Source organism: Pseudarthrobacter sp. R1 (assembly GCF_024494415.1).
In the GTDB taxonomy this organism is placed as follows: Bacteria; Actinomycetota; Actinomycetes; order Actinomycetales; family Micrococcaceae; genus Arthrobacter.
In genome coordinates, this window is sequence record NZ_JAMKFI010000008.1 from 888,326 (window position 1) to 931,690 (window position 43,365).

General features: G+C 65.1%; 34 protein-coding genes, 2 tRNA genes and 1 pseudogene (1 of these 37 running past the window's edge). 23 read left to right on the top strand and 14 right to left on the bottom strand.

The genetic code is table 11. The features are described from left to right. A protein-coding gene (locus tag M8J71_RS14935; RefSeq protein WP_256248618.1) for an amino acid permease crosses the window boundary here: on the bottom strand, positions 1 to 558 show its 5' end (the start). Its footprint begins 822 nt before the window's first position; the window shows 558 of its 1,380 coding nt (coding positions 1–558); it begins with the start codon at positions 556 to 558; the stop codon falls past the left edge of the window. 251 nt (positions 559 to 809) lie between these two features. Between M8J71_RS14935 and M8J71_RS14940 the strand changes: the two genes are divergently transcribed. From M8J71_RS14940 to M8J71_RS14960, 5 genes are read left to right on the top strand one after another with little or no spacing between them, the layout of a single operon-like run. Further along, the gene (locus M8J71_RS14940; protein WP_163162571.1) at positions 810 to 1,520 is read left to right on the top strand and encodes an NUDIX hydrolase; all 711 of its coding nucleotides are present in this window, start codon (positions 810 to 812) and stop codon (positions 1,518 to 1,520) included. After that, a complete protein-coding gene (gene nadA, locus M8J71_RS14945; protein ID WP_256248619.1) occupies positions 1,517 to 2,821 on the top strand; it encodes a quinolinate synthase NadA in 1,305 nt (434 codons plus the stop codon). The genes M8J71_RS14940 and nadA overlap by 4 nt, the downstream gene beginning before the upstream one ends. Positions 2,822 to 2,838: 17 nt before the next feature. Further along, a complete protein-coding gene (gene nadB / locus M8J71_RS14950; protein WP_256248620.1) occupies positions 2,839 to 4,755 on the top strand; it encodes an L-aspartate oxidase in 1,917 nt (638 codons plus the stop codon). Further along, positions 4,748 to 5,665, top strand: a complete 918-nt coding sequence (nadC, locus tag M8J71_RS14955; protein ID WP_256248621.1) for a carboxylating nicotinate-nucleotide diphosphorylase — start codon at positions 4,748 to 4,750, stop codon at positions 5,663 to 5,665. Before nadB ends, nadC begins: the two co-directional genes overlap by 8 nt. A gap of 6 nt (positions 5,666 to 5,671) precedes the next feature. Then, positions 5,672 to 6,826 (top strand): cysteine desulfurase family protein, encoded by a 1,155-nt coding sequence (locus M8J71_RS14960; RefSeq protein ID WP_256248622.1) that lies wholly within the window; start codon positions 5,672 to 5,674, stop codon positions 6,824 to 6,826. A gap of 20 nt (positions 6,827 to 6,846) precedes the next feature. On the opposite strand, the gene M8J71_RS14965 is transcribed toward M8J71_RS14960, so the two are convergent. Continuing rightward, the gene (locus M8J71_RS14965; RefSeq protein ID WP_256248623.1) at positions 6,847 to 7,707 is read right to left on the bottom strand and encodes a fumarylacetoacetate hydrolase family protein; all 861 of its coding nucleotides are present in this window, start codon (positions 7,705 to 7,707) and stop codon (positions 6,847 to 6,849) included. Positions 7,708 to 7,774: 67 nt separating this feature from the next. Next, positions 7,775 to 8,434 (bottom strand): DUF1684 domain-containing protein, encoded by a 660-nt coding sequence (locus M8J71_RS14970; protein WP_256248624.1) that lies wholly within the window; start codon positions 8,432 to 8,434, stop codon positions 7,775 to 7,777. Between the two features lie 133 nt (positions 8,435 to 8,567). On the opposite strand from M8J71_RS14970, the gene M8J71_RS14975 reads away from it, so the two are divergent. Next, positions 8,568 to 9,377 (top strand): hypothetical protein, encoded by an 810-nt coding sequence (locus tag M8J71_RS14975; RefSeq protein ID WP_256248625.1) that lies wholly within the window; start codon positions 8,568 to 8,570, stop codon positions 9,375 to 9,377. 74 nt (positions 9,378 to 9,451) lie between these two features. After that, positions 9,452 to 10,258 (top strand): transglutaminase-like domain-containing protein, encoded by an 807-nt coding sequence (locus M8J71_RS14980; RefSeq protein WP_256248626.1) that lies wholly within the window; start codon positions 9,452 to 9,454, stop codon positions 10,256 to 10,258. Positions 10,259 to 10,274: 16 nt separating this feature from the next. Here M8J71_RS14980 and M8J71_RS14985 read toward each other — a convergent pair whose 3' ends face one another. The 8 genes from M8J71_RS14985 to bcp form a co-directional block, all read right to left on the bottom strand. Continuing rightward, positions 10,275 to 10,745 (bottom strand): MarR family winged helix-turn-helix transcriptional regulator, encoded by a 471-nt coding sequence (locus tag M8J71_RS14985; RefSeq protein ID WP_256249005.1) that lies wholly within the window; start codon positions 10,743 to 10,745, stop codon positions 10,275 to 10,277. Then, positions 10,745 to 11,854, bottom strand: coding sequence for an LLM class flavin-dependent oxidoreductase (locus M8J71_RS14990; RefSeq protein WP_256248627.1), 1,110 nt, complete (start codon positions 11,852 to 11,854; stop codon positions 10,745 to 10,747). Before M8J71_RS14990 ends, M8J71_RS14985 begins: the two co-directional genes overlap by 1 nt. Before the next feature lie 116 nt (positions 11,855 to 11,970). Beyond that, complete coding sequence (locus M8J71_RS14995; protein ID WP_256248629.1) at positions 11,971 to 15,189, bottom strand: efflux RND transporter permease subunit; 3,219 nt, start codon at positions 15,187 to 15,189, stop codon at positions 11,971 to 11,973. Between the two features lie 70 nt (positions 15,190 to 15,259). After that, positions 15,260 to 16,762, bottom strand: coding sequence for a malate:quinone oxidoreductase (locus M8J71_RS15000; protein WP_256248630.1), 1,503 nt, complete (start codon positions 16,760 to 16,762; stop codon positions 15,260 to 15,262). A 79-nt stretch (positions 16,763 to 16,841) separates the two neighbouring features. Further along, positions 16,842 to 18,512, bottom strand: a complete 1,671-nt coding sequence (locus M8J71_RS15005) for an ABC transporter substrate-binding protein (RefSeq protein WP_256248631.1) — start codon at positions 18,510 to 18,512, stop codon at positions 16,842 to 16,844. A gap of 165 nt (positions 18,513 to 18,677) precedes the next feature. Next, the gene (locus M8J71_RS15010; protein WP_256248632.1) at positions 18,678 to 19,364 is read right to left on the bottom strand and encodes a fasciclin domain-containing protein; all 687 of its coding nucleotides are present in this window, start codon (positions 19,362 to 19,364) and stop codon (positions 18,678 to 18,680) included. Positions 19,365 to 19,637: 273 nt separating this feature from the next. Next, positions 19,638 to 19,719, bottom strand: a tRNA-Leu gene (locus M8J71_RS15015). Between the two features lie 114 nt (positions 19,720 to 19,833). Further along, on the bottom strand, positions 19,834 to 20,307 hold the full coding sequence (gene bcp / locus M8J71_RS15020; protein WP_256248633.1) for a thioredoxin-dependent thiol peroxidase: 474 nt from the start codon (positions 20,305 to 20,307) through the stop codon (positions 19,834 to 19,836). 96 nt (positions 20,308 to 20,403) lie between these two features. Here bcp and M8J71_RS15025 point away from each other — a divergent pair, with 96 nt between their 5' ends. Beyond that, on the top strand, positions 20,404 to 20,862 hold the full coding sequence (locus M8J71_RS15025) for a MarR family winged helix-turn-helix transcriptional regulator (RefSeq protein ID WP_256249006.1): 459 nt from the start codon (positions 20,404 to 20,406) through the stop codon (positions 20,860 to 20,862). A 198-nt stretch (positions 20,863 to 21,060) separates the two neighbouring features. Here the strand turns inward: M8J71_RS15025 and M8J71_RS15030 are convergent. Together M8J71_RS15030 and M8J71_RS15035 are read right to left on the bottom strand one after the other, a co-directional pair. Then, positions 21,061 to 21,136 (bottom strand) — tRNA-Lys (locus tag M8J71_RS15030). A 319-nt stretch (positions 21,137 to 21,455) separates the two neighbouring features. After that, positions 21,456 to 22,541: a sunset domain-containing protein gene (locus M8J71_RS15035; protein ID WP_256248634.1), complete on the bottom strand. Its 1,086-nt coding sequence runs from the start codon at positions 22,539 to 22,541 to the stop codon at positions 21,456 to 21,458. Positions 22,542 to 23,117: 576 nt separating this feature from the next. Here M8J71_RS15035 and ilvD point away from each other — a divergent pair. The 10 genes from ilvD (at position 23,118) to M8J71_RS15085 (ending at position 38,237) form a co-directional block, all read left to right on the top strand. Then, the gene (gene ilvD / locus M8J71_RS15040; RefSeq protein WP_256248635.1) at positions 23,118 to 24,839 is read left to right on the top strand and encodes a dihydroxy-acid dehydratase; all 1,722 of its coding nucleotides are present in this window, start codon (positions 23,118 to 23,120) and stop codon (positions 24,837 to 24,839) included. A 343-nt stretch (positions 24,840 to 25,182) separates the two neighbouring features. Beyond that, entirely contained in the window at positions 25,183 to 27,090 is a 1,908-nt protein-coding gene (locus M8J71_RS15045) for an acetolactate synthase large subunit (protein ID WP_163162603.1), read from the top strand. Between the two features lie 2 nt (positions 27,091 to 27,092). Continuing rightward, positions 27,093 to 27,605: an acetolactate synthase small subunit gene (gene ilvN, locus M8J71_RS15050; protein WP_050054685.1), complete on the top strand. Its 513-nt coding sequence runs from the start codon at positions 27,093 to 27,095 to the stop codon at positions 27,603 to 27,605. A 91-nt stretch (positions 27,606 to 27,696) separates the two neighbouring features. Then, on the top strand, positions 27,697 to 28,722 hold the full coding sequence (gene ilvC, locus M8J71_RS15055) for a ketol-acid reductoisomerase (RefSeq protein WP_256248636.1): 1,026 nt from the start codon (positions 27,697 to 27,699) through the stop codon (positions 28,720 to 28,722). A gap of 126 nt (positions 28,723 to 28,848) precedes the next feature. After that, on the top strand, positions 28,849 to 30,438 hold the full coding sequence (gene serA / locus M8J71_RS15060) for a phosphoglycerate dehydrogenase (protein ID WP_256248637.1): 1,590 nt from the start codon (positions 28,849 to 28,851) through the stop codon (positions 30,436 to 30,438). Positions 30,439 to 30,653: 215 nt separating this feature from the next. Further along, positions 30,654 to 33,452 carry an ABC transporter permease gene (locus M8J71_RS15065; RefSeq protein WP_256248638.1) on the top strand — a complete coding sequence of 933 codons (2,799 nt, stop codon included), beginning with the start codon at positions 30,654 to 30,656 and terminating at the stop codon, positions 33,450 to 33,452. Further along, on the top strand, positions 33,449 to 34,204 hold the full coding sequence (locus M8J71_RS15070) for an ABC transporter ATP-binding protein (protein ID WP_163162611.1): 756 nt from the start codon (positions 33,449 to 33,451) through the stop codon (positions 34,202 to 34,204). Before M8J71_RS15065 ends, M8J71_RS15070 begins: the two co-directional genes overlap by 4 nt. 33 nt (positions 34,205 to 34,237) lie before the next feature. After that, positions 34,238 to 35,797, top strand: coding sequence for a methionine--tRNA ligase (gene metG, locus M8J71_RS15075; RefSeq protein WP_256248639.1), 1,560 nt, complete (start codon positions 34,238 to 34,240; stop codon positions 35,795 to 35,797). A gap of 171 nt (positions 35,798 to 35,968) precedes the next feature. Next, positions 35,969 to 37,021, top strand: coding sequence for a 3-isopropylmalate dehydrogenase (locus tag M8J71_RS15080; protein ID WP_256248640.1), 1,053 nt, complete (start codon positions 35,969 to 35,971; stop codon positions 37,019 to 37,021). A 103-nt stretch (positions 37,022 to 37,124) separates the two neighbouring features. Beyond that, the gene (locus M8J71_RS15085) at positions 37,125 to 38,237 is read left to right on the top strand and encodes a branched-chain amino acid aminotransferase (protein ID WP_256248641.1); all 1,113 of its coding nucleotides are present in this window, start codon (positions 37,125 to 37,127) and stop codon (positions 38,235 to 38,237) included. 85 nt (positions 38,238 to 38,322) lie between these two features. Here the strand turns inward: M8J71_RS15085 and M8J71_RS15090 are convergent, their stop codons facing one another. Next, positions 38,323 to 38,919 carry a hypothetical protein gene (locus M8J71_RS15090; protein WP_256248642.1) on the bottom strand — a complete coding sequence of 199 codons (597 nt, stop codon included), beginning with the start codon at positions 38,917 to 38,919 and terminating at the stop codon, positions 38,323 to 38,325. Positions 38,920 to 39,050: 131 nt separating this feature from the next. Here M8J71_RS15090 and M8J71_RS15095 point away from each other — a divergent pair, with 131 nt between their 5' ends. From M8J71_RS15095 to M8J71_RS15115, 5 genes and pseudogenes are all read left to right on the top strand, one after another. Continuing rightward, positions 39,051 to 39,854, top strand: a complete 804-nt coding sequence (locus M8J71_RS15095) for an MBL fold metallo-hydrolase (protein WP_256248643.1) — start codon at positions 39,051 to 39,053, stop codon at positions 39,852 to 39,854. A 41-nt stretch (positions 39,855 to 39,895) separates the two neighbouring features. After that, positions 39,896 to 40,672 carry a fumarylacetoacetate hydrolase family protein gene (locus M8J71_RS15100; RefSeq protein ID WP_256248644.1) on the top strand — a complete coding sequence of 259 codons (777 nt, stop codon included), beginning with the start codon at positions 39,896 to 39,898 and terminating at the stop codon, positions 40,670 to 40,672. 51 nt (positions 40,673 to 40,723) lie between these two features. After that, positions 40,724 to 42,238 carry a glutamate--tRNA ligase gene (gene gltX, locus M8J71_RS15105; RefSeq protein ID WP_256248645.1) on the top strand — a complete coding sequence of 505 codons (1,515 nt, stop codon included), beginning with the start codon at positions 40,724 to 40,726 and terminating at the stop codon, positions 42,236 to 42,238. Continuing rightward, entirely contained in the window at positions 42,238 to 42,975 is a 738-nt protein-coding gene (locus tag M8J71_RS15110) for an HAD family hydrolase (RefSeq protein WP_256248646.1), read from the top strand. The genes gltX and M8J71_RS15110 overlap by 1 nt, the downstream gene beginning before the upstream one ends. A 122-nt stretch (positions 42,976 to 43,097) precedes the next feature. Then, positions 43,098 to 43,365, top strand: a pseudogene (locus M8J71_RS15115) (IS1380 family transposase); the annotation flags it as partial.

Below are 43,365 nucleotides of genomic sequence, written 5' to 3' on the forward strand. Positions count from 1 at the left end.
CGCAACGCCGGGCAACAGGCCCAGCAGCAGGGCGGCGCCCACCACCAGGAACAGGACGATCGCGGCGACCTTGAGGATGGCGAACCAGAATTCGAACTCACCGAAGTTCCGGACCCCCGTGAGGTTGATGGCGGTGAAGACGACCATAAAAATAAGTGCCAGCGCCCAGACCGGAATCACCGGCCAGATCGTAAAGAGAAGCCCGGCCGCTCCCAGCGCCTCGGCGGCGATCACCACCACCAGCTGCAGCCACCACAGCCACCCGATGGTGGCACCCGCTGTCTTTCCGAGCGCACGTTCGGCATACACGGAGAAGGCGCCGCTGTTGGGGTTGGCCGCAGCCATCTCGCCCAGCGCCCACATCACCAGGATGATCAGGGTGCCGGCCACCAGGTAGGAGATGAGCACTGCCGGGCCGGCTGCCTGGACCCCGGCCCCGGATCCCAGGAACAGCCCGGCGCCGATGGCGCTGCCCAGGCCCATCATGGTGAGCTGGCGGGGTTTCATGCTGTGGCCGAGGTGGCCCTGCGGACGCAGTTCGGTGGACTTCATCGTCATTTTGCTACTGGACCTTCTTGGGGTTGTGTGCGGTGGCTCCTCGTGGGACCTCTTGAATTTACCGTCTCCGATCCGGCTGCGGGTATTCGGCTCGTGGCCACTGCCGCCACTGCCGGGATGAGCCCTGGAAGTGTGGGCTGAAATATTTGGCAATTCAGCGGGTGCTGCCCGTAGAATTAGTTTTGGTCAAGGTGACCATAACTAACCGGGGCGCCAGCAACGAGGTCCCGCAGGCCAGAAGGCGGTGGACCATGTACTCGAGCTCGGCAAACGTTTCGGAGCGCCAGGCGGCCCCGCCTTCGCTGGCCATTTCCACTGTGATCTTTGCGCTGCGCCCCAGTGAAAGCTCCGGCCGGCCAACACTGTGGCTGCCCCTGGTACGCCGGATCCGGGAACCGTACAAGGGCCTCTGGGCGCTGCCCGGAGGCCCGCTCAGCCACACCGAATCCCTGCAGGACGCGGCAGCGCGGAACCTGGGGGAGACCACCGGCCTCGCTCCCAGCTACCTGGAGCAGCTGTATGCCTTCGGCGGTCTCCACCGCTCACCCACCCAGCGGGTGGTCTCGATCGTGTACTGGGCGCTGGTTCAGCCCACTGAAGCGGCGCTCGCGGACGAGTCTGAAAACGTCCGGTGGTTCCGTGCGGACCGGCTGGGGGACCTGGCCTTCGACCACAACGCGATCGTGGACTACGCACTCTGGCGGCTGCGCAACAAGCTGGCCTACGGCTCTGTGGCCTACCACCTGCTGGGCGAATACTTCACCCTCGCCCAGGTCCGGGAGGTCTACGAGGCAGTGCTGGACAGGCAGCTGGACCCCGCCAACTTCCGCCGGCAACTCAAGTCCACCCCGGACATCGAGGAGACCGGCGAATACCTCCAGGGCGGCAAGCACCGCCCTCCCCGCCTCTACCGCTTCACCGGCCGGCCCGGCCTTGACCCAGACAACAGGAGCACACCATGAGCAGCGTCAACACAGCAATCCAGCTGATCACGCGCGAACAGGCCGAAAAAGGCGCAACCGCAAAGGGCAGCACCTGCAGCCCCGCGCTGGCCAAGGGTCCGTGGGACTACGATCTTGCAGAGGCGCTCGCCGGCATCCCGGCCTACGGGCCGGGTGCTTCCAGCGCTGACGTTGCACCTCCGGCCACCCCCCGCCAGGGGCAGTTGCCGGAAGAGTACAAGCTGGCCAGTGACGCCGAGCTGGGAGAGAAGATCCTGGCCGCGAAGGCTGCCCTGGGGGACAGGGCCGTCATCCTGGGGCACTTCTACCAGCGCGATGAAGTCATCCAGTACGCCGACTTCGTGGGTGACTCCTTCCAGCTGGCCAACGCCGCGCTGACCCGGCCGGATGCTGAGGCCATCGTGTTCTGCGGCGTCCACTTCATGGCCGAAACCGCTGACATTCTTTCGGCGCCGGACCAGGCCGTTATCCTGCCCAACCTGGCGGCCGGCTGCTCGATGGCAGACATGGCTGATGCCGACTCCGTGGCTGAGTGCTGGGAGCAGCTCGAGGAGATTTACGGCACTGAGCCCGACGCCGACGGGCGGGTTCCGGTCATTCCTGTCACCTACATGAATTCCTCCGCAGCCCTGAAGGCTTTCTGCGGTGAGCACGGCGGCATTGTCTGCACCTCCTCAAACGCCAAAACTGTCCTTGAGTGGGCGTTCCAGCGGGCCCGGCGGGTGCTGTTCTTCCCGGACCAGCACCTTGGCCGCAACACCGCCAAGGCGCTGGGCGTGCCCCTGGAACAGATGCCAATGTGGAACCCGCGGAAGGACCTGGGTGGCAATGACGAACAGGCACTGCTGGATTCCAGGGTCATCCTGTGGCACGGGTTCTGCTCGGTACACAAGCGGTTCAACGTAGCCCAGATCGACAAGGCGCGGGCCGACTTTCCCGGCGTCCAGGTGATCGTGCACCCGGAGTGCCCCATGGAGGTGGTGGACGCCGCTGATTCTGCCGGTTCAACGGACTTCATCAAGAAGGCGATCGCGGCAGCCACGGAGCCCACCACGTTCGCTATCGGTACGGAAATCAACATGGTGAACCGACTCGCGGCAGAGTACCCGCAGCACACCATCTTCTGCCTTGATCCCGTTATCTGCCCCTGCTCCACCATGTACCGCATCCACCCCGGCTACCTTGCCTGGGTCCTCGAAGAACTGGTGGCCGGGCGCGTGGTCAACCGGATCACGGTCGCGGATTCAGTGCAGGACCACGCCCGGACAGCACTCGAGCGTATGCTCGCGGCCAGGCCGTAATGACAGGGCCGGCTTTTATGCCTCCTGTTGAGGGTGGCGGTACGCCCGGACCCGGCGGGGCGTCCCGCGGCCGCAACCTTGCCGGCCGGCCGCGGCTGATCGTCGTCGGCAGCGGGATCGCCGGCCTGTACGCTGCCCTGCTGGCCACGGATGCCGGTGCCGACGTGGTGCTCCTGAGCAAAGGAAAGCTTCGCGACAGCAACACCTGGTACGCCCAGGGCGGGATTTCTGCGGTGCTGGACGGGCCTGCTCCGGGTGACACGGTGGCTGCCCACATCGCGGACACGCTCCAGGCTGGCGCGGGGCATTGCGACGATGCTGCCGTCCGGCTGATGTGCGCGGAGGCGCGCCGCGACATCGCAGGGCTACAGCGGTTTGGTGTGCATTTCGATTGCGGTTCCGACGGCGGCCCTGCGCTCGGGTTGGAAGCGGCCCATTCTGCCCCGCGCATCCTCCATGCCGGCGGCGACGCCACCGGGGCAAAGGTAGCCGGGGCCCTGATCCGGGCAGTGCTCGCGCGGCAGGCGGAGGGGACACTGACGGTCCGAACCTCAGCGCACGCAACATCCTTGCTGCAGCAGGACGGGAAAGTTGTTGGAGTGGAAGTCCTCCACCACGGCACCATTGCCGCCGTGCACGCGGACGCCGTCCTGCTGGCAACCGGAGGAGCGGGCCAGCTGTTTGCCCAGACCACCAACCCGGCAGTGGCAACGGCCGACGGCCTTGCGCTCGCAGTCCGCGCCGGAGCTGAGGTAGCCGACCTCGAGTTCTTCCAGTTCCACCCCACCTGCCTTGTTTCCGGGGCCGGTGCCGCGAACGCGGCCACGGCTCCGGGCCTCGACCGGGATCCGCTGCTCATTTCCGAAGCTGTCCGCGGCGAAGGCGCACTCCTCGTCGATGGCAACGGGAAACGCTTCATGCGGGCCTACCACCCGGACGCTGAACTGGCGCCGCGCGACGTCGTGTCGCGCAGCATCGCCCTGCACCTGGCCAAGCTCGGCGACCCCAACGGCCACGTCTACCTGGACGCCCGCGCCATTGAGGCGGGCAAGGGACAAGGATTCCTGGCGAAGCGCTTCCCCACCCTCACGGAAAGGACGCTTGCGGCGGGCATCGACTGGACCCGTGAATTGGTCCCCGTTGCTCCCGCCGCCCACTACTGGATGGGTGGAGTGCACACCGACCTGCACGCCAGGACCACGGTTCCCGGGTTGTACGCAGCCGGGGAAGTGGCCTGCACAGGCGTCCAGGGCGCAAACCGGCTGGCCAGCAACTCCCTCCTTGAGGGACTTGTTTTCGGCCGTCGCGCTGTTGAAGACTTCCTGGCAGGTGACGACGGCGGTGGCTGGGGGGCGCCGTCCCAGGCTGTTCCTCCGCTCGCTCCCCACGATCCCCCTAACCTCGCAAGCTCGGCCAGGGAACCCGGATCGTGTGGGCCCACGGCCGCGGGCGGCCTCCCCTTGACGCTCGCTTCCGGAACACCCTCGGCCGACGCCGGGCAGCGCACCTTGGGTGCCGTCACCTTCCCTGCTGCATTAGAAGGCGGGCCGGCCGCATCTGCTACTCCACGTGGGAGTCTGCTGGCCAACTTCGGTGGGGACAGGGAGGGGGATCGAGGTCTCGAAACTCCGTTCTCTCGGGAAGCCCTTCGACGGTTGATGACTGCCAAAGCCGGGGTGCTTCGCCATGGGGTGTTGCTTGGGGAGGCGGCGGAGGCTCTTGGCCGGTGGGCCGCCGTCGTACGTCCTGGTGCTGTTCCCGCTGGCGGGCACGCCCGGGACCACGAGGACCGCAACCTGCTGCTGGCTGCCCAGTTGCTGGTCGCTGCCGCGCTTGCCCGCCGCGACTCACTGGGGGCGCATTACCGCAGCGACGATCCCGAAGAACCCGATACGAATTCCCTCCGCCCGAAAGCGAGCCTCCTCAATGACTGAACACTCCGTGATGGAACAGGCCACCCGCAAACAGGCGGCCCCCGCACTCACCCTGGCTGCGGCGCCGGTGCGGGAGATCCTGGAGCGGGCCTTCGCGGAGGACGCTCCTGCCGGGGACATTACCTCCCAGCTGCTGATTCCCGCTGATGCACGTGCCACGGCCGTACTGAACGCGCGGGTGCCCGGAGTTTTCAGCGGCGCCACGGTGTTCCGGGACGCCATGCTGCTGGTTGATCCGGACACCGACGTGGAGCTGTTGCTCGGGGACGGAGAAAAGTTCGACGCCGGCACCCACCTCGCGCGGGTGAGCGGCAGGGCCAGGTCTGTGCTGCTTGCCGAACGCGTGGCCCTGAACCTGGTGCAGCGGATGTCCGCCATCGCCACGAGGACCGCAGAGTTTGTTCGGCTGACGGAAGGCACGGCCGCCCGAATCACCGACACCCGCAAGACCACGCCCGGGCTGCGGATCCTGGAGCGGTTCGCAGTGCGCTGCGGCGGCGGCGCCAACCACCGGTACAGCCTCTCCGACGCCGTCTTGGCCAAGGACAACCACCTGGCCGTGATGACGGGCGGGGATCCGGCCAGGCTCACGGCGCTCCTCGCCGCAGCCAAAGCACAGCTGGGGCACACTACGCACTTTGAGGTGGAGGTGGACCGGATGGACCAGATCGAGCCCGTCCTGGCGGCCGGTGTGGACACCATCATGCTGGACAACTTCACGGTTGAGGAGCTCGCGGCCGGCGTGGCCCTGGTCGCCGGGCGCGCGCGGGTGGAGGCCAGTGGAAACGTGAACCTCGGGACGGTGGCGGCGATAGCGGCCACGGGAGTCGACGTCATTTCCGTTGGCGCCCTTACCCACACCGTGGCGTCCCTGGACCTCGGGCTGGACGTCGAACTGACTGCCGAGTGACTTTCCATGATCTTCCTTGACGCAGCCGCCACCACCCCGGTCCGCCGTGAGGTGCTGGATGCGATGTGGCCGTACCTGACCGGTGAGTTCGGTAACCCCTCCAGCCATCACACCCTGGGCGAGGCTGCTGCCGCTGCGCTCGCTGGTGCCCGCTCGTCCATCGCAGCCGTCCTTGGCTGCCGGGCCGGTGAAATTACGTTCACGTCCGGGGGAACGGAAGCGGACAACCTCGCCATCAAAGGGATCGCCCTGGCCCGGCAGGCGGCGAATCCGCAGCTTAACCGGGTGGTGATCAGCGCCGTCGAACATCCGGCAGTGGAGGAGTCTGCCCGGTACCTGGAGCGCTTCCATGGTTTCGCGGTTGATGTTGTTCCCGTTGACGGGGAAGGGCTTGTGACGCCGGAGGCGTTCCGGGCCGCGCTTCGGCCGGAAACCGCGGTGGCCAGCGTTATGTACGCCAACAATGAGGTGGGGACCGTTCAGCCCATTGCCGAACTGGCCGCCCTGGCGCGCGGACTCGGCATCCCGTTCCACACGGACGCCGTTCAGGCGGCCGGCTGGCTGCCGCTGGACACCAAGGCCTTGGGCGTGGATGCGATGAGCATTTCGGGGCACAAGATAGGGGCACCCAAGGGCTGCGGCCTGCTGTTCGTCCGCGGCCGCACCAGGTTGGAGCCGCTGGTCCACGGCGGCGGGCAGGAACGCGGCCGCCGGTCGGGGACAGAGAACGTGGCGGGAGCCGTGGGCCTTGCCACCGCCCTCACGCTGGCCCAGGCGAAACAGGCGGAGGAACGACGCCGGGTGGCGGCATTGCGGGACATGTTTATCAGTGCAGTGCTCAGCGCTGTGCCTGGCGCAGTCCTGACAGGGCATCCCGTTGACCGGCTGCCTTCCGTTGCCTCATTCTGCTTCCCGGGAACCAGCGGCGAATCCGTGCTCCTTGAGCTGGAACGCCAGGGCGTGGTGTGCTCCAGCGGGTCAGCCTGTGCGGCTGGTTCCGACGCGCCGTCGCCGGTGCTCACGGCAATGGGAATTGCCCCGGAAGAAGCCCAGACGGCCATCCGGTTCAGCTTCGACACAGGGGTAACCGAGGCGGACCTGGCAGCGGCGGCAGCCGCGGTGCTCGTCGCCGTCGGCCGGGTCAGGGTATTGGGCGGTTAGCCCACCGGAATCCAGAGCGATCAGCTGGTGGCGCTTGAGCTGGTGGGACCCGGCCAAGGGGAGGTCCTGACCGGGTTCACAAGCTCACCCACGCCCTGAACCCTGCACACCACCGTGTCCCCGGGGCTCAGCGGTGCGCACTCGGCCGGAAAGCCGGTCAGCACCAGGTCGCCCGGGTGGAGGGTCATAAAGGACGTCAGGTACACCAGGATCTCGTCAACCTTCCAGCCGAGGTCAGCGGTGCTGGCGGCCCGTAACGGGGTGCCGTTGAGCACAACGTCAATGGCCAGGCCGGACTCGTCCAGGCCCGTGACGATCCACGGCCCTGCCGGCGTGAAGGTGTCCTGGCTCTTGGCGCTGATCCAGAGTTCGTCGGTTTCCTGCAGGTCCCGGCACGTGACGTCGTTGCCGACGGTGAATCCCAGCACCGCGCCGCGGGCGTTGGCAGGCGCCAGGCCGCGGGCTTTGGTGCCAATCACAACAGCCAGCTCTGCCTCCGGGTCCACCCGGCCCATCCCGGGAGCGAGCTCTATCGCATCGCCCAATCCGATGATGCTCGAGGCCGCCTTGTGGAACGCCTGCGGCGGCAGGTCGCGTCCGGGCCGGCCTGTGTTGTGCGCCATTCCCAGGACGTTGGCCGGCACGCTGGGGGCGAGGAACGTGAAGGAGTCCTGCTGGGCCCGGTCGCCCGGCTGCCACCCTTCCCTGGGTGCGCTGGAGGCGTTGGCCGGCGACTGCGGGAAGGGTGTTTCGATGACGGTCCAGGTCCTGCCGGCGGCGCTGCCAAAGTCCGCTGCGTCACTGGAGACGAAGAACTGCTCCGCCGTTCCGGCGGCGGACAAGGGGCGGACGCGGGCGATGCGGCGGGGGAGGGCAGTCATGAGGGAATCCTACTGGTCCGCGGGAAAGCCCCGGACTTACCCCAGTGGCCATGTGTATGGGGGTCCGTCAGTAGAGCTCGCCCGCCGGGATTTCGACGGCCAACCGGTTGGACGGTCCAGGCAACGGGCAGGCCCAGGCCTCGTTGTAGGCGCACGACGGGTTGTACGCAAAATTGAAGTCCAGGACGAACTCTGCATTCGGGCCGGTCCCGTTGACGCCGTGGAACGCGCCCTTGATGGTATCCAGCAGATACCGTCCGGCCCCATAGCTGCCGCCGGACTGGCCGGCCGTGGCGTCACGGAACGGTACAAAAATACCGCCGCCGTACCCCTGCAGCTTCCACACTGCCAGCTGGCCCATTTCCGGCAGGTCGAACGTTCCCAGCCGGACAAACCGGACCACGCCGTCGGTGCCGGTTTCCACGCTCATTTCGCGCCCTGCGCCCTCCTTGGTCAGCGGCACATGAAAACGGTAGATGGGATCGTAGTGGGCAGTCTTCAACCCGGAGAAGCGCGCCTTGTCCCCCGCGTCCAGGGCGGAGGCCGGGTGCGTGGCGAACATCAGGTCCCGCTGGTGGCGCCAATAGGAGTGCGCCTCGGCCGGGCTTTCCAGCGAAAGCTTCCGGACGTTGTGGTACAACGCAAAGGTCTTCAGCCGCCAGTCAGCGATGTCGACGGCGGAGATGTCCGTCCGCTCTTCTTCAGCTGTTCCCAGGTGCTCTTCCATAGCCCCCAGCCTAGTCCCAGGAGCCGGCTATATCGCCCGACGGCGACACGCACCCGGGTGCCTGCCCTTGGAGGGAGAGGAAACGCCCTTCCGGTCACGCCGGCCGGCCGCCGGCCCCCGCTAGGCTGGCTGCATGAAAGGCAAGGCAACAACCACGGTCCTGTCTGGTGCGCTGCTGATGGTTGGCGCCCTTCTTGCAGGCTGCTCAACAACGGGGCCGGGCGCGCCGGCCTGGACAGCGCAGCCAGGCTCTGCCGGCGCCGGAACCACCGCGCCGGCTTCAGCTGACGCCCCGGCAACGTCACCGCCGACGGACGGTCCCGGGGCCAGTGCCACGCCGACCACAGACCCGCAGGCGGTTGCTACTGCGCCGGTCTGGAAGACTTTCTCGGATCCCGGCAAGTCCGTCAGCTTCGACCTTCCGGAGGACTGGATAGCGCAGTCCGTCACGCCGGAGGAAGGCACCCTGCCCGGCGCACTGAAGGTCGAGGTGAAGAAGCCGGACGGCACTTTCCTGGCAGCGCTGCGGACCGGCCTGCCGCCGTCGTCCGGTGAATGTGCCGACGCCTCGCGGCGGCCCTACACGGTAATCAGCAGCGTTCCGGTGGAAGTTTCGGCCGCAGGGGGGGAGGGAACCATACCGCCAAGGGTGGTTTTCCGGGTGATCCAGGGGTACCGCTTCTTCGGCTCATACGGCATCACCAACGTGGTGGCCGGCGCCGGCGGACAGGCGTGCGAGCTCCGCAACATCGTCCGTGGACCGGCCGGGAAAGGGGACTACTCCTTTGGTGATGTGGTCTCCGTCAAGGCTTATGCCCCGGATGAAAAAGTGGCGCCGGCAAAGGCCTTCGACACCTTGGACCAGGCTGCCCGGTACGCCTCGGAAGGCACTGAATTCGCCAACGTCCAGCGGATGCTAATGTCTCTGGAGATCAAAAACTAGTCCCGTTTCCGGCCCCACCATGCGCCGGGCAGAGCGGGGACTTGTCTTCCACCGCCGAACACCCCCGGAGAGCCATGGAACGCAGTGTTTCCGCACGACTGGTCTTCAAGACCGTAGCCAACACCAAGGTGGCCATGGCCATCGCCGCAGCGCGGAACAACGGCTACTCCTCGTTCGATGAGTCACTGTCCGTGACAACCGGGGGAGGCGATGTTCCCCTTACCGAAGTAGCGGACCACCACGGGGGCAGGTTCCATTACATGGAGTTCGCCGAGCCGGCGGAGGTAACGGTGGAGTACTCGGCCACGGTGGCCGGTAAGGCCGAGCCCGAGGACGCGGAGCTTGCCGACAGGATCCGCTACGTCCGTCCCAGCCGCTACGCCGAATCCGACCGACTCCTGCCCACGGCTTATGCAGAGTTCGAAGGAGTCCACGGCGGCGAGCTGCTGCACGCCGTGCGGAACTGGGTGAACGGGGAACTGCGGTACCTCAGTGGATCCTCCCGGGGCACGGACGGTGCGGTGGAAACGCTCCTCAGCCGCCGTGGGGTCTGCCGGGACTTTGCCCATTTGGCCATCGCGCTGCTGAGGTCCAAGGACATCCCGGCCAGACTGGCCGCCGTCTACGCTCCAGGCCTGAGCCCAATGGATTTCCACGCCGTGGCAGAGGCTTACGTCGAAGGGGCCTGGCACGTCATCGATCCCACGGGCCTTGCCCCGCGGGAATCGATGCTGCGCATCACGGCCGGCCGCGACTCCGCCGATACCGCTTTCCTCTCCACTGTGGGGGGAAGCCTCATCCTCAACCAGCTGCAGGTCACTGCAGTTGTCAACGGCGCCCTGCCGGTAGAGGATCCTGCCCGGCTCATGCAACTGGGCTAACCGGCGCAGGGTATCTCTAGCGCAGCGGGCGGACACCCAGCGAGTTCCTCAGCTTCTCGGTCAGCCTTCGCAACTCCTTCTGCTCGGCGGGGGTCAGGGCGGGGCCCATCAGGGTGGAAATGTCCCGCACGTGCTCGCGCCCGATCTCCTTCTGCAGTTCCCGGCCGGCATCCGTCAGCTGCAGGAGCACGCCCCGGCCGTCCTCCGGGGCAGGCATCCTGGCCACGAGCCCGCGCTTCTCCAGCCGCTCAACCAGCCGGCTGAGGCTGGACTGGCTCAGCAGGACGTTGTCGTTGAGCTCGTTGAGGCGGAGCCATCCGGTGGGACAGCGTGAGAGCGTGAACAGAACGTCATACTCGTTCACCGCGAGCTTCCGGAACGCCGGGCCGGTCTGCAGCTTGCGCATCACGGCCACCTGGGCCCGGAACAGCGACTCCCAGGTTTCCGCGGCGAGGCGGACCGGCGACTCTGCATCCCTGGCGGCCATCATGCCTCCGCAGCGGACTTTTCGGCGTCCTGGGCTGCCAGCAGTGCAGCCACCCGGCCGGCGTGGGTGGGCGGTTCGGGAACGTGGGCCGGCTTGCGCGCCGCGTATTCCTTGCGCAGGACGGGCAGGACTTCCTCGCCGAACAGGTCCAGCTGCTCCAGGACGGTTTTCAGCGGCAGGCCCGCGTGGTCGATGAGGAACAGTTGGCGCTGGTAATCGCCGAAGTACTCCCGGAACGTCAGGGTCTTCTCGATGACCTCCTGCGGGCTGCCAACTGTTAGCGGCGTCTGTGACGTGAAGTCCTCCAAGGACGGTCCGTGACCGTAAACGGGAGCGTTGTCGAAGTACGGGCGGAACTCCTTGACGGCATCCTGCGAGTTCTTCCGCATAAAGAACTGGCCCCCCAGGCCCACGATCGCCTGGTCTGCCTTGCCGTGGCCGTAGTGCTCGTAGCGCTCACGGTACAGGTCGATCAGCTGCTGGTAGTGCTCCTTGGGCCAGAAGATGTTGTTGGCGAAGAAGCCGTCGCCAAAGTATGCAGCCACTTCGGCAATCTGCGGCGTGCGGATGGAGCCGTGCCACACGAAGGGGGCGACGCCGTCGAGCGGGCGGGGGGTGGACGTGAAGTTCTGCAGCGGCGTGCGGAACTTTCCGGACCAGTTCACGGTGTCCTCGTCCCACAGCTTGCGCAGCAGGCTGTAGTTTTCGATCGCGAGCTCGACGCCGTCCTGGATGTTCTTGCCGAACCACGGATAGACGGGAGCCGTGTTGCCGCGCCCCAGTACCAGGTCAACCCGGCCGTCGGAGAGGTGCTGGAGCATCGCGAAGTCTTCGGCGATCTTCACAGGATCATTGGTGGTGATCAACGTGGTGGCCGTGGACAGGGTGATGCGTTCGGTCTGCGCCGCGATGTAGGCAAGGGTGGTGGTGGGGGAGGAGGAGAAGAAGGGCCGGTTGTGGTGCTCGCCCAGGGCGTAGACATCCATGCCGATTTCCTCGACCTTTTTGGCGATGGCGACGGAGGCCTTGATGCGTTCGTTCTCGGTGGGGGTCCGGCCCGTGGTGGGGTCCGTGGTGATGTCGCTGACGCTGAAAACACCGATCTGCATGATGTGCCTTTCCGTTGCTTGGACTTGCTGGCCTTGGTTCCAGTATAGGCCAATCTAGATGCATTTGCATCTATCGCCGGATACAACGCTGCCGGCCGGAAAATATTCCGCTTTCGCTATTCGGGGCTTCCGGGTGCGGCGCGGCGCCCGCTGACCTTGGGGACCATCCCGGTGGTCCAGTCGCGGAACTCTTCGTCCATGTCCGCTCCGGGGCCAAACTCCGGGCGGTCCTGCAGTTCCCGGAGCAGCGCCTTCCTTTCGCGGCGGCCCTCCACCAGGCGGTACAGCACAGGCACCAGTACCAGGGTCAGGGCGGTAGAGGATATGAGCCCGCCAATCACCACAACGGCCAGCGGCTGCGAGATGAAGCCGCCGCCGCCCGTGAGGCCAAGCGCCATAGGGGTGAGGGCAAAGACTGTTGCCAGGGCGGTCATGAGGATCGGGCGGAGCCGCTGGCGGGCACCATGAGTGATGGCATCAGCCACGTTCATCCCCGGCCGGCCGTCGCGCGGTTGCCGGTACTGGTTGATGAGGTCGATGAGCACAATGGCGTTGGTGACCACGATTCCCACCAGCATCAGCATGCCGATCAGCGAGGGCAGTCCCAGGGGGACCCCGGTCGCCAGGAGCAAGGCCACGGCACCGGTGGCCGCGAACGGTACCGAGACCAGCAGGATCAGCGGCTGGATCAGTGACTTAAAGGTCGCCACCATAATTACGTAGACGATGGCGATGGCGGCCAGCAGGGCGAGCCCGAGTTGCTGGAATGACTCCTGTTGCTGGGTGGTGGCACCGCCGAGTTCAGCGGTGACTCCGGCCGGGAGCTGCACCTCCGCAAGTCGTTTCTGGACCTCTGCGTTGACCGCACCGAGGTTGGATTCCGACGGCGTCACGGAAACGCGCGCTGTGCGCTGGCCGTTGCTGGCGGTAATGGATACCGGCACGTCCACCTGTTCCACCGATGCGATGCTGGCCAGCGGGACTGGCCCGCCGGCGGCAGGCAGGGGGATGCGGCGGACAGCGTCGATGCCCGTGAACCTGGTGCCCTGGCCGATCTGGACCGGGAAATCGTCGGTGTCGATCCGAACCGTTCCGGCGGGGATGGGGCTGATGGTCGACGCGAGGACCCCGGCCACCTGCTCTTCATCAAGCCCCGCAGCCACAGCCTTCGCCCGGTCCACTTTCACCTGCACCACCGGCTGGCTGGCTGCAAGGTTGGTGGCAACCTCGGTGGTGCCCGGAACCCCGGTCATCGCCTGCACCATGGTGTCGCTTGCTGCCTGCAGGTCTGCCGTGGTGGCGGCCTTGATGGTGATGTCCACGGTGGACGAAGTCCCGAAGCCGCCCTGCTGGGTGCCCACGGAAACCTTCCCGGAGTCGGGGACCTTTGTCAGTTCGTTCCGCACCGTCTCCTGCAGTTGCTCCTGGTCTGCCTTTTCATCCGTCACCACGGTGAACGTTGAGTTGGAGGAGCCGGTGGAGGTAAGCGCCGCAAAGCCGGCCTGGGCGTTGCCCGACGTCACCTGGACGTCCCGGACGCCGTCGATCCCGCGAAGGACCTCCTCGAGGCGGATGGCCGCGGCGCTCGTGTCCGCCAGGCTGGTACCCGCTGGGAGCACCTGGCGGACGGTCAGGCTGTTCTGGCCGGAATTGCCCAGCAGGTTGGTTGCCAGCAGCGGGGTCATGGCGGCGGTCGCGCCGAGGATTAGGCCGGCGGCCACGAGGGTGATCACGGGATGCTTCTGGGTCCTCGACAGGATGGGGAGGTACCCCCGCTGCAGCGTGCTGCGCTGTTCCGCTTCCTGGGCTTTGGCCCGGGCGTCGGCTGCGTTCTGCCGGGCTGCGTCGCTGCCAGGGGAGCTGCCGGGATTCCGCAGGAACCAGTACGCCAGCACGGGAACAATGGTCAGCGAGACCAGCAGGGAGGCCAGCAGCGCCATGGTGACTGTGAGTGCGAACGGCCTGAACAGTTCGCCGGCCAGTTCACCTACGAAGGCGATGGGGAGGAAAACGGCCACTGTGGTGAGGGTGGATGCTGTGATGGCGCCGGCCACTTCCCTGATGGCCGTCAGGATGGCGGTGACTTTATCTTCCCCGTAGCTGAGGTGCCGCTTGATGTTTTCGATGACCACGATCGAGTCGTCAACCACCCGGCCGATGGCTATGGTGAGGGCGCCAAGCGTGAGGATGTTCAGCGAGTAGCCGGTGGCTGACAGGCCGATGAAGGTGATCAGGAGCGAGAGCGGGATGGATACGGCCGTCACCAGTGTGGACCGGGCAGACATCAGGAACACCAGGATGACCGCCACGGCGAAGCCCAGTCCCAGCAGGCCCTCGGTAGTGAGGTCCTTGATGGATTTTTCGATGAAAGGAGCCTGGTCGAATACCGGCGTGAACTTCGCGTTCGAACCCAGTTCGGCTTCAAGTTCGGCAAGCGTGTCCCGCACGGCATGCGAGATGCCAACAGTGTCGCCTTCGGGTTTTTTGGTGACGGAGACGGCGAGCGTCTCCTCGCCGTTGGTCCGCGTGATGGAGGTTCGTTCGTCGTCTTTGAGTGAGACGTCGGCAACCGTGCCGATGCTGGCGGCGTTCTTTGCCCCGGCGAGGGGGAGTGCCTTGATCGCGTCCAGTGAATCAACCGGGCTGCCGATCTGAAGGGACAGTGTTTTGCCCTGCTCTTCAAGGGTCCCGGCCGGAACCAGGGTGCCATTGTTGCCCAATGCATCGCGGATGGCCGTGATGGTGACGCCGGCCGAAGCCATGGCGTCCGGGCGGGGAAGGATCTCGATGTGCTGGGTGGCCCCGCCGGTCACGTCGGCGCCCCGGACGCCGTCGATCTTCTGCAGCCGGGGAACGCTCAGGCGCTGCAGGTCGGCGTTGAGTTCGCTCAGCGTCTTGTCTGAGGACACCGCCAGGAACACGATGGGGAAATCATTGATGCTGCCGGCGAAGGCCTGTGGCTGGACGTCCTCGGGCAGGGATCGCTTGGCGTTGGAGATGGCGCGGTCGATCTGGTTCCGGGCCCGGTCCAGGTTGGACCCGTAGGTGAAGACCATGGTGATCTGCGAGACGCCGTTGCGCGACGTGGAGGAGGTGGATTCCAGCCCCTCCACGCCGTTCAGCGCGGTCTCCAGCGGCCCGCTGACCTGTTTGTCCACCACCTCCGGGGAGGCCCCGGGCATGGCAGTCAGCACCGTGATCTGGGGGAACTCGATCGAAGGAATGAGCTCCTGCTTCAGCGAGGACATGGTGATCACGCCGAAGACGGAAGCGAAAACGGTGATAAGAGCGATCAATGCCCGGTTTGCCAGTGAGAGTTGTGCCAGCCGGAACATTGAATCGGTCTCCTGTGGGGTTTAACTTACTGTTGCGGTACCGGACGCCGGCCACCTACCCCGGCAGGGGTTAGTGGTCGGCGGAAACACTCTCCAGCTGGAGGGACCTGGCCGTTGCCCTTTCGAGCTCCATCGCAAGGTCCGGGTTGTCGTCAAGCTTGACGCCGTAGCCGGGCATCATGTCCTTCAGCTTGGACTGCCAGCCCTTGAAATTCTTCGGGAACGCCTTCCTCAGCAGTTCGATCATGATGGGCACCGCGGTGGAGGCTCCGGGCGAAGCACCGAGGAGGGCGCCGATGGAGCCGTCACGGCCGGCGATCACTTCCGTGCCGAACTGAAGGACACCGCCCTTCTGCGGGTCTTTCTTGATGATCTGTACACGCTGGCCGGCCGTGATCAGTTCCCAGTCGCCTGCTTTGGCTTCCGGGTAGTACTCGCGAAGCGCCTCCACCTTGTCGGCTTGCTTTTTGGCCACTTCCTTGACCAGGTATGCCGTGAGGTCCATGTTGTCCTTGGCCACAGCCAGCATCGGGATGATGTTGCTGGGCCGGATGGACAGGGGAAGGTCCAGGTAGGAGCCGCTTTTCAGGAAGTTGGTGGAGAAGCCGGCGTAGGGGCCGAAGAGCAGGGAACGCTTGCCGTTGACGTACCGGGTGTCCAGGTGCGGCACGGACATGGGGGGAGCCCCCACCGACGCCTGGCCGTACACCTTGGCGCTGTGCTGCGCCGCCAGCGTCTCGTCGGTGCAGCGGAAGAACTGCCCGGAGACCGGGAATCCGCCGTAGCCCTTGCTTTCCGGGATGCCGGAGGCCTGCAGCAGGTGGAGCGCACCGCCGCCGGCGCCAACAAAGACGAACTTGGCGTGGATCTTGCCGTGCTCCCCGGACTTGGGGTACTTCAGCGAAAGGTTCCAGCCGCCGTCGGACGCCCTGGAGATATTTGTGACGTCGTGGCCGTAGTTGATTTCGACGCCGTTGTTCCCCAGGTAAGTGGTCAGCTCCCGGGTGAGTGCCCCGAAGTCCACATCGGTGCCCTCGGCGGCGCGGGTGGCCGCGATCCGTTGCTTGGGGTCACGGCCCTTCACGATCAGCGGAGCCCACTTGCCGATCTGGCCGTGGTCTTCCGAGTACTCCATGCTGCGGAACAGGGCGTGCGGCTTAAGGGCCTCGTAGCGGGTCTTCAGGAACCTGGTGTTCTCCTCGCCGATCACGAAACTCATGTGCGGCACGGTGTTGATGAAGCCCTTGGGCGAACCGATCAGGGACTGGTCAACGAGGTGGGACCAGAACTGGCGGGAAAGCTGGAACTGCTCGTTGATGAGCAGTGCTTTGGCGGGGTCCACCGAGCCGTCTTTGGCTGCGGGGGAGTAGTTCAGTTCACAGAGGGCGGCGTGGCCGGTTCCGGCGTTGTTCCACGGGCCCGAGCTTTCCAGCCCGGGCTCTTCCAGCCGCTCGAACATGGAGATGGTCCAGTCCGGTTCCAACTGCTTGATGAATGCCCCCAGCGTGGCGCTCATGATGCCGCCGCCAATCAGGACGACGTCGGCATGTGGGGTCTTGGAAATGAAGGTCACGATCAGTCTCCGATTGCAGCGGCTCTGGCTGTCACAGAATATCCCCGGGCAGCCCTACTACTGAAATTGGACGTGTCCGTCAAGGCTTCAGTTGCACTTTGGTGAAAACTTCGTTTAAGACAGGCGACGCCGGATAGCTCAGCACCCGGTCTGACAGGGCCAGTGCCGAGATGGGGAAGGCAATGGGCACCGCCGGGACGGACGCCGCGATCTGGGCGTTGATGGTGTGATATTGCTCATCGCGTTCCTCTCCCTCCGGCAGCCCGCGTGCGCGGTTGATTTTGGAAAAGACCTGCGGGTCCTGGTAACCGAACTCGCCGTTTTTCTCCCCGAAGAGGGGGCCAACGAAGTTGTCGGCGTCTGAGTATGAGCCGTTCCACCCCAGCAGGTGCAGCGCGTGGTCCCCCGGGGACTGGACTCTTTGGAGGTAGCCGTCAGACCAGTCGATGGGAACCGGCTGGATGTTGAGCCCTACCGCCGTGAGCTGGCGGCTGATCTCGGCGTATACCTTCTCCGGTGTTGGAAGGTAAGGCCGGGTGACGTTCATCGGATAGTAGAACCTCAGCGCTTCGCCGGCGTAGCCGCCCTCCTTGAGGTACTCCCTGGCCTTCGTGGGGTCATGGCCCAGGGCGGGGGCGTCGTTGTTGAACCCGCTGATTTTGGGCGGGACGAACTGGGTGGCCTCGGCGGTGTTGTCGATGAAGAACCTGCGGATCAGCGTCTCTTTGTCGATAGCCATCTCGATGGCCTGGCGGATTTTCTGGTTCTGCAGGACCGGAATCTCCTGGTTGAGCCCTAAGTACATCACCGAGAACGGATCGCGCTGCACAATCTGTTTTCCGCGCTTCACCAGCTGGTCGAAGTTGCCCACCGTGACGGCGTCGTACCCGTCGATCTTGCCGTCCAACAGTGCCTGCAGACGCGCCTGGGGATGGTTGTAGGCCACGAAGTTGATGGTGCCGATCTGTCCGCGGTCCCCCCAGTAGGTCGCATTGCTGGTGAGGGTGACGCTTCCTTCATCCCAGGACTTCAGGCTGAACGGCCCTGTTCCCACCGGATTGGTTCCGAAGGCGGATACGGCCTGGCCGCCGCGGTTTTGGTCCAGTACATCGGCGTTGCCCGCGGCCAGTGCTGCGGGGGAGGCGATAGCGAAGGCCGGCAGGGTCAAAGCCTGCAGGAAAGCGGTAAAGCGCTGGGTGAGGTCGATCTGCACGGTGTCCTCGGACAAGGCAGTACAGCTCTTGAAGATGGACAGCTGCGGCTCGTCGGAGTGCGCCTTGAAAACGCCCTTGAAAGAGCTGCCGGGAGCCTGCCGGCGCAGGTCCTCGGAGAAGGCAAACCAGCGGTTGAAATTGGTGCAGACCGCGTCGGCGTTGAACGGGGTGCCGTCCGAGAATGTGACGCCGCTGCGTAGCTTGAAGGTGTAGGACCGGCCCTCATTGGACTCGCTCCATTCGGTGGCGAGCAACGGGGTTGGCTTACCGGTAGTCTGGTCCACGCCCACCAACCCCTCGAGGATCTGCCGGGTGATGCGTTGGGACTCAACGTCGCTGGAGAGTGCGGGGTCCAAACCCAGCGGCTGCACTGCGGTGCCGAAATTGAACGTGGCAGTGGGCTCGGCAGTGGCGGTGGGCGCCGGCGAGGTTGACGACGGCGAGGGGGCCGGAATGCCGGTGCATGAGGTGACGCTCAACGCCAGGAGGACGGCGCCGGTCGTGATGACCGTCCGCCGCGATGGACTGCTGGGCACTCGTTTATCACCTCTGGATCTTGCCGCCCCCGCCAAGTGCGGGCCGGAACCCAGTCTAGTTGACCCCATAGCGCCGTTTGCCGGCGGCCTTCGCCAGGGTGCATGTCACGTGCGAAGGGCCGGGGCCCGGTCCTGTTGGATCGGGCCCCGGCCATTCCTGTGGGATTACTTCGGCATCAGCACCGAGTCGATCAGGTAGACCGTGGCGTTCTTCGTCTTGACGCCGCCGCAAATCACACTGGCATCATCCACCTTGAGGGCGTCACCGCTGCCGGTAACGGTGACGGACCCGCCCTGGACGGTGGCGTGGGTACCGGCGATCTTGTCAGGAGTGATCTGGCCGGGAACCACGTGGTAGGTCAGGATCTTGCTCAGGAGGGCGTCGTCGGTCTTGAGGGTTTCGATGGTGGCTGCATCGATCTTTGCGAAGGCGTCATCAACCGGTGCGAAGACCGTGAACTCACCGCCATTGAGCGTGTCAACCAGGTTCACCTTCGGGTTCAACTTGCCGGAAACCGCGGCGGTCAGGGTGGTGAGGATCGGATTGTTCGATGCTGCGACAGCCACCGGATCCAGTGCCATGCCTTCTACTGAGCCCGCGCCGGTGGGGACCTGCTCGGCGTAGCCTGCACAGCCGGGGCCAACCAGGTTTGCGGCCGGGTCCATGGCGGCTGCGGAGGCGCTGGCTGACGGGGAAGGAGCCATGCTGGAGGCCGAGGGTGCGGCCGAGGGGGCGGCCGCCGGGGCGGAGGAAGTTGCGGTGCCGGCCGAGCCGCCACACGCTGTGAGGCTCAGCAGAGCTGCAGCTGCGACGCCTGCGACGGTGAAAGTTGTGCGCTTGATTGTCTGCATTTCGGTTCTCCTTGGTGTTTGGCGATTCGCCTGGCCGCGGACCGGATGTCCGGGTCGTTGTTTGCATCTGGCTGGTGGGCACCTGCCCTTGGCTGGTGTCTCAATGGGTATTCGGCGGTTGCGCGAATCCGGATGGGTCAAACATCAAGGAGTTTTCGGCAGGGCCCGAAAGTGTTGGGCTTCCGGCCCCGGCCCCGGGACTGTGGGAGTGGGGCGGGCATTAACGAAAAGAGATCCCCCGGCCGGAGCCGAAGGATCTCTTTTTCTTCAGTGTGCGCAAGGGGGGACTTGAACCCCCACGCCCGAAGGCACAGGAACCTAAATCCTGCGTGTCTGCCAATTTCACCACTCGCGCTTGGCCCGGCATCGCGTTTCAGACCCTTTATAACGGGCTGTTGAACGTACGACGCCGGATGCCAGTTTTTATTGTAGCGTCGCGCAGGCGGAGCCTGCGTCAGCGGCGGTCCGGTCAGGCGTCCAGCTTCAGGTCCCGGCGCAGCTTGGCCACGTGTCCGGTGGCGCGGACGTTGTACTGGGCGAGCGCCACCTTGCCATCCGGGTCAACCACGATGGTGGAACGGATCAGGCCCTGGTAGGTCTTGCCGTAATTCTTCTTTTCGCCCCATGCCCCGTAGGCCTCGGCCACGGCATGGTCCTCGTCCGAGAGCAGCGGGAAGCTGAGGGATTCCTGCGCGGCAAATTTCGCCAGTTTCTCCACCGGGTCAGGGGAAACGCCGAGCACGTCATATCCCGATGACTGCAGGGAGGCCAGGCTGTCGCGGAAATCGCAGGCCTCCTTCGTGCATCCGGGTGTTGATGCTGCGGGGTAGAAGTAGACGATGGTGTGGCGGCCCGGGCGCGGTGCCAGGCTGACGTCCTTACCGGCTGAATCCTTGAGTGTGAACGCGGGTGCGTCGTCACCGGTTACGAGTTTGTCAGCCAATGTTTTTCTCCTTGTCGCAGGCGGGACACACCAGCCTAGTAATCAGTCTGGAGGAGTGCTAATCGCCACTTGGCTATACTTGCTGCTATGCCTGATATGGATCACTGGCCCACAGGGCGCCTCTTGTCCACTGCTGCGCGCCTCGTCGAACACTCATGGAATGAAAAACTCGGGGCCATAGGCCTCACCCATGCCGGTGTTATCGCTATTGAGGTTCTCAACGCGCAAGGACCTATGACACAGGCGCAGCTTGCTCAGTACGTGCGGGTTCAGGCGCAGACCATGGGCAAAACCCTCAGCAGGCTGGAGTCCCACGGCCACATTGCGCGGGTCCGCAGCACATCGGACCGCAGGAGCCACGTGGTGTCACTCACCGAGAGGGGCAAGGAGGCCGTCGCCGCCGCCGTCGAGATGGAACGTACGGTCCTGGCAGCGGCCACCATCGATCCCGACGTCCTTCGGCAGGAACTCAAGGCAGTTGTCCGGGAGCTGGCAAGCCAGTTTGGATCGCCTACAACCGGAGCATTTCTGGACAACCCGTCCATGACCCCCTAAGCATCGCTGTCAGTACCGCCGGTGCTGCCGGCATTCAGGCGTGATTCCAACTTGGTGAAGCTGGAATCACGCCTTTCTTTTACCCGGGCACCGGCCTTGGCCGCTAACCCGGCTATTGCGGATTGAACGCCACAGGTACCGGATACAACAAAACAGCCCCCGGCCCGCGTTTCCGCAAGCCGGAGGCTGTTTTCCCAGTGGTGCACCCCCCGGGACTTGAACCCGGAACCCATTGATTAAGAGTCAATTGCTCTGCCAATTGAGCTAGAGGTGCATCTTTTGTTTCGATCGTTTGGGGCTTTTTATTTCCCGGTTGATCTCCGCAACGACATGAAACTCTACACGAACTTTTGGTGCATGTGAAATCGAGGCCCGCCAGTACCTCCCGTTTGGCCCGATGGCGGTAAAACCAGCACAAACTCGGGGTTTTCGTTGTTGGCCAGCGACCTAAAACTGCCGGCGGGCGTGCGCGCTATGGCCCGAATCCGCCCACACTCCCGTGTGAAATAGGCCACAGGGGCTCCGGCGTCTTTCCGGGGAGGTACCGACCACATCCGCCGGCCGGCGCCGGACCTGCTTTGCTGGATGTACAGCTAGAACCGCCTCCGCCTTGGCGCCCGAAATCCTGCGGCCTCAGCGTGGGCCGCAGATTCAAACCACACTTCGGCGCGGATCTGCTCATATTCGGGGTGTCCCTCCTCGTAGTAGACCATCGCACCGGCGTCCCCCTTGACGGTGTAGTCCGCCGGTCCGGTGCCGTCCGCCGCAGCGGACGCCGAGCCCGCGCCATACGGCTCTTCCGCCGCCAGGTGTCCGGCCGGCTCCTGCCCTCCCGGGGCAGCACTGCCCGTTGGGTCCTGGACGTGGTTCGCCCCGGTTTCCACCAGCGCGGAGGACTGGGCGCGCTCCCGCGTTTCCGTTACTCCGGCATCGCTGGGGAGGTGGAGGGCTGCAGCGGCGGCATTTTCTTCGCTGCCATGGGGATCGGAGGTGCGGCCGAGGGGGACAGGGGCGGAAACTGCAGTGCCGGCGTCGTCCGCGTCTTCCACCGCCGCCGTCTCAGCGCCCGGGAGGGTGGGGGCGTGGGGTTCGGTGTACTCGGGGTGATGAACGGGCTGTGCGGCCCCTGCGCCATCACCGGCAGTTGCAGACGGCGCGCCGCCCTGTGCCTGTGCGGGCGATCCCGGTGCGGCACCTTCCCGGTGGGCGGTTCCCTCACGGACATGGGCGGGTCCGGACGCCTCCGACCACTGGGTTTCCCATTCCGTGTCATCCTGCGCCCGGCCTCCATCGGGTGAAGTAGTTACTTCTCCACGGTCCGCCCCGGATCCGGTAGCGACAGCAGACGCGCCCGCCCCGCTGTGGCCCTGGGTGGCGGCCGGAGTGCTTCCCGCCGGCGCCTTTGTCTCTGCTGGTTCATCTGCCGTGGTGGGCGCGGCGGGCTCGGCGGGGGCGCCGAAACCGGCGGCGGTGGCAATACCGGTAGTGCCGGCTGCTTCGGCCGAGGCCGCGGCGCTGCCGCCGGAGAGTGCTCCATCCGCGCGGTAGCCCCCCTCGCTGCGGCCCTTTTCGGCCTGGCCGGCATCACCTCGGGCGGCGGGGGACTTCTTGGCGTTCAGCCTCCACCACACAACACCTACCAGTACAGCGAGCAGAATGATCAAGAAGAAAGCTTCCATGGCAAGCCCTTCGGTCAGTTGGCAAGGTCCCTTGCCCTGACGCTACGTCGGGTCCACACCGCTGTCCAGCACTTGACCGGCCCGGACGTCCCTTTGGGACTCCAGCCAACGGTGGCGTCCCGGAGGGGGAACCAGGACGGATCCGTGGGCTTTTGGAGCCGGAGCCTTAGCCTGAATCCACCGGTGTGGTTCGGCTTCGATCGGCGATTTAAACCGAGAATGCCTGTCTTCTCAAGGAAAATAGGACTTGCTTAGAGTTCATATTGACCGAAAAGAGAGGCATCTCGTAGGTGAAGCAACCAGGACCGGCAGTGGAACACCACAGGGCAGCGAGGCCCCGGCAATCCACCATGCCCGCAACCCGCAAAATCACCGAAAATGGAATCAGGCTACCCGCCCCAGCGGACCGGTGGATTCAGGCTTAGTGACCTCGACCACAAGAACGGTTGGGCTCGTGCCTGCTCATCTCAATATTCGAGATGACAGTCCACTATCTGATCGAAATAATCCCGGTTTTGCGCTTAACCGGGGCTTCGCGGTCGTTCCGCCCCCGCGTGGAGCCATAGAATTTCCCTCATGAGTGAGGACACCCTGATCACGACCGACAACAAGCCTGACATCAAGCCCCGCAGCCGGGTAGTAACTGACGGCATCCACGCTGCCCCTGCGCGCGGTATGTTCCGTGCCGTTGGCATGGGCGATGATGACTTCGCCAAGCCCCAGGTCGGTGTGGCCAGCTCCTGGAACGAAATCACTCCCTGCAACCTCTCGCTGAACCGGCTGGCGCAGGGCGCCAAGGAAGGCGTGCACGCCGGCGGCGGGTTCCCCATGCAGTTCGGTACCATCTCCGTCTCGGACGGCATTTCCATGGGCCACGAAGGCATGCACTTCTCCCTGGTTTCCCGCGAAGTCATTGCCGACTCCGTGGAAACCGTTATGCAGGCCGAGCGCATCGACGGGTCAGTCCTGCTGGCCGGCTGCGACAAGTCCCTCCCGGGCATGCTGATGGCGGCTGCCCGCCTGGACTTGTCCAGTGTCTTCCTCTACGCCGGCTCCATCATGCCCGGCTGGGTGAAGCTTGAGGACGGCTCCGAAAAGGAAGTCACCCTCATCGATGCCTTCGAGGCCGTCGGTGCCTGCGCAGCCGGCAAGATGAGCATGGAAGACCTAACGCGCATCGAAAAGGCCATCTGCCCGGGCGAAGGTGCCTGTGGCGGCATGTACACGGCCAACACCATGGCCTGCATCGGCGAGGCCCTGGGCATGTCCCTGCCCGGCTCCGCCGCCCCGCCCTCGGCAGACCGCCGTCGTGATGAATTCGCCCGCAAGTCCGGCGAAGCGGTGGTGAACCTGCTGCGCCTGGGCATCACTGCCCGCGACATCATGACCAAGAAGGCCTTCGAAAACGCCATCGCCGTCACAATGGCTTTCGGCGGCTCCACCAACGCCGTCCTGCACCTGCTGGCCATTGCCCGCGAGGCCGAGGTGGAACTGACCCTCGATGACTTCAACCGCATCGGCGACCGGATTCCGCACCTCGGTGACCTGAAGCCGTTCGGCCGGTACGTGATGACGGACGTCGACAAAATCGGCGGCGTGCCCGTGATCATGCGAGCACTGCTCGACGCCGGCCTGCTGCACGGCGACTGCCTTACCGTCACGGGTAAGACCGTTGCCGAAAACCTTGAGGCCATCAACCCGCCGGATCTCGACGGCAAGATCCTGCGCGCCCTGGATAACCCGATCCACAAGACCGGCGGCATCACCATCCTGCACGGATCCATGGCTCCCGAGGGTGCCGTGGTGAAGAGCGCCGGCTTCGACGCCGACGTTTTCGAAGGCACCGCCCGCGTTTTCGAGCGCGAACAGGGTGCCCTGGACGCGTTGGACAACGGGCAGATCCACGCCGGCGACGTCGTGGTCATCCGCTACGAAGGACCCAAGGGCGGGCCGGGCATGCGCGAAATGCTCGCCATCACCGGTGCCATCAAGGGTGCGGGGCTGGGCAAGGACGTCCTGCTGCTCACCGACGGCCGCTTCTCCGGCGGTACCACCGGCCTGTGCATCGGTCACGTCGCTCCGGAAGCGGTGGACGGCGGCCCTATCGCCTTCGTCAAGGACGGGGACCGGATCCGCGTGGACATCGCAGCCCGCAGCTTCGATCTCCTGGTGGACGAGGCAGAGCTCGAAGCGCGCAAGGTGGGCTGGGAGCCGCTCCCGGCCCGGTACACCAAGGGCGTCCTGGCAAAGTACGCCAAGCTGGTGCACAGCGCCAGCACCGGCGCATACTGCGGGTAGCACCTGCATGTTGGTGGCTGACCCAACTAGGTAGCGCTAAGTGTCGTTTTGAACGCCCAAAACGACACTTACTGCTACCTAGTTGGGGGAGTCCGCCAAAGAGTGGACAACGCAGTCCACATGGTGAGATGCGGTCAGGTCACATTGACACGTATCTCGCACAGAGGGAAAACTGAACGCATGACCTTCGTTACCGGCACCGTCGTCGTCCTTACCCAGCGCGTGGCACATTAGCCAGGTAACGAACCGTCACGCGCAACCCCTCGAAGAGCCGCCAGGCTGAGGGGTTTTTTTATTTCCCGCAGTTTCCACGAACCACAGATGATCCACAAGGAAGAGTCCGATGAGCAAAGGATCGCCGATCAGCCCCTCGCTGATGGCTACTAAGTCCGCTGGAGCCGCCAAGGCTCCGGAACGCGCCGACCGGACGGCCGACCACGCCGTCGTCGTCGCCGACCTTGCTGCCGCCTCTCCTGTCCTTGGGCCGAACAACGTTGTACCCCCAACGGTGATGACCGGCTCGCAAGCTATTGTCCGCTCGCTCGAAGAACTCGGCGTCGACGATATTTTCGGTTTGCCCGGTGGCGCGATCCTGCCCACCTATGACCCCTTGATGGCCTCCAGCATGAACCACGTCCTGGTCCGTCACGAACAGGGAGCCGGCCACGCCGCGCAAGGCTACGCCATGGTTACCGGGCGGGTGGGCGTTTGTATCGCCACCTCGGGTCCGGGCGCCACCAACCTCGTTACCGCCATCATGGATGCCCATATGGACTCCGTGCCGCTGGTGGCCATCACCGGCCAGGTGTCCAGCGGGGTCATCGGCACTGACGCCTTCCAGGAAGCTGACATCGTGGGCATCACCATGCCCATCACCAAGCACTCCTTCCTGGTGACCGACCCCAATGACATTCCGCACGTAATGGCTGAGGCGTTCCACCTCGCCTCCACCGGCCGTCCGGGACCTGTCCTCGTGGACGTGGCCAAGGACGCCCAGGTTGGCCAGATGACGTTCTCCTGGCCGCCTCGCATCGACCTGCCGGGCTACCGCCCGGTCACCCGCGGACACAATAAGCAGGTACGCGAGGCTGCAAAGCTGATCGCCGCAGCCCGCAAGCCTGTGCTGTACGTGGGCGGCGGTGTGGTCAAGGCGCACGCCTCCGCCGAGCTGCTCGCACTCGCCGAGGCCACCGGAGCCCCGGTTGTGACCACGCTGATGGCCAAGGGTGTCTTCCCGGACTCCCATCCGCAGCACATGGGGATGCCCGGCATGCACGGCACCGTCTCAGCCGTGACTGCCCTGCAGCAGTCAGACCTCCTGATCACCCTCGGTGCCCGTTTCGATGACCGCGTTACCGGCGTGCTGAAGACCTTCGCGCCCATGGCGAAGGTAATCCACGCCGACATCGACCCTGCAGAGATCTCCAAGAACCGCACGGCCGACGTCCCCATCGTTGGGTCCGTCAAGGAAATCATTCCGGAGCTCACCGAAGCCGTACGCACCCAGTTCGAGGCTGCAGGCACGCCGGACCTCACCACCTGGTGGGCCTTCCTGAACAACCTCAAGGAAACCTACCCGCTGGGCTGGACCGAGCCGGACGACGGACTGACCGCACCGCAGAAGGTCATTGAGCGCATCGGTGCGCTGACCGGGCCGGAGGGCATCTACGTGGCGGGCGTCGGCCAGCACCAGATGTGGGCAGCACAGTTCATCAAGTACGAGCGCCCGCACGCCTGGCTGAACTCGGGCGGCGCCGGCACCATGGGCTATGCCGTCCCGGCTGCCATGGGTGCGAAGGTGGGCGAGCCGGACCGTGTGGTCTGGGCGATCGACGGCGACGGCTGCTTCCAGATGACCAACCAGGAACTGGCTACCTGCGCCATCAACAACATCCCCATCAAGGTTGCGGTCATCAACAACTCCTCGCTGGGAATGGTCCGGCAGTGGCAGACCCTCTTCTACGAGGGCCGCTACTCGAACACCGACCTCAACACCGGCCACGACACCGTCCGCATCCCGGACTTCGTCAAGCTGGGGGAGGCCTACGGCTGCGCTTCGTTCCGCTGCGAACGCGACGAGGACATCGACGCCACCATCCAGAAAGCCCTCGAAATCAACGACCGCCCCGTGGTCATCGACTTCGTGGTGAGCCCCAACTCCATGGTGTGGCCGATGGTGCCCGCCGGCGTGAGCAACGACCAGATCCAGGTTGCCCGCAACATGACCCCGGAATGGGAAGAAGAGGACTGACCATGAGCCGCCACACACTCTCCGTCCTGGTTGAAGACAAACCCGGCGTGCTGACCCGCGTCGCAAGCCTCTTCGCCCGCCGCGCCTTTAACATCAACTCCCTGGCCGTCGGCCCTACCGAGGTCCCGGGCATCTCCCGGATGACCGTGGTGGTCGACGCCGACGGCGACCTCATCGAACAGGTCACCAAGCAGCTCAACAAACTGATCAACGTCATCAAGATCGTTGAGCTGACCTCCGAATCTTCCGTACAGCGTGACCACATCCTGGTCAAAGTACGTGCGGATGCCGCAACACGTCTGCAGGTGACCCAGGCTGCAGACCTGTTCCGAGCCTCAGTGGTCGACGTCTCCACCGATTCCGTCGTCATTGAAGCAACCGGCCACCCCGAAAAGCTCACCGCACTGCTCTCAGTGCTCGAGCCCTTCGGCATCCGCGAAATTGTGCAGTCCGGCACCCTCGCCGTTGGACGGGGATCCCGCTCCATGAGTGACAGGGCGCTGCGTTCCGCCTAGGCACCGCCACGGTTCCGCCCGGCATGACGCAACGCCCGTAACCGCACCACCAAACACCTATCTACACATCCACTCAAGAGGAGTTACGCAAGTGACTGAAATGTTCTACGACGACGACGCCGACCTGACCATCATCCAGGGCCGCAAGGTTGCCATTGTTGGCTACGGCTCGCAGGGCCACGCCCACGCGCTCAACCTGCGCGATTCCGGCGTCGAGGTCACCATCGCGCTGAAGGAAGGCTCCAGCTCGATCGCCAAGGCCGAGGACGCCGGCTTCACGGTCAGGAACGTCGCCGACGCCGCCGAATGGGCCGACGTCATCATGATCCTGGCGCCGGACCAGCACCAGCGCTCGATCTACAACGACTCCATCAAGGACAAGCTGAAGCCCGGCAAGGCCCTTGCCTTCGCCCACGGCTTCAACATCCGCTTCGGCTACATCCAGGCCCCGGAAGGCGTTGACGTCATCCTGGTTGCCCCCAAGGCTCCGGGCCACACCGTCCGCCGCGAGTTCGAAGCCGGCCGCGGCATCCCGGACATCATCGCCGTCGAGCAGGATGCTTCCGGCTCCGCCTGGGACCTGGCCAAGTCCTACGCCAAGGCAATCGGCGGTACCCGCGCCGGCGTCATCAAGACCACCTTCACCGAAGAGACCGAAACGGACCTCTTCGGCGAGCAGGCTGTCCTCTGCGGCGGTGTTTCCCAGCTGGTCCAGTACGGCTTCGAGACCCTGACCGAAGCCGGCTACCAGCCGCAGATCGCCTACTTCGAGGTGCTCCACGAGCTCAAGCTCATTGTTGACCTCATGTGGGAAGGCGGCATCGCCAAGCAGCGCTGGAGCGTTTCGGATACCGCTGAGTATGGCGACTACGTCTCCGGCCCGCGCGTCATCACCCCTGCGGTCAAGGAAAACATGCAGGCTGTCCTCGCCGACATCCAGTCCGGTGCCTTCGCCAAGCGCTTCATCGAAGACCAGGACAACGGCGGCGTCGAGTTCAAGGAACTGCGTGCCAAGGCTGAGCAGCACCCCATCGAGGCTGTTGGCCGCGAACTGCGTTCCCTGTTCTCCTGGCAGCAGCAGGACGTGGACTACGTAGAAGGTTCCGCCGCCCGCTAAGGCTGCCCGTTGGGCGCCGCATAAAGGCAGCAGTGAGGCCGGGTTCACACTTAACAATGTGAGCCCGGCCTTTCCGTCGGCCTAGACTTGTTTCCATCCCCAGGACTGCAACGCAGAGGATCAGCCGTGTCAAAACCCGTAGTACTGCTCGCCGAAGAACTTTCCCCCGCCACTGTCGAGGCCCTCGGCCCGGACTTCGAGATCCGCCAGACCGACGGCGCTGACCGTTCCCAGCTGCTCTCTGCGATCGGCGATGCCGACGCCATCCTGGTCCGTTCAGCCACCCAGGTGGACGCCGAGGCGATCGCCGCTGCCAAGAACCTCAAGGTCATTGCGCGTGCAGGAGTCGGCCTGGACAACGTGGACATCAAGGCCGCCACCCAGGCCGGCGTGATGGTGGTCAACGCCCCCACGTCCAACATTGTCTCCGCTGCCGAGCTCACCGTAGGCCACATCCTCAGCCTTGCCCGCCACATCCCGCAGGCCAGTGCCGCCCTCAAGGACGGCGAGTGGAAGCGCTCCAAGTACACGGGCATCGAACTTTTCGAAAAGAAGATCGGCATCATTGGCCTGGGCCGGATCGGTGCCCTCGTGGCGGCCCGCCTGAAGGGCTTCGACACCAAGATCCTGGCGTACGACCCCTACATCACCTCCGCCCGTGCAGCGCAGCTCGGTGTGCAGCTGGTGACCCTGGACGAGCTGCTGGCCCAGTCCGACTTCATCACCATCCACATGCCCAAGACCCCCGAGACGGTGGGCATGCTCGGCGCGGAAGCCTTCAAGAAGATGAAGAACACGGCCTACGTGGTCAACGTCGCCCGCGGCGGCCTGGTGGATGAGGAGGCCCTGTTCACCGCCCTCCAGGACGGCACGATTGCCGGTGCCGGCGTGGACGTATTCTCCAAGGAGCCCAGCACCGACCTGCCGTTCTTCAAGCTGGACAACGTGGTGGTCACGCCCCACCTCGGCGCATCAACTGACGAAGCGCAGGAAAAGGCCGGCGTCTCGGTGGCCAAGTCCGTCCGCCTGGCACTGGCCGGCGAGCTCGTCCCGGACGCAGTCAACGTTGCCGGCGGCGTCATTGCCCCCGACGTCCGCCCGGGCATCCCGCTGATTGAGAAGCTGGGCCGGATCTTCACGGCCCTGACGCATGCGTCCCTGACCCAGTTCGACGTCGAGGTGGCCGGCGAGATCTCGTCCCTGGACGTCAAGGTCCTGGAGCTTGCGGCACTCAAGGGGATCTTCGCGGACGTGGTGACCGAGCAGGTCTCCTACGTCAATGCCCCGGTCATCGCCGAGCAGCGCGGCATCAACGTCCGCCTCATCACCACTCCGGAAACCGAGTCCTACCGCAACGTCCTCACCTTGCGCGGCGCACTCAGCGACGGCACGCAGATCTCCGTGGCCGGTACCCTGACCGGGCCCAAGCAGATCGAGAAGCTGGTCGGAATCAACGGGTTCGAAGTTGAAATTCCCATCAGCGAGCACCTGGTGGTGGTTGCCTACACCGACCGTCCCGGCGTGATCGGAACCATCGGCCACATCCTGGGCATGAACAACATCAACATCGCAGGCATGCAGGTGGCACGCCACGACCAGGGCGGCCAGGTGCTCGCGCTGCTCACCATCGACAGCTCCGTGCCGCAGCAGGTCCTCGATGCCATCAAGGCCGGCATCGGGGCCGAGATGGTCCGGGAAGTGGACCTGGAGGACTAAACCGGCGGTCCGCCGAAACGCCGTACCACCATCGTCCGCTCGGCGCGTCCCGGCGGGGCCACGTATAATTGGCCGGTCTGCTTACAATGGCTGGGTCCTCTTTCGGACCGGGCCGGCAGGCCGGCCAATACCTTTTGCACATCCGTCCGTGATCGTCCATGTCCGCCCCGCGCGGTTTCGAATGTGCGCACGCAATCCAGGTTTCAGGGAGTTCAATGAACGCCGTCCAGAGGTTCATCAGAAGCAAAGTGCTGCTGTTGACCGCGGCCATCTTGATCGCAGCCATGTGCTTGTCGGTCCTCGTCCAAAGCCAGTCGCAGGCGGCGCTCAGCCGGACAGTGGATGAAAATTCACGGGGACTCTATGATGTCCTGGTCCAGGCAAAGGCGCCCTCGGGCGCGCTGCTGCAGCCGGAGATCGCCAACGGCACTGGCGGCATCAGCTTCGAACAGCTGGAGGGCATCCGGAAGCTGTCGGGAACCGCGGTAGCAGCGCCCATCAGCCTTGTATCCCGGGTGACGCAGAACCTTGAAGCGCCGCGGCTGGACGCCATGGACTACCTGGGCTACAACGCCGGCCTCGCAGGCACCGCGACGGCGGACCAGGCCGCCGGGGCCACCGCTCCTGCTGAGTGGCCCGCGGCAGAGTCCGTGCTGAGCGATGAGGCCAAGAAGTACCGCCTCACCGCTACCGCAGTGAGCTCCGACGGCGTTTCAGAGCAGACGCTCTTCAAGTCCACTGCCGAAGGCACCCTGGGCAAGGCCAAACTCGTAGAGGAGCGAGCAGCCGGGGGGAGCAGCATCCGCATCGCCGCCCCCGAAGGTGAAACGGGCATCAAGTTCCCTGCCCCGGCCGGCGGTTCCGAACACAACCTGTTCAACCTGTCAGTGTCGCTGCCCCTCGCCCCGGAGGTCACGGAATCCGTGGTCGCCGTCGATCCCGCCGCCGAGCGTGCCCTGCTGGGTACCGCCGGTGACTTCCTGGCCCCGCTGGAAAAGGCTCCGCCCGCTGACGCGCGTGATGCCGGAGCGATCGGCCGCTACTTTGAAGGCCTTTTCACCAACGGCATCGGCCTGGACGAGCTGGAAGAAGGCCCGGACTTCCTGGGCGTGAAGCTCAAGCACTGGGCACCCCTGATGACGCAGTACCAGCAGGCAAAGCGCACCGGCCAGTTGACCGCCGACTCCCAGGCCATTCCCCTCATCGTGCGTTCGGGCACGTCCCTGGACCTGAAGTACAACGTCAAGATTGAGGAAATCGACGACTCCGGCAAGGTGGTCAAGGACGTCGGAACAGCCTCCCAGTCATTGGGGGAGGACTATCTCCCGTTTGTCTCCAAGGACCCCTTTGCTCTCTCGTGGCCCGGATCCACGGATCACTCCTCACTCCTCGGAGCCACCGGCAACTTCAACCAGGGCCTCTACACGCCTGCTGAATGGAGCACGGACTTCGCAGCGGCCCCGAAATACACGGACGGCGAGGCTGCGGCCAATGGCGCCGTCGGCAAGAACGCGGTACCCGGCGAATGGGTCACAATCAACCGGCTGCCCGAAAAGAGCGCCAACGGCACCCCCGTTGACCAGACCCAGCGCGAGCCCGTGGACGAACGCTCCTACCGTGAAAACCTGGAGACGGGGGAGCAAAAGGCAGCAGCCCCCCTTGCCATGGTTTATGGAACATTCGATCCCTCCGCTGTGGCAGAGGCCGCCGGGGACGTCAACAAGCTTCCGTTGGGCGGCTACGACCCCACTCCCTTCACCCTGGTCAAGGACGCCGAGGGCAAGGACGTTCCCGCCGCCGAGCTTGAGCCTTCACTGAGCGCCACCGGGCTTGCCAGCCAGTCCGCCGGCGCCATCACCGACTACTACGGCCTCGCGGCTGCCCGCGGCTACAAGGACAACGCGGCAGTCATCGACGCCGTGCGTGTCCGTGCCGATGCTCCCGGCAGCTGGAAAGAGGCACAGCCGGACGTTGAAAAGCTCGCCGGGGAGATCCGCGACATGGGTCTGGAGGCCACGATCGTGGCCGGTTCTGCCCGCGAGGACGCCAGCATCTTCGTCCCCGGCTACTCCAAGGACGACGCCGGCAAGGAATCCCCCCTGGGCACGGTCCAGCAGCCGTGGGTCCGGCAGAATGCAGCGGACGCCGTGACTGGTTCCCTGTCCGGGACCAACACCACGCTGCTCTTCCTGACGCTTTGCGGCGCCGCCCTTCTCACCGGTGCTTCCACCGTCAGCTACATCCGCAAGCGGCGGAGCGAGGCAGGAACGCTGCGCGCCATGGGCTGGACCCAGCGGCGGATCCGCAGCTGGGTGCTGGAGGAATTCGGTGTGGGCGCGGTGCTGCTTGCCGTGGCCGGCATCGTTTTGAGCCTGGTCAGCTGGAGCCTCACCACAGCCCTCGTGTGCGTATCCGTACTGGTCCTGTACGCCGGGGCTGCGTTCTTCGCAGCCCAGCAGCTGCGCCACCGCGACGTCATCGACCAGGAACCGCAGCATGACGAGCGGCTGATACCGGTGGATTCACCCCTGACGTTCGCGAACCGCCAGCTGGGCACCAACAAGTTCAACACCCTTGCCTTGGCTGTTGCCGTCGGCGTCTTCGGGGCAGCAGTAGGCGGGCTCATCGCGCTGCTGATCGACATTCCCCGCGCGGCCGGCGCCAGTGCGCTGAGCGGGCTCGCCGCTGCCAGCGTGGCGCTGCCGAGCATTCTCCTGGCTCTCGCGGGCGTCGTCGTGGGCCTGGTATTGACCCTGGTCACCGGCCGCTTTGAGCTCAACGCCAAGCGGCAGTACCTGGGCATCCTCGAGGCCATGGGCTGGAACCCGGACATGCTCCGCCAGGTGAGGCTGTTCGAGAACGCGCTGGTGGGAACCGTGGCACTGCCCCTGGGCGTGCTGGGCGCCCTGGGCATCGGCCTGCTGCTGGCACCTTATGCCGCACTGTGGGCGGGCGTGGCCGGCCTCGTGGCTGTACTTTGCTGGATACCGATTGCAACGAAAGTGGTCCAATGACAAACCAGACCAATGTCCAGCGGAGCCGCAGGAGCGGCTCCGGCGACGTCCCCCTGCAGACGCGCGCCAATACCATCGTCAAGGCCGCTGACCACGGGACCCCGCTGGAACTGAGCGACATCACCATCCGCTACGGCGGCGGCAAAGGCGGCGCGGAGGCAGTCAGCGTGGTGGAAGGCTTCGACCTCGCGCTGCACGCGGGCGAAATGCACTGCGTCGCCGGCCGAAGCGGCTCCGGCAAGACCAGCATCCTGACGGTCGGCGCGGGGCTCACGCTGCCGACGTCGGGCCGTGTCTTCTGGGAAGGTGATTCCCTTGAGAGCATGGGCGACGACGAAATCGCCGACCGCCGTCGTGCCCTCATCGGTTACGTGGACCAGGGCGGCGCCCTCATTGATGGAATGAGCGCGCTGGAGAACGTCCTCCTGCCGGCTGTTCCGGACGGGGAAGTGGACCAGCGCCGGGACATGGCCAAGGACCTGCTGGACCTCGTGGGCCTGGGCCGCCGCATGCGCCACCGCCCCGCGCAGCTGTCCGGCGGTGAACGCCAGCGCGTTGCCATCGCCCGCGCCCTGATCCTGGGCACCAGGGTCCTGGTGGTTGACGAACCCACCGCGAGCCTGGACCGTGCCTCCGCAAACCGCATCATCAGCATCCTCAAGGACACCACGTCGGATGGCATCGCGGTCCTGGTGGCTTCGCACGACCACGAACTCGTCCGGCTCAGCGACTCCCTGACCGAACTGATCTAGCCTGTCCCTCCGCACCGAAGGTACCGTCCTCACGTGACTGCTTCAGAGAAAACGCCGTTCTACATCACCACGGCCATCACCTATCCCAACGGTGTGCCGCACATCGGCCACGCCTACGAGTACATTGCCACCGACGCCATGGCGCGCTTCAAGCGGCTGGACGGCTATGACGTGATGTTCCTGACCGGCACGGACGAGCACGGGATGAAGATCGCCCAGACCGCCGAAAAGGAAGGCATCACGCCCAAGGAACTGGTGGACCGGAACGCAGAGGTCTACAAGGCGGCACACTCGGCCCTGGGCATCACGTACGACCGTTTCATCCGGACCACGGACCAGGACCACTACGCGGCTTCGCAGGCCATCTGGAAAAAGATGGAGGCCAACGGCGACATCTACCTTTCCAAGTACGAGGGCTGGTACTCCGTCCGGGACGAGGCGTTCTACGTCGAAGACGACACCGTGGTGAAGGACGACGGCGTGCGCTACTCCAAGGAGACGGACACCGAGGTGACCTGGACGGCGGAGGAGAGCTACTTCTTTCGGCTTTCCGCCTACCAGGACAAACTGCTGGCCCTTTACGAGGCCCAGCCCGAGTTCGGTGCCCCGCAGTACCGGTTCAATGAAGTCATCAGCTTCGTGAAGCGCGGCCTGGAGGACCTGTCCATCAGCCGGACCACGTTCGACTGGGGCGTTCCGGTTCCGGGCAATGACAAGCATGTGATGTACGTATGGGTGGACGCCCTGACCAACTACCTCACCGGCGTGGGCTACCCGGACGTTGATTCGGAGAAGTTCCGGAGGTTCTGGCCGGCGGATGTCCACGTGATCGGCAAGGACATCTCGCGGTTCCACGCCATCTACTGGCCTGCCTTCCTGATGAGCGCCGGCCTGGAACTGCCCAAGCGCGTCATGATCCACGGGTTCCTGCACAACAACGGCGTCAAGATGTCCAAATCGCTGGGCAACGTCGTGGCCCCGGCCGACTTCGTGGAGCAGTACGGCCTTGACCAGGTGCGCTTCTTCTTCCTCCGCGAAGTGCCCTTCGGTGCGGACGGCAGCTACAACCATGAGGCGATCGTTGGCCGGATGAACGCCGACCTCGCCAACAACTTCGGAAACCTCGCCCAGCGGTCCCTGGCCATGGTGGCCAAGAACTGCGACGGCAAGGTTCCTGTTCCGGGGGAGTTCACGGCGGAGGACAGCGCCATCCTGGCGCAGGCCGCAGGACTCCTTGAAGCCGCGCGGGCAGCATTCGAGAAGCAGGAGTTCAGCCGCGCCCTCGAAACGATCTGGGGCGTCCTGGGCGACACCAACGCGTACTTCGCCGAGCAGGCGCCCTGGGTGCTGCGGAAGACCGACGTCGAACGCATGAATACTGTGCTGTACGTGACGCTGGAAGTCCTGCGGATCGTGGCCATCCTTGCCCAGCCCGTTATGCCGACCGCAACAGCAGCGCTCCTTGGCACCCTCGGCCAGCCGGAAGGGGAGGCCCGCCAGTTCTCCGCCATCGGAACGCCGATTGCGGCGGGTACCGAACTGCCGGCTCCGTCGCCGGTGTTCCCCAAGTACGAGGAGCCCGCTGAGGGCTGATCAGGGACGCTCTCTCACTTAATGTGCGTTTTTACCGGATGCTCTCTCACTGCCGAACAGGCGGTGAGAGAGCGTTCGCCGTTTTCCTGCATTAAGTGAGAGAGCGTCTTAGGGTGTTCGGATACTGAGACGGCTTGACCAGCATATGGATGTCTTGGCTACGCTGAAAGCATGAGCGCATCCTCCATCGATCTTGCAGTTATTCCCGGCGACGGCATTGGCCCTGAGGTCATTGCGGAAGCACTTAAGGTGCTGGAAAAGGCTGTCGCTTCCGAGGGCGTTGAGCTCAAGCAGACGCACTACAAGCTCGGCGCCGAGCACTGGCTGGCCACGGGCGAAACCTTGCCGGACCACGTCCTGGCGGATCTTCGAACCCGGGATGCCATCCTGTTCGGGGCAGTAGGTGCAGCCCCGGGTGATACCCGCATTCCCTCCGGCATCATTGAGCGCGAGATGCTGCTCAAGCTCCGCTTCAGCCTGGACCACTACGTCAACCTGCGGCCCTCCCGGCTCTATGGAACCGTGGGCAGCCCGTTGGCCAACCCCGGTGTCATCGACTTCATCGTGGTCCGCGAAGGTACCGAGGGCCCGTACGTCGGCAACGGCGGCACCCTCCGCGCCGGAACTCCCCATGAAGTGGCCACGGAAGTCTCGCTGAACACCGCCCACGGTGTTGAGCGCGTTGTCCGGGACGCCTTCCGCCGGGCCAGCGCGAGGGAGCGCAAGCACGTCACCCTGGTCCACAAGCACAACGTCCTGGTCTTCGCCGGGCACCTCTGGAAGCGTACGGTCGAGGCCGTGGCACAGGAGTTCCCGGAGGTCACCCACGACTACCTGCACGTGGACGCCGCAACCATCTTTATGGTCACCGATCCGTCCCGCTTCGACGTCATCGTCACCGACAACCTCTTCGGCGACATCCTCACCGATCTTGCGGCAGCCATCACCGGCGGCATCGGGCTGGCAGCATCCGGCAACATCAACATGGACCGCACCGCGCCGTCGATGTTCGAGCCGGTCCATGGCTCTGCCCCCGATATTGCCGGCCAGGGCAAGGCAGACCCCACCGCCGCCATCCTGTCCGCAGCGCTCCTGCTGGACCACCTTGGCTACACCCGGGCAGCCCGCAGGATCGAGGCGGCAGTGAGCGCCGACGTCGAAAAGCGCGACGGCGGTGCACGCACCACCACCGCTGTGGGCGACGCCATCGCCGCCGGCCTGTAGCCGCGCCTGGGGCTGGCGGCATCGGGCGTAAGCTTGTCTCGAATCACCAAATGCCGCCTTGACGTTCAACGCTGAGGCCAAGGCGGCCGATCGTGGAGGAACCATGACTCAGACTGCCCACGGCGTCGAATTTTCGCAGCAGCTCTCGGACAACCCGAAGTCTGCTGAAGAGCGTGCAGCCATCCTGGCCAACCCGGGATTCGGCAATCACTTCACTGACCACACCGCCATCGTCGACTACACCGTGGACGAGAACGGCAACGGCGGCTGGCACAACGCCCGGGTGGAAGCCTACGGACCGATCTCCCTGGACCCGTCAGCTGCAGTGCTGCACTACGGCCAGGAGATCTTCGAAGGGCTCAAGGCGTACCGCCACGCGGACGGGTCCATCTGGTCCTTCCGCCCGGAGGCGAACGCAGCGCGCCTGAACAAGTCCGCCCGCCGGCTCGCCCTTCCGGAACTGCCTGCCGAGTACTTCCTCGGAGCAATCCGTGAACTGGTTGCCGCCGACAAGGACTGGGTTCCCAGCGGTGACGGTGAGGCCCTGTACCTGCGGCCGTTCATGATTGCCACCGAGGCCTTCCTGGGCGTCCGCGCCGCACGCGAGGTTTCCTTCCGGGTGATCGCCTCACCGGCCGGCAACTACTTCGGCGGCGAACTCAAGCCCGTGTCCATCTGGATCTCCCGGGAATACGCCCGTGCAGGCCGTGGCGGTACCGGCGATGCGAAGTGCGGCGGCAATTACGCAGCGTCGCTGATTGCCCAGCAGGAGGCCGAGGCCAACGGCTGCAAGCAGGTTCTCTTCCTGGACCAGTTCAATGACAACGCTGTTGAGGAACTGGGCGGGATGAACGTGTTCTTCGTGATGAAGGACGGCTCACTGGTCACCCCCGCGCTGACCGGCACCATCCTCGAAGGCATCACCCGGATGTCCGTTATCCAGGTGGCCAAGGACATGGGACGCGACGTCACCGAGCGGAAGATCACCCTCGATGAATGGCGCGACGGCGTTGCCTCCGGTGAGATTGCCGAGGTCTTCGCCTGCGGTACTGCCGCCGTCATCACCCCGATCGGGGTCCTCAAGGACACCACGGAGTTCATCGGTTCCGAGGACGCCAAGGCCGGGGAAACCACCATGGCCATCCGCGAAAAGCTGTTGGGCATCCAGACCGGCGCAGTCCCCGACACGCACGGCTGGCTGACCAGGCTCGCCTAGTCCTGCGTTTCCCTGACTGAAAAAATTACGACGGCGCCTGCCGGGCTCATCCCCGGCAGGCGCCGTTCGTTGTGCGGAGGGAGGGTTAGCGCCGCGCGGCCTTCCGGGCGGCATTCTTCAGTGCCTTGCGGGAAACGGGCTTCAGGGCCTTCCGTGCAGCTTCCTCCTCCAGTGCACGGTTGCGGCGGGCGTCGATAATGTCGTTCCACAGCGTCGTCGCGAAGACGCCGCCGTCCTGCGCGTACACATCGTAGGGGTAATCGGCGAATAGAGGCGGCGTCGTGTTGCCGGAGGGCAGCTCCTGCCCTGTTGCTTTCGAGACGGCGTCTGCAATAGCCCAAGTCCTTGTCAAGTGGGGCGTGAGGTTCTCCTGGACAAACAGGGCTGCATCGCCGGAGGCAGCGGCCCGTTTCAGAAGCTCGTCCAGTTCTTCCGCCAGGAGCCCGGAGGCCGCTTCCTCTACGGGCGCCGCACCGGACGTCAGATTTTTGGTGAGACCCTCAACCGCTTCGCTCCAGTCGGCGGTCTCGCGGAACTTCTTCCAGGTGGGGAACCAGACGATGCTGCCCGTGGCGTGGTTGTGGATGTGCCGGAGTCCGCTGTTCTTTTCCGTTGCGGCATGGTCGTGGCCGGCGGCATCAGCTTCGGCGAGGAGGTCGGCAAGTCTGGTTGCGGTGCTCATACGGTGTGGTTCCGGCTTTCTGGGGGGATCGATTAGTCTTCCTTGATGCTCAACCCGGGGCCCTGCGTGTTCTATTCCGGCCTGTTCCCCGCGCAACGGCCGCGGCGCTCACGAGCCGGTGCAAAGATGGGATGGTGACTCCAGCTTCCGGCCCCCTCCTGCAGCGCAGCTCAGCCTTGACGCAGTTCGTCCTGGCCCCCAACCCCGGGCCCATGAGCCTCGCCGGCACCAACTCCTACCTGCTGCGGCACCCCGGCCATCCGGGCGCCGTCGTGGTTGACCCGGGTCCCCCCGACGAGGCCCACCTCCAGGCACTCGCCGGTGCAGGCCCTGTTGAACTTATCCTCATCACCCACCGCCACGCGGACCACACCGCCGGCTCCGCACGTCTTCATCAACTGACCGGCGCCCCGGTACGCGCATCGGACCCTGCGCACTGCCACGGCAACGGCACGCCGCTGCTCGACGGCGAGGTACTCCATTCAGCGGGCCTTGACGTCAGCGTGCTGGCAACGCCCGGCCACACCTCCGATTCAGTATGCTTCCACCTCCCCGGCGACGGCCCGCACGGCTCGGTGCTGACCGGGGACACCATCCTGGGCAGCGGCACCACGATGCTTGACTATCCGGACGGCACCCTCGGGGAGTACCTGACCTCCCTCGACAGGCTGGAATCGCTGGGGCCCGCCGCCGTCCTGCCCGCCCACGGCCCTGTCCTGCCGTCCTTGACGGACGTCGTCGGGGACTACCGTGCCCATCGCCTCGAACGCCTGGCGCAGATCCGCGCGGCCCTGGACCGGCTCGGCCGGGATGCCACCGTCGGTGACGTTGCTGACGCTGTCTATTCCGACGTCGACCCTTCCGTGCGGCGCGCAGCTGTCACGTCCGTTGCCGCCCAGCTTCACTACCTGCGGGGCTGGGCCGACAGGCCATAAGACGGCGGGTGCCGGTGTGGCGAGACGGTAGGGTAGGAGCCATGCGTATTGCCAGGTTTGTCGTCGATTCTGATCCCCTCTACGGCGTTGTCGAAGGTGACACGGGCAGTGAGGAAATCACTGTCATCCACGGGGACCCTTTCTTCAACGGGGTGGAGCGTACCTCCGTCCGCCACAAGCTGGAAGACGTCCGGCTGCTTGCCCCCATCATTCCCCGCAGCAAAGGGATCGGCGTGGGACGCAACTTCGTGGAACACGCCCATGAACTCGGAAACGAAGTCCCCGCCCAGCCGCTCCTTTTCCTGAAGCCCAACACCGCCGTCGTGGGCCCCAACGATCCCGTGGTGCTGCCCGAGTTCTCCGAGGAAGTCTCCTTCGAGGCGGAGCTGTGCGTCGTGATCGGACGGATCTGCAAGGACGTGCCCGAGGAACGCGTGGACGACGTCATCTTCGGCTACACATGCGGCAACGACCTCACGGCAAGGGATGTCCAGAAGACCGATTTGCAGTGGACCCGGGCCAAGGGCTTTGACACCTCCGCGCCCCTGGGCCCGTGGATCGAGACGGACCTTGATACGGAGGACCTGCAGATCCAGGGCCGGCTCAACGGCGAGCTGCGGCAGGACGGCAGTACCAGCCAGATGATCAGAGGAGTACGGGAACTCGTGTCCGTTGTCTCCCAGGCGTTTACCCTCCTTCCCGGCGACGTGATCATGACCGGGACGCCGGCCGGAGTGGGCCTGGTCAGCGCTGGCGACCGATTTGAAGTGGAGATCGAGGGGATCGGCCGCCTGTCCAACCCGATCGTCCGCCGCTGACGCCTGGCTCCGCGCTGGGGCTTTGCGCCAGACGGTAAAGTTGGAGCCACTATGACTACTGCTTCTGCGTCGAATGCTGCCTCTATCCCGCCCGTCACCGCTGACACGCCCGTTCGGGTCCGCTTCTGCCCGTCGCCCACCGGCACTCCCCACGTCGGGCTGATCCGCACGGCACTGTTCAACTGGGCCTACGCCCGCCACACCAAGGGCACCATGGTGTTCCGGATCGAGGACACGGACTCGGCGCGGGACAGCGAGGAAAGCTACCACCAGCTGCTCGACGCGCTGAAGTGGCTGGGCATCGCCTGGGACGAGGGCGTGGAAGTGGGCGGCCCGCATGAGCCGTACCGGCAGTCGCAGCGAAGCGGAATCTACCAGGACGTCATTGCCCGTCTCCGGGAGGGTGGCTTTGTCTACGAGTCGTACTCCACGCCGGAGGAAATCGAAGCGCGCCACCGTGCCGCGGGACGCGACCCGAAGCTTGGCTATGACGGCTTTGACCGCCACCTGACGGAGGAGCAGCTCGCCCAGTTCAAGGCAGAAGGCCGCGAAGCCGTCCTGCGGCTGCGGATGCCCGACGAGGACATCACCTTCAATGACCTCGTGCGCGGCGAGATCACCTTCCGTGCCGGGTCCGTCCCGGACTTCGCAGTGGTCCGTGCCAACGGTGCGCCCCTGTACACGCTGGTGAACCCGGTGGACGATGCCCTGATGGGCATCACCCATATCCTCCGCGGTGAGGACCTGCTCAGCTCTACTCCGCGCCAGATTGCCCTCTACCGCGCCCTGTACGCCGTGGGCGTTGCACAGTACATGCCGGAGTTTGGCCACCTGCCCTACGTCATGGGCCAGGGCAACAAGAAGCTCTCCAAACGCGATCCCGAATCGAGCCTGTTCCTGCACCGGGAGCGCGGCTTCATTCCCGAAGGCCTGCTGAATTACCTGTCGCTCCTGGGCTGGTCCCTGAGCGCCGACGAAGACATTTTCACTGTTGAACAGCTGGTGGAGCACTTCGATATCCATGACGTCCTGGGCAACCCCGCACGCTTCGACCTCAAGAAGGCTGAGGCGATCAACGGCACGCACGTCCGGATGCTCCCGCCTGAGGTTTTCCGGGAACGCCTCGTTCCGTACCTGCGCGCAGCGGACCTGGTGGGGGAGATCCTGACCGACCGGGAAGAGGAAATCCTCACTGAGGCCGCGCCGCTGGTCCAGGAGCGCATCACGCTGCTGGGCGAGGCGCCCGAAATGCTGGCGTTCCTCTTCAAAGCGGACGACGCCATCGACGTTGCCGCTGATGCCCGAAAGGGGCTCCCGGAAAACCTGGCGGAAGTCCTGGATGCAGCCATCGCAGCGCTCGAACCTGTTGAGGACTGGACGCCGGACAACATCCAGACCGCGCTCAAGCAGGCACTCGTTGAGGACCTTGGCATCAAACCCCGCCTCGCTTTCGGACCGGTGCGCACGGCCGTCTCGGGCCGGCGGATCTCGCCGCCGCTGTTCGAGTCCATGGTGATCCTGGGCAAGGAGTCCTCCCTCCGCCGCCTTCGCGCATTCCGCGGCTGATGACGGCTCCCATGCAGTTAGGCGGCGCGGTCTTGGACACGCCTTTCGGCTCCGTCCGCGGGGTGCTTTTCGACATCGATGACACCCTGGTTGACCTCGAATTCTCGATGACCACCGCCTTGCGGGAAGTCAGCGAACACCTCCTGCCCGGCCTTGACCAGGCCGGGTGGGAGCGGTTCGGACGCATTTTCACCCATGAGACCACGCACTACTACGACCGGTACCTGGCAGGTGAGCTGACGTTCAACGAACAGCGGCTGCTGCGGGGCCGCGCGGCATTGGGGCACTTTGGGATTGAACTTGCCGAGGGCGAGCAATCGCACCAGTGGCTTAGCGCGTATATGGAAAAGCAGCCCGCGTACGTAAAACCGTTTCCGGACGTGATGCCGCTGCTGGATGTCCTGGACGAAGCCGGCATCCCCTACGGGGCGGTCAGCAACAACGTGCATGACTACCAGCGCGCCAAGCTGGATGGGGCTGGACTTGCCCGGGTCAGGCGGCTGGTGGGAACGGACACCCTCGGTGTGGCCAAACCGGATCCGGCCATCTACCTCGAGGGGGTCCGGCTTCTGGGCACGGTCCCTGCCGACACGTTGTATGTGGGAGACAACCGCCTCCTGGATGCCGAGGGCTCGACGGCGGCCGGCCTCCTGGGCGTCTGGCTGAACCGGGCGGGGGAGGTGGCTGCCGGATTCGACGGCGGCATGGTTACTTCGCTGGACCAGTTGGTCAGCTAAGCCTTGATCCACCGATACTGATCGGGGCGCCGACGGCGGTTTAAACCGAGAATGCCCGTCTTTTCAAGGAGAATGGAGCTTGTCTAGAACCCATTGGCCACGAAAAGAGAGGCATCTCGTAGGTGCAAGTTTCGCATAAGCCGTCCGCGGTGTCAGTTTCCTTCGATGAGCCGAACCTCGTGTCGGCTGCCGGGCTCCTGCCGGTCATGACGCTGGCGCGGGACGCCGGGCTGCATGAACTGGGCGATGAATGGCTGAGCGTGCCCACGGATAAGGGTGCAAACGCCGGGCTGAAGGTCGCGTCCCTGGTGGCTGGGATGGTCGCAGGCGCGGACTCGATCGATGACATGGCCCTGCTGCGCCACGGCGGAATGAAGCGGGTCTTCAACG

Excerpts from the sequence above, each read along its gene's own strand:
- M8J71_RS15045 (WP_163162603.1), top strand. The coding sequence starts at position 25,183 with ATGAGCAAAGGATCGCCGATCAGCCCCTCGCTGATGGCTACTAAGTCC.
- M8J71_RS14995 (WP_256248629.1), bottom strand. The coding sequence starts at position 15,189 with ATGTTCCGGCTGGCACAACTCTCACTGGCAAACCGGGCATTGATCGCT.
- nadB (WP_256248620.1), top strand. The coding sequence starts at position 2,839 with ATGCCTCCTGTTGAGGGTGGCGGTACGCCCGGACCCGGCGGGGCGTCC.
- ilvN (WP_050054685.1), top strand. The coding sequence starts at position 27,093 with ATGAGCCGCCACACACTCTCCGTCCTGGTTGAAGACAAACCCGGCGTG.
- nadA (WP_256248619.1), top strand. The coding sequence starts at position 1,517 with ATGAGCAGCGTCAACACAGCAATCCAGCTGATCACGCGCGAACAGGCC.
- M8J71_RS15100 (WP_256248644.1), top strand. The coding sequence starts at position 39,896 with ATGCGTATTGCCAGGTTTGTCGTCGATTCTGATCCCCTCTACGGCGTT.
- ilvD (WP_256248635.1), top strand. The coding sequence starts at position 23,118 with ATGAGTGAGGACACCCTGATCACGACCGACAACAAGCCTGACATCAAG.
- M8J71_RS15070 (WP_163162611.1), top strand. The coding sequence starts at position 33,449 with ATGACAAACCAGACCAATGTCCAGCGGAGCCGCAGGAGCGGCTCCGGC.
- M8J71_RS14965 (WP_256248623.1), bottom strand. The coding sequence starts at position 7,707 with ATGACTGCCCTCCCCCGCCGCATCGCCCGCGTCCGCCCCTTGTCCGCC.
- M8J71_RS14975 (WP_256248625.1), top strand. The coding sequence starts at position 8,568 with ATGAAAGGCAAGGCAACAACCACGGTCCTGTCTGGTGCGCTGCTGATG.
- M8J71_RS14970 (WP_256248624.1), bottom strand. The coding sequence starts at position 8,434 with ATGGAAGAGCACCTGGGAACAGCTGAAGAAGAGCGGACGGACATCTCC.
- nadC (WP_256248621.1), top strand. The coding sequence starts at position 4,748 with ATGACTGAACACTCCGTGATGGAACAGGCCACCCGCAAACAGGCGGCC.
- M8J71_RS14985 (WP_256249005.1), bottom strand. The coding sequence starts at position 10,745 with ATGGCCGCCAGGGATGCAGAGTCGCCGGTCCGCCTCGCCGCGGAAACC.
- M8J71_RS15010 (WP_256248632.1), bottom strand. The coding sequence starts at position 19,364 with ATGCAGACAATCAAGCGCACAACTTTCACCGTCGCAGGCGTCGCAGCT.
- M8J71_RS14980 (WP_256248626.1), top strand. The coding sequence starts at position 9,452 with ATGGAACGCAGTGTTTCCGCACGACTGGTCTTCAAGACCGTAGCCAAC.
- M8J71_RS15085 (WP_256248641.1), top strand. The coding sequence starts at position 37,125 with ATGACTCAGACTGCCCACGGCGTCGAATTTTCGCAGCAGCTCTCGGAC.
- M8J71_RS14990 (WP_256248627.1), bottom strand. The coding sequence starts at position 11,854 with ATGCAGATCGGTGTTTTCAGCGTCAGCGACATCACCACGGACCCCACC.
- M8J71_RS15095 (WP_256248643.1), top strand. The coding sequence starts at position 39,051 with ATGGTGACTCCAGCTTCCGGCCCCCTCCTGCAGCGCAGCTCAGCCTTG.
- M8J71_RS14960 (WP_256248622.1), top strand. The coding sequence starts at position 5,672 with ATGATCTTCCTTGACGCAGCCGCCACCACCCCGGTCCGCCGTGAGGTG.
- M8J71_RS15025 (WP_256249006.1), top strand. The coding sequence starts at position 20,404 with ATGGATCACTGGCCCACAGGGCGCCTCTTGTCCACTGCTGCGCGCCTC.
- M8J71_RS15035 (WP_256248634.1), bottom strand. The coding sequence starts at position 22,541 with ATGGAAGCTTTCTTCTTGATCATTCTGCTCGCTGTACTGGTAGGTGTT.
- M8J71_RS15080 (WP_256248640.1), top strand. The coding sequence starts at position 35,969 with ATGAGCGCATCCTCCATCGATCTTGCAGTTATTCCCGGCGACGGCATT.
- M8J71_RS15090 (WP_256248642.1), bottom strand. The coding sequence starts at position 38,919 with ATGAGCACCGCAACCAGACTTGCCGACCTCCTCGCCGAAGCTGATGCC.
- M8J71_RS15110 (WP_256248646.1), top strand. The coding sequence starts at position 42,238 with ATGACGGCTCCCATGCAGTTAGGCGGCGCGGTCTTGGACACGCCTTTC.
- M8J71_RS15065 (WP_256248638.1), top strand. The coding sequence starts at position 30,654 with ATGAACGCCGTCCAGAGGTTCATCAGAAGCAAAGTGCTGCTGTTGACC.
- M8J71_RS14940 (WP_163162571.1), top strand. The coding sequence starts at position 810 with ATGTACTCGAGCTCGGCAAACGTTTCGGAGCGCCAGGCGGCCCCGCCT.
- gltX (WP_256248645.1), top strand. The coding sequence starts at position 40,724 with ATGACTACTGCTTCTGCGTCGAATGCTGCCTCTATCCCGCCCGTCACC.